Raw genomic sequence first — 57,671 nt, 5'->3', positions numbered from 1 at the left:
CGCGTTGCGGCTCCCGTAGTGAAAGCACGCGCTGCTGTCGATGAAGAGCACAGTCCCCGCGGGATAGCACAGCTTTATCAATTCGCTCTCGGGGACGACCGAGTATATCCTGTCGTCCGTGACGCGATGCCCGCCCTTTTTCGTATGGTAATCACCGAGCCCCTTCACCGCCTTTTCGGAAACGGATTTGGGCAGGAAACAGAAAGGCCCCCTCTCCATCGTGACCTCTCTCAGAGTGACTATAACGTAGACCATCGGATTGTCGTGATAGTCGAGGTGAAAGAGCTGGCTCTCCCTCGGCGGAGCGTCGGGATTCTCATCAAACTTGTTCCAGGACTCAATCAGCCTCACGCCCATGGGTTTTGAATAAGAAAGCGTGGGTATGAAACCGAGATAATTGCATACGGCCGAAAACACGTCGGATGAGGTGGCGAAATTGAGTATGGAAGGGAACCTCGAGAAGTAATCGTCTGAAAATATATCCTGGAAAAAAGGTCTCCTGAAAACCATGTGCTTCGGCTGCTTCTCGCCGCCCTTCTCGTCTATTATCTCGCCCCCTTCTCTCAGAAGCTCATCGAGATAAGGCAGCTTCCCGGATGTATCGATGAACCAGCCGTCTTTCATCTCGATCACGGGCGTGACCGGTTTTCCGTTCTCTTCTATCAGCCGCGGAAAGTTCTCGCGGTACTGACTCACTCTGATTTTCTGGTTTTTTCCGTACCTGAGGCTGTTATACGCCCTCGCGAGCGTCATCGTACGGTTCACGCCCAGGGCGCCCATGTAATTTCTCTCGAAGAATCTTGCGGCCGGTTTGACCGCCGCGTCCATGGCTTTGCCGATCATATCCCCCTCCTTCCACGTGTGCGGTCAGCCGTACTTGATTCAACTCGCGCTACGCGGAATATTGAACAAATAATACAAGATTATTCATTAATTGAGAAGTAAAGGGGAAATTTGTCGAAAGTGAAGGATAAGCGCGCTTTTCGATTAATATTGAGGAAAAGAACTGGCGGGGACGACGGGACTTGAACCCGCGACCTCTGGCTTGACAGGCCAGCGTTCTAACCGGGCTGAACTACGTCCCCGCAAGTTAGCTTGGAGTGGTGGGCGGTAAAGGATTTGAACCTATGACATCCTGCTTGTAAGGCAGGCGCTCTCCCATGCTGAGCTAACCGCCCACTCCGAATTCGAGTATTTCAGATATTCCCGGGTCCCGAATTACTACCCGTCCGCACCCCCTGTCGTCCCCTTCCCCTAACAGAAGAAGACTACCCCACAAACGTAAACGACACTATGTGTCTTGGCGCCCGTAAGGGAGAAATATATAACTGAATTTTACCCGTTTGTCCACATGGCATAGAGCCTATTCTCCAACTATTAAACTTCCCTCTCCCCAGCGTGGGAGAGGGGAATACAGAGAAAGGATGAGATTGCCGCGCTTCGCTCGCAATGACAAAATAAGAACCAAAAAAAAGGGCGGTTATTTCTAACCGCCCCTTCTTCATGACCTTCTTATACTTTTTATATCTTAATTTACGTTGGTTCCGAGCTCTTCGCCCATCGGCAGTGCCGCCGGAGGTATGACGACGCTCTGTACTACAGGGCCGTCAGACACGATCGCGGCTTCGAGGACCTCGTCCATGTGGTCGACTAGCTTGATCTTGACGTCCTTTAGTATGTTCTCGCGGATGTCCTTCAAGTCCTTCTCGTTCTCCTGCGGGATGATTACCGTCTTGACCTTGCCCCTGTGGGCGGCGAGGATCTTCTCCTTGAGCCCGCCTATCGGGAGGACTCTGCCTCTGAGGGTTATCTCCCCGGTCATAGCGACGTCGTGCTTGACCGGCTTCTTGATGAGCGCGGAAACGATCGCCGTGGCGATAGCTATGCCCGCCGAAGGCCCGTCCTTGGGCGTCGCGCCTTCCGGAACGTGGATGTGTATGTCCACCTTCTGATGGAAGTTACGCTCGAGCCCGAGCCTCTCGGCCCTCGATCTCACGTAGCTCATGGCGGCCTGCGTCGATTCCTGCATGACCTCGCCCAGCTTTCCGGTAACGGTGAAGTTGCCCTTGCCCGGCACGACGGATACTTCGATCGTCAGAAGCTCTCCGCCGACTTCCGTCCACGCGAGCCCGGTGGAGATGCCCACCTGCGGCTTCTCCTCTATCTCGCCGTACTTGTACTTGGGGATGCCCAGGTACTTCTGGGTCGTTATCATGTTGGGCGTGATCTTCACTACATGATCGGGCCCTTTCTTCACGATGTCCCTCGCGGCCTTCCTGCAGAGCGAGGCGAGCTCCCTCTCGAGAGTCCTCACTCCGGCTTCCCTCGTATAGCGCCTTATAACGGTCAGGATCGCGGAGTCCGAGAGCTTCAAATTTTCTTCCTTTATCCCGTGCGCCTCTAACTGCTTAGGCACGAGGAACTTCTTCGCTATCTCGAGCTTCTCGTCCTCGGTGTACCCCGAGATGCGGATGATCTCCATCCTGTCCTGGAGCGCCCACGGTATCGTGTGAAGCACGTTAGCCGTCGTTATGAACATTACGTTAGACAGATCGTAATCGACCTCGATGTAATGGTCGTTGAAGGAGACGTTCTGCTCCGGGTCGAGCGCTTCCAAAAGCGCAGACGCCGGGTCTCCCCTGAAGTCCATTCCGAGCTTGTCTATTTCGTCGAGCAGGAACACAGGGTTTGTGGTTCCCGCCTTTCTTATTCCCTGTATTATCTTGCCGGGGAGAGCGCCGATGTAAGTACGCCTGTGGCCCCTTATCTCGGCTTCGTCCCTTACGCCGCCTAACGACACCCTCACGAACTTCCTGCCCATGGAGCGTGCGATGGACTTCGCGAGAGAGGTCTTGCCGACTCCGGGAGGTCCGACGAAGCATAGTATCGGCCCCTTTATCTTGCTCGTAAGGGCCTGCACCGCCAGGTATTCGAGGATCCTCTCCTTTGGCTTCTCTAACCCGAAGTGGTCTTCGTCGAGTATCTTCTGCGCCTCGTCTATGTCAATCCTGTCTTCTGTCCTCTCCTCGCCCCAAGGTATAGAGAGGAGCCAGTCTATGTAGTTCCTTACGACCGTGGCCTCGGCAGACATCGGGGACATCTGTTTCAGCTTCTTTATCTCTTTCTTGACCTTCTGCTCGGCCTCTTCGGGCATGGTCTTCTTCTTTAGCCTCTCCTCGAATTCCTGAATCTCCGACTTGAGGTCGTCCTTTTCGCCGAGCTCCTTCTGGATGGCCCTCATCTGCTCAGTAAGGTAGTACTCCTTCTGGGCCTTCTCCATCTGCTTCTTCACTCTCGACCGTATCTTCTTCTCGATCTGGAGTATCTCGACCTCTGCCTGAATCTTCTCGTAGAGCTTCTCGAGCCTCTCGGCCGGGTCGAGCGTTTCAAGTATCTCCTGCTTGTCCTCGAGCTTGAACCCGAGGTGCGAGGAGATGGTGTCCGAAAGCCTGCCCGCGTCCTCTATCGAGGAAACCGTGACAAGCACCTCGGACGGAATTTTCTTATTGAGCTTTACGTAATTCTCGAATGCCGTGACGAGTGTCCTTATGAGGGCCTCGGTCTCGACGCCAACTTCCTGTGGCTCCGGTATGACCTCGACCTCGACGAGGAAGTAGCCCTTGTTGGGGAGGTAATTCATCACCCTCGCCCTCTTCTTGCCCTCGACCAGCACCTTCACGGTGCCGTCAGGGAGCCTGAGCATCTGGACTATCGTGCCGATCGTCCCTATGTCGTATATGTCGGTCTCCTGAGGATCGTTAGTCTTCGCGTCCCTCTGCGCGACTAAGAAGATCTCTTTCGATTTCTTCATTGCCTCTTCGAGCGCGCGGATCGATTTCTCGCGCCCCACGAACAGCGGCGCGACCATGTACGGAAATATAACTACGTCTCTTAGCGGTAATAGCGGTATTGTTTCCATTTGCCCCTTTCCCTCTTCGTTTTTGAAAAACATCGGCATGGCTTGCCTCCTTGACTATCCGGATTCACATCCTACGTTCCCAGGCGCGCCTCTTCTTCGTAAATGAAGAGTGGGTCGCCCTTCCCGTTGATCAAATCCTCCGTGATAACACAGCGCCTTAGCCCTTTGAGCGACGGAACCTCGTAAGATATGTCGAGCATCACGGTCTCTATGATCGCCCTCAGCCCCCTCGCGCCCGTTTTCCTCGAGATAGCCTCGCGGGCGATTGCGGCGAGTGCGCCGTCAGTGACCTCAAGCTCGACACCTTCGAGCTCCATCAGCTTCTGAAACTGCTTTATAATCGCGTTCTTCGGTTTCGTGAGAATCTCGACGAAGGACTCTTCGCTCAACTCCTCGAGAGTGGCGACGACGGGTATCCTGCCCACGAATTCCGGGATGAGCCCGAATTGTATCTGGTCCTCGGGCTGCACTTCCCTGAGCAGCGCCCCAAGGTCCTTCTCCTTCGCCCTTCCGAGGTTAGCCTCGAATCCGATCGACTTCTCCCCGATCCTTTGTTTCACTATGTCTTCAAGCCCGCAGAAAGCCCCGCCGCAGATAAATAGAATGTTCGTCGTATCCACCTGCAGGAACTCCTGCTGGGGGTGCTTCCTACCGCCCTTGGGCGGCACGTTCGCTTTCGTCCCTTCCATGATCTTGAGAAGGGCCTGCTGCACGCCTTCCCCGGAAACGTCCCTCGTTATGGAGGGGCTGTCCCCGGTCTTTCTCGCGAGCTTGTCTATCTCATCTATATATATAATACCCTTGGAAGCCCTTTCAAGGTCGTAATCTGCTGCCTGGAGCAGGCTCACTATCATGTTCTCGACGTCCTCTCCGACGTAGCCCGCCTCGGTGTAGCAGGTGGCGTCGACTATCGTGAACGGAACGTCGAGGAGCCTCGCCAAGGTCTGGGCCAGAAGCGTCTTCCCGCTCCCCGTGGGCCCTATCATAAGGATATTGCTCTTCTGCACCTCGACGTCGGAATTCCTCTTGCCGCCGTTGTACGCGTTCAGATCGACTCTCTTGTAATGGTTGTAAACCGCCACAGACAATATCTTTTTCGCCCTTTCCTGCCCGATTACGTATTCGTCCAGGAACTTCTTTATCTGTGACGGGGTGGGCAGCGACGAATACCGCTTTTTGAGCACGCCTTCCTTGGCGTCTTCGTCGGCGATAATCTCGTTACAGAGCTCTATGCACTCATTACATATATATACGGTAGGTCCCGCAATGAGTTTCCTGACTTCCTTCTGGCTCTTCCCGCAGAAAGAGCAGTACAGTTTACCTTCTTTGGCATCGCGTCTCGAAGTCACTTGGCCGCCTCCTCTCTCTTAGAAATTATAGCATCAACGATACCGTATTCTAAGGCGTCATTTGGCCGGAGGAAAAAATCCCGCTCCGTGTCCTTCGATATCCTGTCGATAGGCTGGTTCGTATGCTTCGCCAGAATACGGTTGAGCTCTTCTCTTATCCTCAGAATCTCCTTCGCGTGTATCTCTATGTCGGTCGCCTGTCCCTCGACGCCCCCCAGAACCTGGTGGAGCATGACGCGCGCGTGAGGGAGAGCGTACCTCTTGCCCTTCGTCCCCGCAGCGAGCAGCACGGCCGCCATGCTGGCAGCCTGCCCGATGCACATGGTGGCGACGTCGGGCTTTATGTACTGCATCGTGTCGTAGATAGCGAGCCCCGAAGTGACGTTTCCCCCGGGCGAATTGACGTAAACGAAGATGTCCTTCTCCGGGTTCTCCGACTCGAGAAACAATAGCTGCGCTATCACCGTGTCAGCGACCGGATCGTTGATCACCGACCCGATGAACACTATCCTGTCTTTGAGTAATCGGGAAAAAATGTCATATGCCCTCTCGCCCCTGCTGGTCTGTTCAATTACAATAGGCACATAGCTGGACATTAGTGTTGAGTATACTGATTCTCCTATTTATTGTCAACGAGAACAGGCTCCCCCGGAACCTCTTCGATCGTCGCGTTTTCTATAATGAAATCAATGACTTTTTGCTCGGCGAGGCTCGCCTCGAGTCCTTCCAGCAGGTCGTTCTGGCGGTACACTTCCCGCACCTGCTGAACGGGCATGTTATAGGTGGCGGCGATGCCCGAAAGGCTCCTGTCGATGTCCTCGTCGGCGACTTTTATGTCCTCTTTCTTGCGTATCTCGGCGAGTATGATGGAGGTCTTCACGTTCCTGAGCGCGCGCTCGGCGAGAGCCGCTTTGGAGGCGTCGTCGAGGGTCTCAATCTTTAGGCCTCGCTGGCGGAGGCTCTGTATCATGTTCCGCGCGAGCCTCGCGACCTCCTCGTTGACGAGGCTGGGCGGGGCGTCGACGGTGTTCCTGTCGACCAGCGCGTCCACCACCTGCTGTCTGAGGGCGCCCTGCGACTGCTGCTCCGACTGTTTTTTCAGATCCTCTCTTACCCGTTCCTTGAGCTCGGCAACGTTTTCCATGCCGACCTCTTTAGCCAGCTCGTCGTCGAGCTCGGGGAGCGTTCTTTTGAGCACGTCTTTTACGCTGAACTTGTAATGCACCGCCTTCCCGGCCGCTTCCTTTACCTGGAAGTCCTCTCCGTAGCTGACGTCGAACTCCTTCGTCTCCCCCTTCTTCATTCCTATGACGTTTTCTTCAAATTCCGGTATCAGTCTGTCGTGCCCTACGAGGAACTGGAGACCGGATCGCTTCAAGTCCTTCACGGGCTCGCCGTCGAGAAACCCCTCGAAGTCGACTATCGCGACGTCGCCCTTCTCGACCGCCTTTTCCTCTTCGTAGGGCTTCACCTCCGCCCTGTGCTCGATCAGGTGTTCTATCGTGTGCTCGACGTCCTCTTCCCTGACCTCGTGTGTCTCCTTCTTGAGAGGGAGGCCCTTGTATTCCGCGAGCTCGAAAACCGGGAGCACTTCGAACACGGCCGAGTAGTGGAAGTCCTTGTCGGTTTCGAAGAGGTCGGGCGGGTTTATCTGCGGCCTGCTTATCGGGTGCGCGGAAACCTCCTTGAGCGCCTCTTCGAGGGACTCGGTGACGAGCCTCGTCGCGGTCTCGCCCAGTATCTCCTTCCTGTATACGGATTCGATGACGTTAACGGGCGCCTTCCCCGGGCGGAACCCCTTTATCTTTGCGTTCTTCCTTATCTCGCTGAAGACCTCGTCCCGTTTCTCTTTCACGACCTCGACGGGTATTACGACGTCCACCTTTCTCTCGGTGCCGCTCAAATTCTCTATGCTCACCTTCATATCTCGGTCCCTCTCAATCTGTCGGATAATTTATACAATATTAATAATAACTTACCTGTTACGCAAAAAGCTTGTAATTATACCCGACAATATGGGCCGTGAACAATTCGTCATTGGATTAATTATGATGCGGCTGCGGGAAGTTTGGATTCGGGAGTGGGGTACACTGACACAACAGGAATGCTATTCGTGGAAGCCAGTCAACCATCATTGTCATTTCGACCATCGGGAGAAATCTGTTTTTTCAGTCATCCTGAACTACGATTTCGAGCGAGCGAGGAATCGGACGCCATATACTGAATGCAAAGATACAACTGTTCCACGGTCATTCCTTGAAGAACCAAGAACATTCAGGATCTCGTATTCTGCATGAGATTGCCGCGCTCCGCTTCGCTGCGCTCGCAATGACAGGTTGGAATGTGATTCCCGTTTTTTTTGGCTTGTGTTGCTAATGCAGCGTATAATGAGGCATATATTTATAATTAGCGGAGGGCGACCGGTTCTTTCGCTCTCTTAGAACCGTTTTTAGGAACGGCAAATACTAAATCCTCCCTCGCCCTCCTTTTTCTAAGGAGGGAATGAAAGAAAAAGCGAGATGCTGAAATAAATTCAGGAAATCTGCTTCCTCTCGACGACAGAAAATACTGCCTTTGGCTCCCCTCACACCGCGATCTCGTGCTCGCGGCATATCCTCATGCTGTCGTCGTCGGAGAGAGGCTCGAGCGTGAGCCCGCACTGGTGAGAGCCCGGTAGGGCGTCCTTCCTGAAGTACCGGCAGGTGCGGCAGACGCCGAACGTGCGTCCCTTGTTCCCTCTCTGGAGCGCCGTGAGCAAACCCGTCAGCAGGCGCGAGAGTGACTCCCTTTCGGTGGGCTTCATTTCATTGACCGCAGCGCCGAACACGGGCGGAGGAAAATTGTTTTCGACGAACCGCCTGCCCTTCGCGGTGAGGTCCAGGTGTACGACCCTGCCGTCTTTATTGTCAGGGCGCTTGCGCAGGTAACCCTTCTTTTCGAGGACGGCTATGCTCTGGGACGACGTCCCTTTCGTCGCGCCGACGAACTCCGTCACGGCCGCGGGCGTGTCGCTGTACCTGTTACAGACCGAGAGATAGGAAAGCATCTGCGCGTGCACGGGCAGGAGCCCCGCCCCTCCCGACCTCTCCTCCGCCCTCAATAAATTCCCCAGGCGCTCGATGAGTGTAGCGATTCTGCCGCCCTCGTCCATGCCAATATTGTATCGAATCGAAACCAGCTTGACAATATATCCGGGTCAGAGCATAATAGTATCGAGTCGAAACAAATGTCTAACGGAGGTAATAGCCATGAGCAAAGCAGTGTTCTACCACGCCGGCTGTCCCGTATGCGTGAGCGCCGAGAGGGGAGTCGCCGAGGCTCTAGACCCGAAGAAATACGAGGTCGAGGTCGTGCACCTCGGTCAGGAAAAAGGGAGGATCCCCGAAGCGGAAGCGGCGGGCGTGAAGTCCGTCCCGGCCCTCGTAATGAACGGGCAGACGTACCACATCAACTTCGGCGCCTCGATCAGCGATCTGAAATAAGGAGAACGCCCATACCCCCGCGGAAGGGCCTGCGCAGCGCTGCCCGCCCTTCCGCACTAAATCATCCGCATTTGTCGAGTGTTCAAGGTGCAGGTAGGATTGAACCCGTTCGCCCGACCGCGCCTCGCGCTTCGAGCAAACGGACGCCATGCCCGACAAGCACCTCGTGAGACTCCACTTCAGCGCAAACGCCGGGAATTACGACCTGTACGCCCACGTCCAGAAAAAAATGGCTTCAACCCTCATGGAATTCGCAGGACTGGCGAATCCGGCGGAGATAGACACGCCAAGCGCGATCCTGGACGTAGGCTCGGGGACAGGGTATCTCACGGAGCTCCTGCTCGAGCGCTTCCCAGATGTAAGAGTCACGGCCGTGGATATCGCCCCCGGAATGATAGACCTGGCGAAAAGAAAATTCAGCGGGCGAAGAATAAAATTCATATGCGCCGACGCCGAGGAAATGATCCTCGGTGAAAAATACGATCTCATCGCCTCAAACGCCTCTTTCCAGTGGTTTAACGACACTCAGAAGACGCTCGAAAAGCTTTTCTCCTCACTCACAGATAAGGGGACGATGTGTTTCTCGACTTTCGGTTCTCAGACATTCTCCGAGCTTCATCAGGCTTACACTAAAGCGATGCAAAATCTTAAGCTGGAAGGGCATGCGCGGCCGGGACAGCGGTTTTACACCCTCGATGAATTACAAAAGATTTGCGAGCCCCTCGTCCGTCCCTACCGTGAAATGAAATGCGTCGAGGAATTCGAGTACATTTATTTCGACTCCGTGAAAGATTTTTTTACATCTGTGAGGAAGATAGGAGCCAATAACAGCAATAAAGAATATATCCATAAAAACCCATCCCTCATCAAAGAGCTCATTAATATTTACGAGACGGATTTTCGGGAAGGAGACAAGATCAAGGTGACGTATCACTGCCTGTATTTCGTCCTGCGGAAGTCAGCTTAGGCCGGGTGGTGAGTATCTCCGGCTGTCCACGAGGAAACCATCTCTGCAGTGGGGAAAACTCCTGGCCGTGCAAGAGGATAAGTTCATAAATGACCTGATTATCGAGGGCATTAATTATGTACTCCAGAAGTACGACGGCAAGGGGAAGTAAAACAATTGACTTACAAATAAGAACATATTAATGTTTACAAAGATTATGTTTAAAGGAGGGCATAAAATGTTCAATTTACGAATTTACTTTACAATTTTCGTACTGACAGGTATTACGACACTCGCGGGGTTATGGGACTACGCCCTTGCCGGTGGTCCACCGCCCATGGGGCAGTGCGGCATAGGTATCGGGAAAGTAGCGTTTGGCGGCGAAGGTCTAGAATTTCCATTTGAGATCACTGTAGACGGTAATGGGCCTAATTCTACTATTATCATAGGCGGAGACGGAACTGGAGGTCCATTCAATTCGGAGGTAACCGTAACCGAACTGCCGCTAGAGGGATGGGAACTTGTGGATATAGAATGTGAGGGGGAAGGCGGCATATCATTCGATATTTCGGAAGACAGTTTCACGGCAATATGCACCGGCTCCGGCGGAGGTACATGCACATTCTTTAACAGGTCAATAGCAGCCATCCCGACACTTTCTGATTGGGGCATGATCGCTGCCGCGGCTGGATTGGGGTTGGTCGGGGTTCTATACGTAATTAGACGCAAGAGAGCAGCGGCCTAAGACCCCACGAAGCACCGTCCTCACTTCCTCGCCTTCGCACTTCGCCTCTCGTACAGCGTCCCGGAATGACATCCGACCCGCTGCCACTAGCCGGACGCAGAGTCCCTCAACTCGACACCGTCAACCAGCGCAGCCGTGCGGATTAGCTCGTGACTACGGTCTATCAATGGCCCGCGAGGCCTTGCCCGAAGTATCGTTACACTGTCGCCTTATATGAAATTGTAAAAGTGGAATGTGCGAGAGGGGGGAGTCGAACCCCCACACGGTTAGGTACAGGATCCTAAGTCCGATTTTAGAGTTTTTCCTAACTGCCCGACATTTCTCATTCTCCCGAATTGTTAATGTTTTCGGATAGCATACTGTGGCAGTTCATGGCATAGTGGTCGCATGACACCGAAAAAGAAGCCAAAGCCCGATAAAGATATTGTCCTGATAGCCGCCAGAATCACACAGGCGACCTATAAGCGGCTGAAGCTCCTGGCCGGCCAGCCAAGTACGGCAAGGGGAAGTGAGTTTAGTAATCTATACGGCCATAAACATCCCTATATAACCATTTCAAGAAATCGAACCTAGATTTAAAACTCTCCAATTCTCTAACCATAGTTCCCCATTCGGCCATTAATGGGGAAACTGTACCTATTGATGATTTCATATCATCAGCTATCGAATGAAAGCGGGAGATTATTATTATCCCCATCTGATCATGGATTGTTTCCTTATCTATCGAATTTTGCACCCAATATTTAGCTAGTCTTCTAAAGAACCCCCTTTCCTCTATACGATTCTTAGCCCATAAAGTCCATGACGGTCTTTCCTTTGAAAGAAATTGTTCTAGTGGCAGAACACCCCCAGGACCCGTTTCTAAATTAGCGTAATAGGTAAAGTAACGATCAATTAGTTGATATGCTCTATCCAAGTTAGCAGCTTTTTTGGATTGGCGTAGGTGGCAGTACGCCAATACAAATGCCCCAAGAGTGAGTAATCCAATGCCTAAACTAATCTTATCGGAAGTTGTCATAGTTTCGAATAAAACACATTTTCAGGACGTTTTCAATGCCTCCCCCCTCTCTGATCCCTCTTTTATACTTGATCTCCCTTGACATGGGGCGCGAATAACTTATTCATTACCTCAAAAGCCCTTGGAGGTCATTATGAGTGAATATAGTTCGATAGAATTAGGTGAGATCGAGATGTATGGCATGACAAGTGCGGAACTGGACAAGCAAATCAAGACCAGTGGGGAGATAGTGGCATTGAGATTCTACGAGTATCAAACATCAAAAGCTTTCCGTGAGTCGAATTACGAGGAGGCTCTGCGAGCATTTAACAGAGTCAGATACATCATTGACGTGAGATTATTCCCGGAACAGTAGCAGGTTAATGCACCGTCCTCACTTCCTCGCCTTCGCACTTCGCCTCTCGTACAGCGTCCCGGAATGACATCCGACCCGCTGCCACTAGCCGGACGCAGAGATCACTCAGCTCAGTGCCAAGAACAATCAGTGCAGCCGTACGTATAAGCTCTGGAATCCGGTCTAGCACTGACCTCAGGATTTTATCGCAAGTATCGTTACACTGTCGCCTTATATGAAATTGTAAAAGTGGAATGTGCGAGAGGGGGGAGTCGAACCCCCACACGGTTAGGTACAGGATCCTAAGTCCTGCGCGTCTGCCAGTTCCGCCACTCTCGCATGTGGTGGGCTGTGAGGGAATCGAACCCACGACCCGATGATTAAGAGTCATCTGCTCTGCCAAACTGAGCTAACAGCCCACACGACTATTACGCGTACTTAGAATACCTTAAATCGGTATAAATTTGGAGTGGCCGGCAACCGGCCCGACTGTCTGCAACATAAAGAAAGGGTTTATTATAATGACCCTGTCCGCAAAATCAACGTTTCAAGTTTTGTAGGCGCGGCTGAGCCGAAAATTTATCGCGCTTCCGGTCAGAAAGACCGGTATTTATATCAGATGGCATGGCGAATCCCGTTCAATACCGCATACCAAATCACTCCGCGCTCTCGTGCGCCTCGATGATACGCCTTATCTCCTCGGGGCTTTCCGAGGCGAGCACGTCCTTCATCCACCTGGACTCCTGGCACATCTTCGCGATCATCCCCAGAAGCTCGACGTGGCCCGCGGGCTCCTCGGCGGGCGAGAGCATGAGGAACATAATCTTCGCCACCCGTCCCGAATCCCTGTCCTTTATCCCCCCCTTGCCCACGCCGAGCGCGAGCAGCGAGCGCCCTAACCCCGGGATACGGGCGTGAGGCATGAGTATATCCTCTCCCGCGAACGTGCCGCCCTGCTTCTCGCGCTCCATGAGGGCCGTCCACGCGGATTCCCTGATCTCGGGGAAATCCCGGCAGAGCGTCTCGAGGAGCACTTTCATCGCTTTTTCCTTATCCACCTGATCCTTCCACAAGACGACCTTCATCCCGGCCAAGAGAGACTCGGGCTTGACGGGCGGTGCCTCTTCCTCTACTGCGGCAGGCTCGCGTGCGGGAGGCCTGTACGTCCCGTCTTCAAGCAGAGAGCTCGTATCGAGGACGACTATGGTTATCCCTTCGCTCTCGGTTATGAGCCTCTCGACGATGCTCTTCTGTCCGGCGAGCCTCCTCCAATAGGGGTATTTCCCCCTCGTCGAGCCTACGACTATGTGCCCGACCCTGTATTCCTTAGCGAACTGTAGTATGGTTTTCACGACGTCGTCGCCCCTGTACGTGAACACGGTCGCGCCCAGCTGCTGCGCGAGCGCAAGAGTGTTGGAGAGTATCCTCTGGGTCTCCGCGTCTATCACAGTCGGTTTCTCGCCTGAGGTCTGCACGTAGAGCGCGTACCAGTTCCTGTTGAGACGCCCCGCGAGCCGGGACGTGTAGCGCAGAAGCGCTTCGCTGTTGGGCCCCCTAGAGCTCAGGCAGACCATCACCTGGTCGGGGCTCGAGGGCGTTTCCTCGTCGAGAGCCTCCCGCCTACGGGAATCTATCTGCGCGGCGAGCTCGCGCAGCGTGAGCTCGCGGAGCTGCTCGAGGTTCGTCTCCTTGAAGAAATGCTCGAGCGCGGCGTCGACGCTCTCCTTCGTGTAGACCTTCCCCTCGACGAGACGCTGGCGGAGGTCCTCGGTCGTGACGTCCACGTTAACGAGCTGGTCCGCTTCCGCGACGACGCGGTCGGGTATCCGCTCCCTGACCTTCACCCCTGTCGCGCGCTCTATAGTCTCGTAGAGGCTCTCCAGGTGCTGCACGTTGAGAGTGGATATGACGTGGATCCCGGCAGAAAGAATCTCCTCGACGTCCTGGTACCGCTTCGCGTTCCTGCTCCCGGGGACATTAGTATGCGCGAGCTCGTCGACGAGCACGACCTCGGGACGGCGCTCGAGTATCGCGTCCAAGTCCATTTCCCCGATCTCTATCCCCCTGTATGTCACATTTTTCCTGGGTATGACCTCGAGGCCCTCGACGAGCGCCTCGGTCTCCTTCCTACCGTGCGTCTCGACAAGCCCGACGACGACGTCTATGCCGTCCTGCTTCAGGCGGCGGCCTTCGAGCAGCATCTCGTACGTCTTGCCCACGCCGGCCGAGTAGCCGACGTAGATCTTCAGCCTCCCGCGCTGAGACCTGCGGATCATCCGGAGGAAGCTGTCTGCGCGGCTGCCGTTCATCCGATCGACCCTCCCATAATCTTCTCCTCCCGGTAATCTGTTATTCGACTGTTTTATCGAGCTCTATATTCAAGAGTAGCACGTTCACAAGCGGTTCGGGAGTAAGCATCCCTCCTGTTTTTAAGGCATGGTTTTCGATGAGGCCCGTTATTTGCTCCTCCGGGAGCCCGCGCGCATCCGCAACCCTCTTCGCCTGATACCTTGCGGCTTCCAATGTGATATGCGGATCGAGCCCGCCGCCTGAAGCCGTGACGAGGTCGGCTGGAACGGGGTCGGCCTCAGCAGTCCCCATAGTGCCGATTATCTCAAGCGCCCTATCGCGGAGCTTGGGGTTAGCCGGGGAGAGGTTGCTCCCCGCAGTCCCCGCGGCGTTGTAATCAGACGCCGAAGGCCTCGGCCAGAAGTACTCGGGGCGCGTGAATTTCTGGGCTATGAGCTCGCTTCCGATCACTTTGCCCTGGGCATCGGTTATGAGCGAGCCATCGGCCGTATACGGAGTGACTGCCTGGCCGATTCCAAAAATGAGAAGCGTGTAAAGGCCGCAGCAGACGATCATCGTGAAGACCACGACCCTCACCGAGGTGACGAGCTGCATGCCTATCCCCATATTTTCTTTATTGTCTTTCATAATAGCGCCTCCTAAAAGAGCCCCGTTACACCGAGGGCCGTATCGATTAATTTGATACCGACGAAGGGCACTATAACCCCTCCGAGTCCGTACACGAGCAGGTTTTTTCTCAGTAGAATCTCAGCCCCCGTCGGCCTGTACTTAACCCCCTTTATAGCGAGCGGTATAAGTATCGGTATAATGACCGCGTTAAATATCAGCGCAGACAGTATAGCGCTCTCGGGTGTGCTGAGACCCATTATATTGAGCGCTTCTAGCCCCGGTATGGCGAGTAAGAATATGGCGGGGATGATGGCGAAATATTTAGCCACGTCGTTTGCGATGGAGAAAGTGGTTATCGCCCCCCTCGTGATCAATAGCTGCTTCCCTATCTCTATCACCTCGATGAGCTTCGTCGGGTCGCTGTCGAGGTCGACCATGTTGCCCGCTTCCTTCGCCGCCTGCGTGCCCGAGTTCATGGCGACGCCGATGTCCGCCTGCGCGAGGGCAGGGGCGTCGTTGGTCCCGTCCCCCATCATGGCGACGAGCCTGCCCGAGCGCTGCTCACGCCGTATGTATTCGAGCTTGTCCTCCGGTTTGGCCTCGGCGATGAAGTCGTCCACGCCCGCCTCGCGGGCTATCGCCGCCGCTGTGAGCGGGTTATCGCCCGTCACCATGACGACGCGTAGACCCATGGCGCGGAGTCTCGTGATACGGTCCCTTATCCCCGGCTTGAGCACGTCCGAGAGCGAAATGACTCCCAGTATCTCTTTCCCCTCGGCGACGGATATGGGCGTGCTTCCGTCCTTAGCTATGCCGTCCACTATTCCCTGATATGATTCGGGGACCGAGCCGCCGGACTGGGTCACGAAAGCCTTTATCGCGTCAGGCGCCCCTTTCCTCAGCCTGCGTCCGCCAGTTGTATCGAGACCGCTGAGGCGCGACTGGGCGGTGAAAGGTATAACCTCGCCCGTTGCCTCTCTCGGAGCCGCGCCGCCCAGAGTATCCGCGCCGAGCTTCACGATAGACTTTCCTTCAGGGGTAAGGTCCCCGAACGAGGCGTACATGGCTGCCGCGGCAAGTCTATCGCGGGTAACGTCCGGCAGCGGGAAATATTCAGTCGCCTGGCGGTCGCCGATCGTTATAGTTCCGGTTTTATCGAGAAGAAGCGTATCCACGTCTCCCGCGAGCTCGACCGCCTTCCCGCTCTTGGCTAACACATTCGCCGAAAGCGCCCGGTCCATACCCGCAAGCCCGATCGCTGCGAGCAGAGCGCCGATAGTGGTCGGGATAAGACACACCAGGAGCGCGACCAGCGTCGGGATCGGTATCTCGACGCCGAAGTATTTGCCTATGGGATAGAGCGCGCCGGTCACCATGAGGAACGCGAGGGTCAGCCCGGCAAGGGTCACAGTGAGCGCGAGCTCGTTGGGCGTCTTCTGCCTTATTGCGCCCTCTACGAGAGCTATCATGCGGTCGAGGAACGATTCGCCGGCGCCGGCCGTGATCTGAACCTTTATGGAATCGGAGAGGACGCGGGTTCCGCCCGTGACACCCGAGCGGTCGCCACCCGCTTCCCTGACCACGGGAGCGGATTCGCCCGTGATCGCGGACTCGTCGACCGTGGCGACGCCCTCTACGATCTCCCCGTCGTTCGGGATTATCACGCCGGCCGAGACGTACACGACGTCCCCTTCCCTGAGCTCGTTCGAGCTCACTTCTTCCATGCCTCCGTTAACCATCCTATGAGCCATTGTCTTCCGTCTTGTCTTTCTGAGGGTATCGGCCTGGGCCTTCCCCCTCGCTTCGGCAAGAGCCTCGGCGAAGTTGGCGAAGAGCACCGTTATCCAGAGGATGAGCGTCACCCAAAGCGTATAAACAACGGCCCCGCTCTTCTGATAGATATTTAATGCGAGGACGAGCGTGGACACGGCCGCCCCTATCTCGGTAACGAACATAACCGGATTGCGCGCTATGGTTACGGGGTTCAACATCGAAAAAGACTTTTTCACCGCGGCCTCGACGAGCTCTCTTTCGAAGAGAGAAGCTCTCCTTACCTTCCTCCTCTCGAGCTTCGCGAGTTCATGTACTTTCTGTATGTCTGTCATGTTTTTAGTTCCTCTCTTAACGCTGTAAGGTATCCCACGATTTACTTATACATCCCTGCAGTAGTTACGTACTCGTTTATAGGGCCGAGCACCGCGACCGGCATGAACAGGAGCGCGCCGATCAGCACCACAGTCCCGAGGATCACGAAACCGAAAAGCGCTGAATCGGTCCGGAGCGTGCCCGAAGTCTCGGGCGCCGGTTTCTTCAGCGCAAGCGAACCTGCGATCGCGAGCGGAAGTATTATCGGTATATAGCGGGCCAAGAGCATGACGAGCCCTGTCGCGACGTTCCAGGGCACGGTGTTGTCCCCGAGCCCCTCGAAACCCGAGCCGTTGTTAGCGGCTGCAGAGCTGAACTCGTACAAAATCTCGGAGAAGCCGTGCGCTCCGGGGTTAAGAACGGTGGACGCGCCCCACGCTGTCATGGCGAAAAGGGCAGTGCCTCCGAGAATGAACAGCGGATGTACCAAGAGGGCGAGAAGCGCGAGCTTCATTTCCTTCGTCTCTACCTTCTTCGTTAAATACTCGGGCGTCCTCCCCACCATCATGCCGCTTATGAAAACGCCGACGATTATATATATGAACATGTTGATAAACCCCACGCCCACGCCGCCGAACGTCACGTTGAGCCACATGCCCGTGAGCGGTACAAGACCCGTGAGCGGGTTCAGGCTGTCGTGCATCGCATCGACGGAGCCGTTGCTCGTGGCCGTGGTGAAGGTCGCCCAGAGCGGACCCGCCGACGTGCCGAAGCGCATCTCCTTTCCCTCTAGGTTCATGGAGCTCTCGACCGGAAGGCCCGTAAAGGCCTGAGTAGGAGCGCTCTCGAAATAGACGGCGAGGCCGACGGTGCTTATAAGGATCGCAGCCATGACCGTGAAGATCACCGCCGCATGGCGCATCCTCTTCGTTATCCTGCCGAACATCCAGACGGACGCCATTGGAATGAGCAGTATGCTCACGCACTCGACAATGTTAGTGAAAAATGTCGGGTTCTCGAAGGGGTGCGTGGAGTTGGGACCGAAGAACCCTCCGCCGTTCGTCCCGAGCTGCTTTATAGTGACGAACGCCGCGACAGGCCCCCTCGCTATAGTCTGCACGACGCCTTCGAGCGTTTCCGCAGTTGCAGCGCCGTTGAATGTCATGGGCACGCCTCCCAATACAAGGAGTACGGCGACGACCGCAGCGATCGGCAGAAGAACTAACAAAGTGGCGTTAAGCAGGTCGCGGTAGAAGTTCCCGAGCCCGGGCTTACCCGCAAGTCCCCTCGAAAGCGCCGTAAGCGCCGCTATGCCGGTCGCGGCCGAGACGAACTGGAGCCACATGAGAGCGAAGAGCTGGGAAAAATAGCTCAGCGAAACCTCGCCCGAATAGTGCTGGAGGTTCGTGTTCGACGTGAACGAGGCCGTCGTGTTGAATATGAGGCTCGGCTCGATCGCCTCCTTTGCGTCCGGGTTGAGGGGGAGGTATTGCTGTGCCGCCATGATCGCGAATACGACCAGGAACATCACTGCATTGAACAGGAGCAAGGAGAGCGAGTACGCCTTCCAGTCCTGCTCCTTTTCGATGAGTCCTCCTGAGACGCCGCGGAACAGCTTCGTGAAACGGCCCCTGAATTTTTTCTCGGGCTCAGCAGGGTCCATCGCCCACTTCATGGCCTTCCCGACAGGCCATGAAAGGAGGACAGGTATAGCTATAATTATCGTTATAAAAAGAAATGACATTTTTACTCTCCTCTAGAAACGCTCGGGTTTAATAATCGCGTACACCAGATATATGAAACAGAAAATCAGGACTAAAGTCGCAATCCAGAGCATTTGAGCCTCCTATATTTTTTCGAGCAAAATCGTGATGGCCCCGAGCAGTATAAAGACCCCCAGGCCGAGAGCCAGCATTATAAACGTAAGCATTTCCTTATGCCTCCTCACGCATTCTTACTGCGTATTTCGTGACCGTGAATTTCAGTAGATCGTTGTTCCAGGGGCAGCGTGAACTCGAACGAGGATCCCCTCCCCGCCTCGCTTTTCACGCCGACCGCTCCTCCGTGCGCCTCCACTATCTCCTTCACTATCGCGAGACCGAGACCCACCCCGGATTTCTCGTCCTGGCCGGGCACGCGGTAGAACTGATCGAATATCCTCGGCAGGTGTTCGGGCGGAATCCCTTCCCCCGTATCCTCGACAGAGAAACGGATAAAGCGCCCTTCTTGCTCCGCCCTGACTATGATCACGCCGCCGGGCATTGTGAACCTCAACGAGTTGGAAATAAGGTTGGCGAACACATGGCGTATCCTGAACAGATCGGCCTGCACCTCGGGGAGGTCTTCCGGCACTGCGTTTATGACAGTGACGCCCTTGTCCCTGGCCTCGATGTGGAAGGGCTCTATCCCCTCCCTCGCGAGCGTATGCGGCGAATAGCTCCCGATATCGATGTTCGTCTTGCCCGACTCCATTCTGTTGAGATCGAGCAGTCCGCTCAGAATGCTCACGAGCTTCTCGCTGTCCTCCCTTGCAGCCACGAGGAGCTCAGCCTGCTGCTCGTTGAGACCGCCTACTTTCTCCTCCAGCAGAAGATGTATCGACATGCGGAGCGAAGTAAGCGGCGTCCTCAACTGATGGGAAACCGTAGAGACGACGTCCCGCTTCAGCTCCGCCTGCTCGTGGATCTGAGTAACGTCATTGAGTATTATCGCGGAGCCCGTATGCTCGCCCGACTTGGGCTTGACCGGAATGGGCACGGCGATGGGCCTGAAGAAATACTCGCGGCCTTCGGAGAAGCGCTGCACGTATCCGTTCTTTGAATCCAGGTCCACGACCCTGTCCTCGGCGAGCGCCTTGCCGATGAGACCCGGCATCCATTCGTAGCCGAGGTCCTTTACGAGCACGCCCGGCTTCAGGCCGAACATGCGCTGGGCGGTATCCGTCGAGACCTCCACCCGACCTTCAGTATCGAGAATTGCGATCGCGTCAGGCAGGGCCTTAACGACCTCCTCCATCGCCCTCCTGAGACGTATGAGGTTCATCCTCTCGCTCTTCCTCACCCGCCTGAGGGCCGCCGTCATCTCGTTGAACGATTCCGAGAGCTTCCCTATCTCGTCGTGCGAGCCCGATTCGATGACGACGTCGAGGTTCCCCCTGCGTATCTCCCCGGTAGATTCGATAAGCGTGTTGATCGGCCTGAGCACCCACCTGTGGGTGAGATAACCGAAGAGGACCGCTATCACTGCCGACGCTATCATGGCGGTAAGCATCTGCCTGTACGTGGACGCGGCGAGTGCTCTCGCCTCGTCGTTTGCGTCGCTCATGCTCTTCTGGTTCATTATCAGTATTTCGTGCGCGAGTGATTTTATCTTCTGGAACAGAGGCAGCAGCGTCGAGAAGTACGCCTCGTTTCGTTCCTGAAAGGGACGTGACGTGTCAGTTACGAGCGGTATGCTTTTGGTATATTCCCCGAAGAGCTTTTCTATTTCACGGGCTTTTTCCCCCTCCATCGGAAGGGTTATGTTGTTGAGCTCGGACTCGAGAGCCGACCCGAACTTTCCCGTGTTCTCGCCGATGAGTTTCAGCCCCTCTTCGTTGTTGCCTGCAAGCGTGAAAAGGATCCCGCTGTCCATGCGCTCAAGCGTCTCCTTCATGTCCTGGCAGGCGACGACGCTCAGATAGTTTTCTTTGAGAATCACGTCGATCGCATAGCCCAGCTCCTTAATGCGCGACATGGTGAGGAGACCGATGACGATGACTATGGCCAGCAGGCCCCCGAACCCGAGGGCTAGTTTTTGACGTATGCCTATCATAGGATATTGGTAAAGTAGAAATGCAAGATACGTGCCCGGTATTTGTATGATTAATATGTAATAATAACAGGCAGTTGCGTTTACTCGCCCTTGTAATTCTCAATGAGGGGGCAGAATATATATTGCATTTTGCAAGGCTGCAGGGAATCGCGTCCGGCGGTTCAGATGCCGTACTGCTTGCGCTTCCGCCATAAGGTCGCCTGGTCGATCCCGAGAATCTCAGAGGCCTCCTGAAGGGTCTTCGTTTCGGCGACTACGCGGCGTATGTGGCTCTCCTCTATCACGCTCAAGGGGACGGGGTCTCCGAGTCCGGGAGGGGCCTTGCGCGGGGAGATGGAATCGGGCAGATTCTCCACTCCCACGACCTCCCCCTGACATATAATCGCAGCCCTCTCTATCACGTTCCTGAGCTCCCTTATGTTGCCGGGCCAGGAATAATTCCTGATAGCCGTCATCGCCGCCGGCGTGAACCCCCGGAGTCTCTTGTGGTTCTGGGCGCCGAAGAATGAGATCATGTTCGCGGCAAGCCCTTCAAGGTCGTCCGGGCGCTCGGAGAGCGAGGGGAGAGTAATCTCAATTACGTTCAGCCTGTAAAAGAGGTCTTCGCGGAACTTCCCCACCTTTACGGCTTTTTCGAGGTCCGTGTTCGTGGCGGATATTATTCTGACGTCCGCTCTCCGCGTCTTCTGGTCTCCCACCCGCTCGTACTCCCTGTCGTTAAGGAAGCGGAGAAGCTTCGGCTGAAGCTGGAGCGGCAGGTCTCCTATCTCGTCTAGAAAGAGCGTCCCGCCTTCTGAGGCAGCGATCCTCCCGGGGTTATCCGATACGGCCCCGGTGAACGCCCCCCTTACGTGACCGAAGAGCTCGCTCTCCAGGAGCTCGGGGCTGAGCGAGGGGCAGGATATCACGGCGAACGGCTTGTCCGCCCTCCTGCTCCAGCCGTGTATTGCGCGCGAGAGGACCGTCTTGCCCGTACCGCTCGGCCCTTTGATGAGAATCGCGGCGTCGCTCGGCGCCGCCCTCCGTGCAAGCTCGAGTGCGCGCTGCATGGCGGGGTGCCTCGATTCCAACGATATCTCCGGGCGGAGCTTGTTGATGTCCTCCTCGAGCGCCTCTATGCGCTGCTCCATGCCCCTCACGGCCGCGGCGCGCTCCGTCACGATATCGACCTGCTCGGGAGTAAACGGCTTGGGTATGTAATCGGCTGCGCCCCGCTTCATCGCTTCGACCGCGGTGTCTATGGAAGCGTAAGCCGTGACGACCACGATCTTGATCCAGGGACACGAGGCGAGGAGCTGAGGGATGAGGTCGAGGCCGCTTTCAGTCCCGAGCCTGAGGTCGACGAAAGCGAGGTCGAATACGCGTCTCCCCGCTTCGGACACCGCGTCGGCTGGGTTGCTTACCGCCGTTACGGCATGGCCCCGCGATTCGAGGCAGAGTGTGAGGGTCTTCCTTATATTCACCTCGTCGTCGACGACGAGAACGCTTAGATGAGACGCCTCGCTTTTAACTTCCGTCATAGCCTACCCCCGCAGGAAGATTATTATACAGTCCGCAATGCTCCGGTGTTAGCGCCGGGGGGGGAACCGAAGACTTGGAATATGCTCCGTGAGAAGCACAGTTATGAGTGATACCGCATATCCGTGACATACAAAAAGCTGGTCCGGCGGATCAAACAGGGCCGGGGGAAATGCGAGCGACGGTTAATTTAAACTGCACCCTCTCCCTTCCCCTCGGCTTCGAGCTTCTCTGCGAGCTTGATCTCGCGCCATGAGAGGAAGAGGAATATAGCGAGCAGAAGGACCGTGTTAAGCGGCGCGATCCAGAACGGTATCTCCTCGCCGAAGCTCTCGAGTATCATTATCGCGCCAAGCATGCCGATAGAGTACATCGCCCCGTTCTTGAGGTATGCGTATTTCGATATCCAGTTTATGCCGCGGACTGTAACCTCCCTCACGACGAACGCGCCTATGCCGTTTCCGATCAATATGAGCGGCACAGACATCGTGAAAGCGAACGCCCCGATCACGCCGTCTATGGAGAACGAGGCGTCGAGCACTTCCAGATAAAAGACCTTGCTCCACCCGCTCATGTTGGGGTCGAGGAGCTCCTTTTCTTTCTCCTCCGCGTTCTTTTTGAACCCGTCGGTTATGAAGAAGGCAGTGGTGCCGATCGAAGCGGCGAACGCCAGGAACGGGTCGAACTGGAGGGATATATATACGATTGCCGTGAAGAATATGGAAGTTATGGCGTAGAACCAGACCGAGTGCCTGCGTATGAAGTGCTCTACGAGGAACGTGTACTTCTTCTCCTCCAGAAACAGCCAAGCGAGGAATACGAGGACGAGGTACATCCCGCCGCCCACGAGGAGATAGGCTTTCGACTCCGCGAGAGAGCTCTCTATCTGCTTGCTGTCCCCCGAGAAAGTGAATTCGAAAAGCTCGATGAACGATAAGTTGGGGTTGGCGATCCACACTATGAGGAACGGGAGCACTCCCCTGAGCAGGAACACGGCTATGAGCATGCCCCATATGAGGAAGAACCGTCTGAACCGGTCAGTCATCGTGGCGAGCACGTGCGCGTTCACGACGGCGTTGTCTATGCTCGATATTATCTCGAAGAGCGAGAGACCGATTATGACAATGATTGCTTCAAACATGGCTTGGAAATTCCCTATAATTGTTCATCATATGGACTTAATTTCAAGGAAAATCGACACGCGGTCAAAATATGGTTGAGTAATTGGGGGTTTAGATGTTAAATAAGCTGTAGGGGCTGGCAATACTGCTCATTCCTCCGACATGAGTATTTCAAGCATTTCTTTATACCTGTTCATAAAATCTTTCATATCCTGATAATGTTCCGTTTCCTCAAATCTAATCTTTTTTAAATTTCCATCGATCAATGTATATATGTAAGCATCAGGATATGACATGATGATTGGGGAATGCGTGGCTATGATGAACTGCGAATTCATCTTTACCAGCTGATGTATTCTTGCCACCAATGCCATTTGCCTCCTTGGAGACAGAGCAGTTTCAGGTTCGTCCAGAATATATAAACTATTTCCTCCAAAGCGGTTCATAAATAACGAAATTATGGACTCTCCGTGAGATTGTTCATGCAATGATTTTTCCCCATAACGTCTCATCAAAGGCCCTGTGGGTGCTCCGTCTATGTGCTCAATTTCACTAACTACATTATAGAAAGTCTCAGCTCGCAGAAAAAACCCATCCCTCGGCTTTTTCGTTCCACGAACTAATTGGACATAGTCATGAAGGATCGAATGAGAAGCCCTGGTTGCAAAATTGAAATTTCTAGTCCCGCCCTCGGGATTATAGCCGGAGGCTATTGCTATGGCTTCTAATAGAGTAGATTTTCCCGAGCCGTTTTCGCCGGCGATGAAAGTTACAGATTTATGGAGCTTCAGACCTTTTAGTTTTTGTATAATTTTAAGGCTGAAGGGATACTTCTCGTAAGAATCTATCTTGTCCCGCTTAAGCTTTATTTCTCTTAAAAATTGCTCTGAAACCACAATTATTTAATTGATCATGAAAATATGTTTCTGTAATGCCGATTTTCACATTGTACATCTATAATTTTTCAGAATATTTCCTTATGTAACCCCTGGCTATATCACAATAAAATTTTGATTTGCATGAGGACAAAAAATCTTCACATACCTCAATTGCCTTATTGTAATCCTTGATTTCCTCGTATTCCCAAGCCTTAATCAACACATTCCCTAAACTCCTCGAACCGTTTTTGCACAGCTTGTGCATTTCGCGAACCAATACTACAAAATTATCTCTAGTGACGATAGTCTTTTCTTTTGTCATTTCATCGTCCAGTAAACGAACTGTTTCTTGCAGTGTTGAAATGGTCTCGTCAGAAATAATTTTCTCAATCTCCGAATCTTCCCAAGAGTCCCATAACCTTATATAATCGAAAGGATGAGTCATATAACTAATTGAATTACATCACGAAGTCACCGAAACTATGAGATATAATTATATTTACATATCAATTCTGTGATCTTTAACGTATCTTGCTCTTAGCATTATCTTCTATTTCTCTTTTCGACCTTAAGCAACCTTTAAAATGCACTGTGAAATTGTCCCGAACTTTACTAAGGTCCTCTAGAGCCTTTTCATACAGCTCCATATCTAAGTAAGCTAAAGAACGAAAGAAATACGCTGTTTCGGAGAAATAGCTACTTCCACTCTCACGCTCAATCATTAATACTTTAGAAAAATCAGTGGCGGCGTCGCTTGCGTTGTCAGTACTAAGAAACCATCGCCCTCTGGTAAAGTAACCAGAAGCGTTTTTGGAATCTAAATTAATCACAGTGCTAATATCTAATAATGCTTTATCCCAGTCTTTCATTAGAGCATATACATAAGACCTTTCACGATACCCTTCAATATTATTGGGATACTCTTGTATAATTATTGTCAATATCCTGATAGCCTCGGGATAGCTCTTCTTTTCCGAATATTCGAGGGCCTTTCTCAGTTCTTTCTCAAAGTCGACCATGATTTTATTCCGTGAACAAATCGACTAGTATACTACGGCATTACCTCCACATCTTTCGCTAACTAATCCCCTTGCACAATCAAAGATATTTGTATAGCCGCCAGTTATTCCTCGATTTCTACGTTTGGCGACCTCTTTTTCACATATAGCAAAAGCTCTTTCCCACTCTTCGTCACATCCGTCATCATTTCCACAATCTGGATCACCATCGCTATCGTCATCGTCACAAATATCTGAAGTAGCTATAATACCAATTGCAATAGCTGCTCCGACAACAACGGCTTTGCATACTTCAAAAACAAAGGTTGAACATGCTGGATTTAGCGCACAAGCTATAGCTGGATTCAAACCATAAGGATCTGTGAGAGTTATTGGGTTATTCCCAACATATACATACTTATTGATGCCACCAGCAAACCCAATCGGGTCCTCACTCAAAAACCTCCCAATCGTCGGATCGTAATATCTCGCGCGGTAGTAATACAGCCCGCTCTCCGCATCGTATTCCCGGCCGGTGTAGGTGAATGGATTTATCTCAACGCCAGCTTGAGAAACAATATTTCCAAAGGAGTCGTATACATACGAATTTTGTATATTCCCTCCCGAACTTACAAGCTCCGTCGTACTTCCCAAACCATCGGTATGGTAATAATGACGAATCGTCCTTCCCTGTAACAGCATCTCATCCACACCGGGTCCATGTATATTTCGTGCCTGGTAAGTGTTGCTCCCGTTAAATTCTTCAAGAAGATTTATTCCATCATAAATAAATCTCGTAACAGTTCCGTTAACATTCTTCTCTATTCTCCTACCTAAGGCATCATACCTGTAACTCGCAGTCATACCTGGCTTTGTTACCTGAGTGAGCCTGTTCTCAGCATCATATGTGTATTGTGCAACCTCTAATGTGGATTTATTTACCTTCTCGATCATATTGCCGTTATTGTCATACGTATAAGTATAATCCGCATCCTCAATAAGTGCGTTGGCGTTGTCGAAGATGGAATCGGTGAACTGCCCTGTTTTACGCAGCCTGTTACCTACAGCATCGTATACAAATGTTTCAGGAGTTGAATTAATCGGATTTGTCGCATCGACTAAACGGTAAAGGTCATCATAAATGTAATCCAAAGGGCTATTGACGGTTATACCACTTCTTACCGTGTTCATAACCGTCCGGTTCCCGACATCGTCATACCCATATGAAAAGCTTGATATCACGTTCGCATTGAACGTATTCATCAAATTCGTAAGCTGGTTCTTTGCATCATAAGTGTAGTCCGTTATTGCTCCGTTTCCGTATACTAATTGCGTTCTCCGCCCAATTGAGTCATAACTAAAAGTAAATGTCTTCGTACCCGGCTCAGTCATCGAAGTAAGCCTGTTGAGAGCATCATACACAAATGTAAAATTACCCGCAGCGGGAGTAGAAAGTGCCGCGCTAGTACGATTACCATTCAAGTCATATGTATTCGTTATTGTTTTACTCGGCTGGTTCGATGAACCTGCCGTTGAAACCGTTAACATCCTGTCGGCTCCGTCATATGTCATCGTAAGCTTGCTGTCCGGATCATTTGCAGTAAGCATGTTACCGTTGTTGTCGTATGTATAAGTTGTTAGATTACCTCCAGGGTGAGTCTTCTTTATAAGCTCGTTTGCCCCGTCGTATTCATATGTGATTGTCTGACCGTTTCTGTTCGTTGTCGATACAGTATTCCCGTTTCCGTCGTACGTGAACGATTCCGAATGCCCGAGCGGGTCCGTCCTTCCGCTGAGCCTGTCACGCTGATCATAGGAGAAAGTAGTAGTCTTCGATCTCGCGTCTGTAACACTTTCCAGATTACCGGCGTCGTCATAACCATAAACCGTCACTGCCAAATCGGGATCGACGACCTGTGTCAATCTGTTCATTGCATCATAAGAATATGTAGTAGTCCTCCCCTCGGCATCCGTCATTGACGTGATATTCCCCGCTGCATCGAGTGTAAAGATGGTATCGTGGAGGAGCTGATCCGTAGTGCCCACGAGATTCATTGTCGCAGGATCATAGTCAAAAGAAACAGTATTGTTAAGTGCGTCCGTGACGGATGTCTGAAGCCCCAGGGCATTATACGTCATGGTGGTCTGATGCCCCAATGCATCCACTATCGAAGTGAGATCACCGCTGGAATTATAGTTGAAAGTAGTCGTGTTATTCCTCGGGTCCTTGATCGTCTGAATTTGATTAAACCCATCATTCGTATAAGTAAAATCGGTCCTGGCCCCTATAGCCTGATTGATGCTCCAGCGAAGATTGTGCCGAGGATCATAATTCATATCGGTAATATTCCCTTTCGGGTCGGTTATTTTTATAACGTTGTTGGCACCGCCTCTGGTAAAAATAGTCCTCCTACCTAATGGATCTGTCGTGTCCAATATATAACCAAAATTATTGAATATGGTCGTGGTTGTTTTCCCGTTGCCGTCTGTGGAAGTTGCCATAATTTCAGCAGGTAATACCGGTGGCGCCGGATTGCCCTGTGTCCCGAGGCCCGTTGCAGGATCGATGAGCCCTACCATCCATTGAGGTGACATTGATACCGTAGAGCCGTCAGGCCTCGTCGCTCCTATATTTCTACCCGCAAAATTATACTGATAGGTTGTAACGAATCCCCTCTTAGAAGTTTGAGATGTCAAACGATGGTTCGAATCATAAGAAAACAGTCTGAAAGTCCCGTCAGGGTCCGTGATCTTTGTGAGATTACCAGACCCGTCCATCTCGAACGTGGTCGTCCTGCCCGCAGGATCAGTGACACTCGCAATTTTGTCCCCGGAATAAGCTAAGGTTGTTACCAACCCTACGGGGTCAGTGATGCTTATCAACTTCCCCTGCCCGTCGTATTCGTAATTCGTCGCGTTCCCGTTCCTGTCGACGACCGAAGTTTGAAGCCCCTGTGCATTGAAGTGAACTTCGGTTCCGTCCTTTAGTTCCCTCGTATAACTGCCGTCCGGATTTTTAAATAATAACGAATGTTCGGTGACCGGCACTACATAATCACCCTGAGTATCCCTATTGTAGGGATCATAGGTTATCCAAGCCGGGTCAATCGATTGTACTGTAGTAAGAGTTCCCAATCTACCTGTATTGCCTCCGCCTGTTGCATCGGCTATAGTTTGACCCTGTCCTTCGTCAATTTTTGAATAGTATACGAGACCCGATTCACTCCCGGACAATTGAGTCAACATGCCGCTCTGTATTTCCTGTTGTGTGCGCGCTACGTTCCATACTCTGACTTCATCGATGGCTCCTTTATAATATTGAGGGCTAGACGGATCTACAATACAACAATGACTTATTCTTCCCATGTTAAAAACATTATTACCAACCGTCACATTTCCTTGCGGGTATGAAGTGTCTCTAATCAATTCCCCATTTAAATAAACCTTTTCGTTTCCACTGGTATAAACGACTGCTATGTGATACCAGAATCCAGGTTCTAATGTAGGGCTGGTAATTATATCTCTTGCCAGATAATTATTTGGACCAGTATCGGAATTTCCATGTCGTCTTGTAATCACGATATTGGAATTGCGGTTGTAAACATTCGCTCCAATACCATGACCTCTCTCAAGGACAACTCCTAAACTTGAACTTACAGCGATGTTCCCGAATACGTTGCTGTGCTCAGCAGGGCTATCATATCTTTGATTCGGCCTGACCCATGCCTCAATTGTGAGTGGCAGCGATTTCAACAGATTCCCTGAATTCGCAGGAAAAGTATTATAATCATCTATTCCGTCGAAATTCAGTGCAATCCCTTGAGAGCCCGGTGCAATTGGCGGATTCAGAGTAGTTGCTCTAAGCTTAAAATATTTCCAATCTCCGTTGCCTTCCGTTATTGCGACATCTCCGTCGCCCTCCGGAAACAATCTTGAGACGCCTTCGATACTCCACCCCGAGCCGAACTCGCTGTTTTCCAGATTGTTAATTACGAGATCCCCTGTCTTGATTATCGACTTCGGTTGAACAGTTATATCAGGAGAAGGGTACGTTGTTATTGTTGCGTCAATGGGGTATATACCTGTAGTCAGATTACCGCCATCAAATTGAAGGGCTTGCACTATCTTTCTTTCTCCAGTTAAACCGTCGACATCCGTATAAATCGTTCCTTTGTCAACTCCGTTCACTTTAAGATTAAACGATATTGAAACCGGAGGAGCTAGTTGTGATGCATTCGAAAAATCTGTAATCTCCTTGACGATCGGACTTGGATCCGCAGTAGTGCTGTTGTACACAAATTTCAATGACCGTTCTTGATTTAACGATTTGTAACTGACTAAGTTGTGCTCTTCGCTCAGGTTACCAGAAGCTAATGATGTGCAGGAACCAATTGGCAAAGGGCAGCAATTGGGACAAGGCGGCGGATCTTGGACCGGAGTTCCACCCACGGCATTTGGCGGGCGAAAACCGGAGCAACTCCCTGACCTCATTATCCCGCCCTCCAATGTCTCTACAAATGCACCATCATCGCTTACAATACCGATTCCGACTTCGTCGAAGTTCCCCGTGGCCAGACTTGGCTGAAGTATGCTAACTACGCTTCCGGGTGAGATACCACTTACATTCGGATACGTTATTTGTGCCGGTTCAGAGAAGTTTATACCGGGAGGCTGAATCGTTACCATAAGAAACTTTCCGGGGTCATCGGGGGGTATATATGGAGGGAAATCCGCCGGGACAAGTCCTAGTCCAATAATACCGGTATAAAGCTCACCGTCGTCAGTATAGGCAGTACCTGGCTTTATTGTTAACGTGACTCCCATGCTCGGGCTTTCGACAATTGTCGTATCGAGCGGATTAACTGTGGTGATACTTTCGGGATCTAGCCTGGTAAGATAAAACGGCCTTTCAAAATTATTGACAGGTAGTTTCTGCAGCGAGAAAAACATTCTGAATCCAGCATAAATCGATCCGTCAGGTGCGGGGTCCGCTCCCGACGAATCAATATTGATTACCATACCCCTCTCCAGAGGTACTCTCCTCAGCTCGAAGTATCCGTTAGAATCGGTGATCGTAGACCCTTTTGCTCCGAAGACGTGAATCTCTGCTCCGACGATAGGTATTTCCGAGCCTTCGGACGCTGCTACGGCGTCGAGCACTCTTCCCTTAACAACTGTAAACCGAAGCTCTTTAGAACTTTCGTCGACTGATTCAGTCGGGGACGCAGTAAACCAGAAAAGAATGATAAATAACGAGAGAATTAAAACGGCAGGTCCAAAAAATACTTTTATTTTAACAGCGAAATTTTTCATCCCATCTCTCCTCCATTGTCTCAAGCGTCTGAGATATGCTCAAGATGAGGAAGAGAGTCCAGATCGGGTTTGGAGGGTCGATTCAGCTAACAACCAATACCTGTTCTTCTCGTCAACTCATCAATATCCGCAGGCTGCAATGGTAATTTATGACATGCAAATGCAACTACTGAATTAACAAATTCGATAATAACAGAATTCTTAATTGCATGTCAAGATGGAATTTCAATTTTTCATCAAATATTGGGTCTTGGAACAGCAAATAAAGGCTCAGTTCTGTCCCCTACGGCTGTATAGCCACCTTTATCACGCCGTCGGCCTGGGACGAGAAGAGCTTGTAGGCCTCCTCGATCTCATCCAGCGAAAACCTGTGCGTGATGAGCTGGCGGAGGTTGACGCGCTCGTTCTTTACTAAGTCCATGAGCCGGCGCATCCTCTCCTTACCTCCCGGGCAGAGAGTGGACACAATGTTCTTGTCCGCTATGCCGAACCCGAATGCCTGGTTCGGGACGCCGATATTCTGCATGTCCGCAGGGTATACACCTAAGCTCGAAATCGTCCCGCCCACGCGCGTAGCCTTGACGCAGTTCTCAAGCGTCGTCTGTGTGCCGAGCGCCTCTATCGCGACGTCGACCCCCCGCCCTTTCGTCATGTCGAGTATCTCATTCACCGGGTCGGTCTTTTTGAAATCTATCACGACATCGGCCCCCATCTTCTTCGCCATCTCCATGCGCGAGGGTATCGTGTCTACGCCAATGATTAGAGACGCTCCCTTGAGCTTCGCCCCCGCGGTCGCGCCCAGCCCGATAGGCCCCTGCCCGAATACCGCCACCATGTCGCCCACCTGTATGTCGGCGCTCTCCGCTCCCGAAAGCCCGGTCGAGAATATGTCCGTCGTCAGGAGAACGTCCTCGTCCGAAAGCTCGTCGGGTATCCTCGCGAGGTTAGCCATCGCGCTCGGGATCTTCACGTAATCGGCCTGACAGCCGTCGATTGTGTTCCCCATCTTCCAGCCGCCCAGGAACCCGCCGCACTGAGCCCAGTTAGCGGACAGGCAGTATTCGCACATGCCGCACGGGGTGATCGCGTTAATCGCGACCCTTTCGCCGACCTCGTACCCCGTAACGCCGTCCCCGAGCTCGTGTATCACGCCCACGGGCTCGTGCCCTATGGTCTGTCCCTGCCTCACGGGGTATTCCCCCCTCATTATGTGCACGTCCGTCCCGCAAATGGTCGTGAGCGTGACCTTGACCACAGCCTCGCCCGGCCCGGCCTTTGGTACGGACTTTTCCTCGAGACCGACCTTGTTCTTGTCCTTGAATACGTTCGCCCTCATAGCTTATCGCCTCCTGCCTATGGATTTATTCATCAAGGGAGCAAATCCCGTGCCAGCGCCCGAACACCCCCTATACACCATATATATTAGATTCTTTTTATTAAGGGTGCGTGAAATATTTCCGCACTGTGTCAGATAAAACTACAACGGACACATTTAATATTTACGCGGGACAAGAACCGGATGGACGCCCGAAGACGTATATACAAGCAAGGATTGCCGAGGGGGTTTATGAGAACGCCGGGCGGGAAGAAGGAAAAATGATTACAGCCGGAAAAAGTCTGCTATACTATTATCGTAATAGTCGAGTTTGGGCCCGGGGGGAAGAGACTCTCCATACCTCTTTTATCAAATCCTCCTTTAACGAGACTAGAACTTTGGATTTGTCCCCCCGGGCTCTTTAAGTCCCCATTATACACTAATCCCTATTGAAATTACAAGGGTGAAGAATCCGGAGAGGCTCGCGGAATTCCATGCGGCTATAGTTTGCACGCAGGCAAGCGATATGCAGCGGCGCTTCCGCCGTGAGTCATGCTAAAGTCCGCGTGCCGAGCTACCCCTGGGTCGCGCTCTCGGGTTTTACGATAATGAGCGTGTACCTGTCGAGGTCTATGTACTTCCTGGCCGCCTTCTGCACGTCTTCTTTGGTGACTGCGAATATCTCCTGAGGGTATCTCTTGTACTCATCCCACCCTATGCCGTACAGCTCGTCGAACGTTATCTTCGCGGCCTGTGAGGAATTCTGCTGGAGCCCTATCTCGAAGCTGCCGACCAGGTAGTTCTGGGCGCGCTTGAGCTCTTCGTCGGTAACGCCGTCCTTAAGCACGAGCCCGAGCTGCTCCTTGATGGCCTTTACGGCCTCGCCCTCTTTCTGCGGCGCCGTGCCTATGTAGACGCCGAAGTACCCGGGCTCGAGCCCCGGCGTGTAGAACGAGGTGACGGTATATGCGAGGCTCTTCTTGTCTCTTAACTCGATGAAGAGCCTGCCGCCCTGCCCCGAGAGTATCGTGTTCAGCACCTCGAACGCGTACTCGTCCTCGCTGTTGAGGGGGGGCGCGAGGAAGCCCATTATGATGTGCGTCTGGGCCTTGTCGGGCTTGGTTTCGGTCTTCTCCGTAATCGCCGAGGGCGGGGTTACAGGGTTAACGGCCGGAACGGGTGAAGCGCCCTTTTTCATGCCGCCGAACTTTTCCTTGATCTCTTCAAGTGCCTTCTTCCCGTCCACGTCCCCTACGATCGTGATGACCAGGTTCTCGGGCCTGACGTATTTGGCGTAGAACTCTCTAAGGTCTGAGCCGTCGAACTCCGTCACGGTATCCACGGTGCCGAGCGGGTTATATTTGTACGGGTGGTCGGCGTAGAGAGTGGCCAGGAAAAGGTTGACGGTAGTCCTGAGCAGGTTGTCCCCTTCCCTGTTTATCTCGGACAGAATCTCGCGCCTCGCGCGCTCGATCTCCTGCGAGTCGAATGCCGGGTGGAGTATCACGTCCGAAAAAATGTCCAGGGCCTCGTCGAAGTTCTGGCTAAGGGACTCGACGGTGACGCCGAAGCTGTTCCGCCCCGAAAACCCCTGCACCTCGCCGGCGATAGATTCGATCTCCTCCGCTATCTGGGCAGCGCTCCTCGTCTCGGTGCCCCTCGTCAGCATGCGCGATACGAAATTGGACATCCCCTGCGTCTTGTCGTCCTCGTACCTGACTCCGCCAAGGAACGCAGCCCTTGCGGCGAAGAGCGGCACGCCGGGGTTCTCCTTTATGAGCACCTTTATGCCGTTATCGAGCACGTATTCACTGACTCCCGCCGAAGGGACCCTGGCCTCCGCCTTCCCGCTTCCGGGCGCGGTTATATTTCCCTCATTCATACCGGCCGACGGAACGATTATCTCCTCCGTCAGCTCCTCGCCCGTAATCACTTCGTCCGGGCCGTTGCCCTTGTTCCTTGCCCATTCACGGGAAGCTTCATCGGATGCCTGCTTCGCAATTTCCATGACTTCACCTTCCGTCAAAGCGACCTGCCCCGAAGGCAGGAGGAAGCCGGCTGTGAGGTTGTCGATCGTCAGGTATTTATTCGCCGCCCGCATTATCTCCTCGGGCGTTACCTTCCTCACCTTGTCCAGATACACGTCCTCGTACCTGAAATCTCCCGTCTCAACCTCGTAATAGCCGATCTTCTGCGCCTGTCCCTGCATCGTCTCTTTCGTGTAGATAGCGTCGCTCTCGATGTTGACCTTCACCTTCGAAAGCTCGACGTCCCCGACGGGCTCGTACTTGAGCCTCATAACCTCTTTCATAATTTCCCTGAGCGCTTCCTTAGATTGAGAAGGGTCGAGTGTCCCGCCCACGGCGAAGATGCCCTCCCTCATCGGGGTGTATGCGTAGGCGTATATGTTGCTAGTAAGGCCCTTATCCTCTTTTATGTTCCTGTAGAGCCTCGAGCTCTCACCGCCGCCCAGTATGTTGGCGAGCACGTCCACGGCCGGGGTGTCCTCGCCTTTCGCGTTAGGTATGTGGAAGGCGAGGGAGAAATACCCTTCCTGGAGCGGCTTGTCGATCACGAAAGCCTTCATCCCCTTCTGTCCGGGCTCTTCCGCTATATTGCACTCGGGCAGCTCCCTGCTGCGGAGCCTTCCGAATGTCTCCTCCAGCCTTGGCTCTATCTTAGCCGTATCGAAATCGCCTACCACGACGAGCGCCATGTTGTTGGGCGCGTACCACTTGTGATAAAAGTCCGTGACCTTATTCCTGTCAAAGCTCTTCACACCGGCTTCCGTCCCGATTATCGGCCTGCCGTATGGGTGCTCCGTGAAGGCAGTCGAGAACATCTTCTCGCTCAGGTTCCTCCCGGGGTTGTCCTCCCCCCGCCTTATCTCCTCGACCACGACCTCGAGCTCCTTCTCGAGCTCGTCCGGGTCGAACGCGGAGTTCTCCATGGCGTCCGAAAGCACGTCGAGGGCTGTATCCATGAACCTGCTCGCTATCACCACGTAGTAGACCGTTTCGTCGAACGAGGTAAAGGCGTTTATGTCCCCGCCGCTCCCCTCTATGACCCTCGCTATCTCGCCCACGGCCCTCTTGTCGGTCCCCTTGAAAACCATGTGCTCGTGCACGTGGGCGAGACCGTATTCCCCCTCCGTCTCGCAGGCGCTCCCCGTTTTTACCCATACGTTCACCGCAACGACGGGCGCGGAATGGTTCTCCTCGAGGATTATCGTCATCCCGTTGTCGAGCTCGTACCTGGTTATTCCGTTCAAGGTCTCTTTTTTCAGCCTTTCGTTATCCATTTTGTTCTCCTCTCTCTGGCATGAAACTACCATAATACCCAGAACGACGGCAAGGAACGCCGACATGACCGAAATCCGCGCGCGTCTCCTTACTCTATGGCAATTTCCCTTTAAGACAAGCCTCTCATTAACACCTGCTGTCATCGGCGGCTCCGCTCTGAATTCGTATCTGGAAGTCGATTTGTAGGATTTTGTACCCGCAATAGGATAACGGGAATTATCCCCCTAGCAAAGGCAGAAAATGCCTCGATCGATATATTGTGTAATGAAGGATAGTTACGGGATTAATCTAATCAGTCGGCTTCCCGGGCGCCGATTCTTCCCGCACGCCGGGCTTCCCGGTCAGGTAGCCGAGCGCGTGGAGCACGAGCCCCGCGACCGCGTAGAGATAGACGAGGAAAATGAACATTATCTCAGGGTTTGTTATGGCAGCGGCGATGATTATAGCAGCCACGACGAGGGCGTTGAAGGGCCCCCCGAGCCTGAGCATGGGCTGCTTAGTATATTTGACGTTGCTAACCATCAGGAGCCCTATGACGGGGGCGGCCACAAGGTAATACCAGAGCACCCTTTCGTCAGGCCAGGTTTTGAGGGACGAGAGCAGCATGAGCGGGGAAACCATGAGCCCGGCGGCCATCGGGCTCGGGAGCCCCGTGAAGCTGAACCTCTCGACCGTATCCGACTGCACGTTGAACCGGGCGAGCCTGAGCGCGGCGCAGATTACGTAGACTATGACCGCCATGAGACCGAGCTTCCCCTTGTCCATGAGCGTCCAGACATAAACCAGCACGGCGGGGGCGACGCCGAACGACACGACGTCCGATATGGAGTCATAGGAAAGTCCGAAATTGCTCTCGTGCCGTATAAACCTCGCGAGCCTCCCGTCGAGGGTGTCGAAGAAAAAGGATATGACGATGAAGGCCCCGGCCCACCAGAACTTCCTGAACGCCCAGGCGTCGGAAGCGTTCCCCGCGCCCAGGGCCGAGACAATCTCTATCGACGTCAATATGGAGAGGAGCCCGAAACAGAGGTTCCCCGTGGTGAATATATTCGGCAGCACGGGCATCACCTTCTGCCGCTTCGATTTCTTCCTTCTCAGGCCCTGTTCCCGTCTAGCCATGCTACTATGCTCTCCCCGGCTTTTACCTTGTTGCCGACGTTCACTTCTATTATACACCCCTCGGGCAGATAGACGTCAACCCTGGAGCCGAACTTTATCATGCCGAACCTCTCCCCTTTTTTAAATTTCATGTCTATGTCGGCATACGAGACTATCCTCCGGGCGAGGAACCCCGCAATCTGGGACACTACTATCTTTTCCCCCTCGGGCGTCTCGATAAGGGTCGAAAGCCTTTCGTTGTCGTCCGATTTCCGCTTCATCCCGTCCGAGAAGAGCCAGTCCGGCATGTGCGCTATGTTAAAGCTGCCGGGCGAGTATTTCGTCCCAACGACTTTTCCTCTTACCGGCATCCTGTTTATGTGGCAGTCGTAGAGGGCGAGCGATATGCTTATCCTGGTCATCGGGGCGCCCAGGAAATCCCTCTCGTATATCTCCTCCACCCCGACCACACTCCCGTCTGCGGGCGAAACTATGGAGTCGGGATCGTCCGGGACCTCGCGCTCCGGGTCGCGGAAGAAAAAGAGGGTGATCACCGCGAGGACCGCGAAAATAATGGACAGTATCGTGAAATTGAATATAGCGGCGGCCCAGGCGAGTATTGCTAGTATGCCGAGGTACGTAAAACCCTCGGTGGCTATGGGAGACCGCTTTCGTTCCATCAGTTTTTAGTCTTGTCGACCAATTTCTTCTTGAATAGAGAGCTCATCATCTTGCGGAGCTCGCCGCCGATGCCCTCTATCGGGTGCTCCTCCCCTTTCTTGAGGAGCGCGTTATAGACAGGGCGTCCGGCCCTGTTCTCGAGTATCCACTCCCTCGCGAACTCGCCGTTCTGAATCGAGGTGAGTATCTTCTTCATTTCCTTCTTGGCGTCTTCGTCGACGACCCTCGGGCCCCTCGTGAGGTCCCCGTATTTCGCCGTGTCGCTTATCGAATAGCGCATGTTCGATATGCCACCCTCGTAAATGAGGTCGACGATCAGCTTTACCTCGTGGCAGCACTCGAAGTAAGCCATCTCGGGCGGGTATCCGGCCTCTATCAGCGTTTCGAACCCGGCCATGATGAGGGACGTAAGCCCTCCGCAAAGGACCGCCTGCTCCCCGAAGAGATCGGTCTCGGTCTCATCCTTGAACGTGGTCTCTATTATGCCCGCGCGCCCGCCGCCTATCGCCCCGGCGTATGCGAGCGCGATTTCCTTGGCCTCCCCTGTAGCGTCCTGGTGTATGGCCACGAGCATCGGCACCCCTGCGCCTTCGGCGAACTGACCCCTGACCGTATGACCCGGGGCCTTCGGAGCGACCATGAATACGTCCACGTTCGGAGGCGGCACTATCTGACCGTAATGGATGTTGAAGCCGTGGCTGAATGCGACCGAGTTCCCCGCTTCGAGCCCGCCTGAGATGCCTTCGTTGTATATGCCCGGCTGGCTCGTGTCGGGCGCGAGTATCATGACGATGTCCGCCCACCCGGCGGCTTCGTCCACGGGAAGGACCTTGAACCCCGCCTCCTTCGCCTTTTCCCAGCTCCCGCTCCCTTCCCTGAGACCCACGGCCACGTCCATGCCGCTGTCTCTCAGGTTCTGCGCGTGCGCGTGTCCCTGACTCCCGTAACCGATTATGGCTATCTTTCTCTTCTTGAGCTTCTTGAGATTTATATCGCTGTCGTAGTAAACCTTCATTTCTCCTCTCCTCTCTTCGTGAGTTTGGATTCGCGCTTCATGGCGACTGTCCCTGTCCTGGCGAGCTCCTTTATCCCCATGGGCCTGAGCAGCTCGATAAAGCCGGTTATTTTATCCTTGTCGCCGGTAAGTTCAAGCGTATATGACTTGGGCCCGACGTCCACGACCTTGGCCCGGAAAATGTCCGCAGTCCTCAGTATCTCGGCCCTCGTCTCCGGCCTCGCGTCCATGCGCACGAGCACCATCTCCCTCTCCACACGCACCTCTTCGGTCAGGTCGCTCACCTTTATCACGTTCACCATGTTGTTGAATCTCTTGATTATCTGCTGGATTATGAAATCGTCCCCGGTCGTTACGAGAGTTATGCGCGACGTATCCGGGTCGAGCGTCTCCCCCACGTTCAGGCTTTCGATGTTGAAACCCCTGGCGCTGAAGAGACCGGCGATCCTCGAAAGAACGCCTGACTCGTTATCTACAAGAAGCGTTATGGTGTGCCTCACTTGTAATAAACCTCCGGTTATGATCGACTGAAACTTTACTTTCGATAGGGGAAAAAGACAAACGAGTACCCTACTTTATAAAGAAAGCTCCCTCATTATACCCGATCCTTCATGTTAAGCCATATCGGCCACGTCGGCCATATTTTCCAGTTGAGTTCCGGGGCCGAGTATCATTTCGTTCATCGCTCCCCCGGGTGCGATCATCGGGTAAACGAGCTCCTCGCAGTCGACGAATATCTCCATGAGGACGACGCCTTCGGTCGAGAGACCCTCTTTAAGGGTCGCTTCGAGGTCTTCGGGCCTTTTAGCCTTGAGCCCCTTTGCTCCGAAGGACTCCGCGAGCTTGACGAAGTCGGGCAGGACGTCGAATTTTGAAGCGGAGTAGTTCCCGTTAAAGAACATGGTCTGCCACTGTCTAACCATGCCGTGGTGGCCGTTATTGAGCAGGACGATCTTAATGTCCATGTTGTTCTCGACGGCCGTGGCCAGCTCCTGCATGTTCATCTGGAAGCTCCCGTCCCCGCAGACGCTTATGACCATCTTGTCGGGCCGGGCGAACTTGGCGCCCATGGCAGCCGGGAATCCGAACCCCATCGTACCGAGACCGCCCGACGTGATGTGCGTCCTCGGGTATTTGAACTTGTACCACTGGGCGACCCACATCTGGTGCTGTCCTACGTCCGATACGACGACAGCTTCGCCGTCCGTTATCTTGCTTAGGGTGTCTATGACGTAAGAGGTGAGTATCTTGTCCCCGTTCTGGTTATAGGTGAGCGGGTGCTGCTTCTGCCAGTCCTTTATCTGTCCCATCCACTCCTTCCGGCTGGTCTTCACCTTGGCGGGAAGCATCTCGAGCATCTGTTTCAGGACTTCCTTAGCGTCACCGACTATCGGGCAGTGCACGACTATATTCTTGTCTATTGTGGCGGGGTCTATGTCTATGTGGATTATCTTCGCGTTTGGCGCGAACTTGGCGAAATTGCCGCCTGTCGCCCTGTCGTCGAAACGCGCCCCAATTGATATAACAAGGTCGCATTCGTGAACCGCCATGTTGGCGGCGTAAGAGCCGTGCATGCCGAGCATGCTTATGAAGAGCGGGTCGTCGGCAGGATAAGCGCCCAGACCCATTAGCGTCAACGTTACCGGTATCTGGAGCCTGTGCGTGAGCTCCTTAAGCTCCTCCGTGGCTCCCGACCATATAAGCCCGCCCCCGCCGAATATGAGGGGCCTCTTGGCGGCGAGGATCATCTCGACAGCTCGCTTTATTTGCCCCGGATGTCCTTTCTTGGGCGGTTTATAACCCCTCAGGCTTATTTCGCCGGGTATAACGAACTCGTCCTCGCCGATGAGGACGTCCTTGGGCATATCGACGAGCACAGGGCTCGGCCTCCCCGTGCCTGCGATGTAGAACGCCTCTTTTATCGCGAGCGGCAGGTCTTTCGTGCGTCTTACGAGGTAGTTGTGCTTCGTGCAGGGGCGCGTTATGCCTATGTGATCGGCCTCCTGGAAAGCGTCGCTCCCGAGGTAGGGCAGAGGCACCTGTCCCGTGAACACTACTACGGGGGAAGAGTCCATCTGGGCCGTGGCTATGCCGGTAACGGTATTGGTCGCGGCGGGACCCGACGTGCAGAGCACGACTCCCGGCTTGCCCGACGCCCTCGCATAGCCGTCCGCCATGTGTGTTGCGCCCTGTTCGTGCCTGGCAAGAACGTGTCTTATCCTGTCCGAGTACTTGGGCATTACGTCATACACCTTGAGCACGTATCCCCCAGGAAGCCCGAACACCACGTCTATGCCCTCGTGTATGAGCGTCTCGAAAAACATCTCGGCACCGATCATTCTTGCCATTTTAAAATTACCCCCGTATTTTATGCCCGCCGTTTGTCGTCACGTCTCGGCGTGCAGTTTTTATCTATGCTTCCACTCGGCGATCTTCGCTTCCATCCTGTCCTTGAGCGAAAGCTTCACCTTCTTGAGCTTCCTGACTTCCATTTCGTCGTCGAGAGAAAGGGTGCCTTTGCTCTCGAGGCTCCTTACGACGTCGTCGAGCTCCCTGTGCTCGAAGTATATGCGTTTGAACTCCTCGTCCCCTTCGAGCAGCTTTTCAATTATGTCCGTTTCCGTCATGTCGGCTTCTCCCCTTTGCTGTTAATTCTGCGTCCGGTTTTCTTAAATAGACGGGCGCGAGTCCCAGAACCTCGTCCGCGTGCCCTTCCGTGAACTTCTCAATACCATAAATAGCGAGGGACGAAGCCCTCGGGTAGTTCAAATAAGGAGGACAGAAGAGCATAGCTTCCCCCCCTATCTCATTATCTTCCAGAAAATCCCTATAAAGTAAAGCGCCTTCCCCTATAAATATAGTTTTTTCCTTTATTATTTCCATAAGCCCCGCGGGCGATACGATCTCGTCCCGCGTAATCCTCGAAACCCTGCCGCGCTCAGTCCTGAAGAGGGCCGCGAAAAGCTCCCCTTTCCTGGCGTCGAGTGAGGCGCAGACCTGAAACGGCGCAAAGGGCAGATTCATGGCGAGAATCTCGAGGGAGGACGCCCCTGTGACAGGAATTCCCAGTGAATACGCGAGCCCCTTGGCCGTCGAGATGCCGACCCTGAGAGCCGTGAACGAACCCGGCCCGAGGGATACCGCGACCCCGCCGAGCTCTTTCCTCTCCGTCCCGAGCTCGCCCAGAAGCCTGTCTATGGCGGGTACGAGCCTCTCCGAGTGGGAAGGGCCCATGTTTATATAATATTCCCCAATAATACGTTCGCCTTCCGCAAGCGCGACACTGCCCGAATACGTCGATGTTTCGATCGCGAGAACTTTCATCACCAATAATATTAATCTATATCAAATTATAACGGATTGCTTGGGGAACGGAAAGCAGCAGGCGCGGGCGCCCCGGCGTGTATTTGAGCTTAAAATACGTGGATTATCTCGATGTCTGGCGGCCGTACGACTCTTCCCTTATGAGAGAGCCCGAGCCCGAGGTAATGCCTTCTATCCTCATCGCTAGGTCGTTCCTGTTAGTCGCCTGTCTCATGGCCTCGTCGTACGTTATCTTGCCGTCCTTGAAAAGCCCGTAGAGGCACTGGTCGAACGTCTGCATCCCGTAATGTAGGCTGCCCTCGTGTATGGCCTGCCTTATCTCCCAAGTCTTCTGAGGGTCGGATATAAGGTCTTTTATCCTCTCGGTCGCAATGAGTATCTCCGCGGCCGGCACGCGCGCCTTCCCGTCGGCTGTAGGTACCAGCCTCTGCGATATGATCGCCTTAAGCACCTGGGCGAGCTGATACCTCACCTGGTTGTGCTGGTGCGGGGGGAATATCGTTAGCATCCGGTTTATCGATTCCTGTGCGTCGAGGGTATGGAGCGTCGTCAGCACGAGGTGCCCGGTCTCCGCCGCGGACAGGCATATCTCCATAGTTTCGAGGTCCCTCATCTCGCCCACCAGAATCACGTCCGGGTCTTCCCTGAGGGCCGCCCTCATGGCGTTAGCGAAAGTGAGCGTGTCTATGCTTATCTCCCTCTGGTTGATGTAGCTCGTATGGTCCTCGTGCATGTACTCGAGCGGGTCCTCCACCGTTATTATGTGCCTCGCCTTGGTCCTGTTGATGTAATCGACTATAGCCGCGAGCGTGGTCGACTTACCGCTCCCGGTCGTCCCCGTGACGATCACGAGCCCCCTCTCCTCGCCCGCTATCTTCTCCATAACGGGAGGCAGGTTCAAAGAGCTGAAGCTCAGTATGTTGTAAGGGATCGACCTGATGGCTATGGAGATCGTCCCCCTCTGGTGGAATACGTTCACCCTGAAGCGGGAGAGGCCGCTTATGCTGTATGCGAGGTCCATTTCGTAGAGGGTCTCGAACTTTTCTCGCTGGGCGGGGTTCATCATCTGGAGGGCCATATCTCTCACGTCGTCCGCAGTGAGCTGAGGCGCGTTTTTGACCGGGGTGAGCTTCCCCTCGACCCGCAGTATCGGGTGCCTCCCCGTGCCTATATGTATGTCGGACGCCCCAACCCTTACCGCGGCGCGCAGGATATCGTCTATGTTCACCGAGCCCATCTACTTCTCCCCGGGTTTCTCCGCCTTTATGACCCCTACCCTGGTAAGTATATCGCTCTTTAGTTTTTCCGCTATATCCGGGTTGTCCTTCAAGAAAGCCCTCGCGTTCTCCCTCCCCTGTCCGAGCCTCTCCCCGCCGTACGAGAACCAGGTGCCGCTCTTCTCGACTATGTTGAGCTTGGAGCCCATGTCTATGAGCTCGCCCGTCTGGGATATGCCGCTCCCGAACATTATGTCGAACTCGGCGTCCCTGAAGGGGGGCGACACTTTATTCTTTACGACCTTGGCCCTGACCCTGTTCCCCGAAACCTCTTCCCCTTCCTTGATGGAGCCGATGCGCCTCACGTCTATCCTTACCGACGAATAGAACCTGAGCGCCGTCCCGCCGCTCGTCGTCTCGGGGTTCATGTAGGGGAGGGTCCCTATCTTCATCCTCGTCTGGTTGACGAAAATCACGAGCGTCTTCGACCTGCCGACGGTTGCCGTGATCTTCCTGAGCGCCTGCGACATGAGCCTCGCCTGTAGCCCCACGTGCGCGTCCCCCATCTCGCCCTCAATCTCCGCCCTCGGCACTAGGGCCGCGACCGAGTCGAGAACGATGACGTCTACCGCGCCGCTCCTTACGAGGGTGTCGACGATCTCGAGAGCCTGCTCGCCGAAGTCGGGCTGCGATATCAGGAGGTCGTCTATCTTCACCCCCAGGTTCTTCGCGTAATTCGGGTCGAGCGCGTGCTCTGCGTCGACGAACGCCGCGATGCCGCCCTTCTTGTGGGCCTCGGCTATAACGTGGAGCGCGAGGGTCGTTTTGCCAGAGGACTCGGGACCGAATATCTCGACTATCCTGCCGCGCGGGTATCCGCCCACTCCGAGCGCGATATCCAGGCCGAGAGAGCCCGAGGATATTACGGAGAGCTGGGGTATGGGCGCTTCCGCCCCCAGCCTCATAATAGAGCCCTTGCCGAACTGCTTCTCAATGGAAGAGATCGCGAGCTCTATCGTCTTTTCTTTTTCCTGTGATTCCGGTGAGAGTTGTTGTTTTGCCATAGTAGCCCTCAATTATACGTTATTTAAAAAAGTTTGCATAATAAGACGGAGCGCGTGAGATGAGGTTATTAACTTTATCTCCTCCCTCGTCCCGTGAAAGAGGAATTTCTCCGAGCGCGTCCCGCCCTTCTCAGAATCAATGCCTATGAAAACCGTGCCTACGGGCTTCTCGGGGGTGCCCCCTCCGGGCCCCGCTATGCCCGATACGCCGACGCCTATATCGGAGCCGGCGAGCTTCCTCACGCCCCGCGCCATCGCCTCGACTACCGGCGCGCTCACCGCGCCGTGTGTGTCGAGCAAATCTTCAGGGACGCCGAGCAGCATCCGCTTAGCCTCGTTACTGTACGAGACGACGCCTTCGAGGAAATAATCGGAGCTCCCCGGGACGTTCGTTATCCTGTTCGATATCAGGCCGCCCGTGCACGACTCCGCCGTTGCTAACTTCATTCCGTGCCGCCTAAGGAAGATGCCGACAACCTCCTCCATGGTCTCCCCTTCCGTCGAGAACACGTAAGAGCCGAGCCTCGACTTCACGTCTCTGACGAAACCTTTCATTAGCTCTTCCGCTTCCCCGTCGGTATTTCCGAATGCAGTCACGCGCAGGTGCACCTCGGGGAAATGCGCCCTGTAACCGAGCCTTATCCCCTCCCTCTCGATGCCTTGGAGCCTTATCGCGACCTCGGATTCGGGCAGCCCGAACGTCTTGACGAGCCTCGATCTTACCCTTTTCCTGCCGGCCGCCATTCTTTCGAGGCCTGGGAGCACGTATTCCTCCATCATGGCGCGGAACTCCCTGGGCACGCCGGGGAGGAAATAGAACACGGTTCCCTCCTTCTTCATGCTGAACCCGGGCGCAGTGCCCCAGTGGTTGAGCAGCACCTCGGCGCCGTGCGGCAGATAGGCCTGTTTCCTGTTCATGTCGGTGAGCACCCTGCCCCTCTGTTTCATCCTCTCCTCGATCGACCGGAGCGCTTCATCGCTGAGCTCAAGCGGCGATCCGAAGAAGGCAGCCGCGACTTCGGCCGTGAGGTCGTCGGGAGTTGGCCCGAGACCGCCCGATACGATCACGGCATCGGCCCTGCCCGACGCGATACCGAGGGCTGCAGTAATGCTCTCCCTGTCGTCGCCCACGGTCGTGTGGAACTCCGCCGCGAGCCCCCTCGACGCGAGCGTGTCACCCGCCCAGGAGAAATTGCCGTCCTGCGTGAGTCCGCTCATGAGCTCGTCGCCTGTTGTTATGATTTCGATTCTCACACACATTGTGTGTTCTTACGATTCCTTCCAATTCATCAGATCAAAGCAGCAACGCAACCCAACCCATTCATCCTTCGACAGGCTCAGGACGAACGGGTTGGACACAAGTATGTCCACGGTATACGTCGATCACAGCATCAACCGCGATAATTATGATAATAAACCAGCAAAGAAACCGAATTCAACTATCGGGGAAAATCGACTACAACAGCACCCGCGAAATAATCTGAAGGAGGATGTTGGCGTACACTCCAGCGACGACGTCGTCCATGACGACGCCGAGCCCGCCTTTGAGCCTCTCCGACTGCCTCGACGGAGGGGGCTTCACTATGTCGAAAAACCTGAACAGGAAAAACCCTATCACTACGTTCGTGAGCGTAAGCGGCACGAGCGTCATGGTCACGAGGAAACCGGAGACCTCGTCGGCCACGATGTAGCCCGGGTCTTTCTCCCCGAATATTCCCTCGGCTATACTCGAAGCCCACACTGAAAGGATTATGAAAAGTACGGCGAACGGGATGTAAAGATAATAAGGAAGGAACGAAACGATATAGTAGAGAGGCACGGCTGCGAGAGTGCCGAGCGTTCCGGGCGCGTAGGGGAAGTACCCGACGTAGAAAAAGGTTGCGATGAGCCTGGCGATCCCCTTTTTCACCTAAGAGATGGTCCCCTCCACCCTGAGGAGGTCCTTTTTAATGTCGATGCCGCATGAATAACCGCCGAGGCCGTTCGACGCGAGAACCCTGTGGCATGGGATAACTATAGGTATCGGATTAACCCCGACCGCATTCCCGACGGCCCTCGCCGCACCGGGTTTTCCGACCCGCTCAGCTATATCCCCGTATGTGGCGGTCTCCCCGTAGGGTATGTCGAGGAGTTTCTTCCAGACCGACTTCTGAAACGGTGTGCCTTCGGACACGTCTATCGGCGTCTTGAACTCGGTGAGCCGGCCGTCGAAGTAGAGCTCGATCTCGTGAGCCATATCGGCTGCGGCTCCCCCTTCGATGACACGCACCCCGCCAAGCCCGTCGAGATAATTCCTGAACTCCTTTTCGCCGAATATAATCCTCGAGACCCCCTTCGGACCCGAAAGCACGAAGACCTGGCCGACCCGCGTAACCAGAGATGAATAGTTGATTTGACTCATACCTGCCCCCTGCCGAATCAGTTTCCACGCGCGGAGAATTCTTGTCAAGGCGCACACACATAGTGTGTTTTATGATTCTTTCGGAACTCATCTGCATAGCCAGTAACAATCCAAAACCCGTTCGTCCTGAGCCCGTCGAAGGATTGAACGGGTTGAGGTTAAACTAATGAGTGAAAGGTGACACCCCCACCCGAACCCTCCCCCCTCTAGGGGGAGGGAAATAAAAGACGAGAGTGGACGCCCCGCCCGCCTTGAAATTCCGCCCAAAGTACGTAATATCTCTACTGCAATTTTAATGGATTAAATAACCGACAAGGGGGATTTACAGGGCATGGGACACGGTCTTGAGAACAGCTGGGCACTTATTCTCGGGGCGTCGAGCGGGTTCGGCGAGGCGGCCGCGCTCGAGCTCGCGTCGCACGGAATGAACGTCTTCGGCGTCCACCTCGACAGGAAATCCACCATGCCGAAGGTCGAGGAGATAAAGGAAAAGATAAAGGCAAAGGGGAGAGAGGCGGCGTTCTTCAACATAAACGCGGCCGACCCGGAGCAGAGGTCGGAAACATTAGGCGAGATAGAGCAGATACTCGACGAGCACAAGAACCCTTCGGGTATTAAGGTGCTCATACACTCCCTCGCCTTCGGGACCCTCAAGCCTTACATAGCGGAATCGGAGAAGGACAGGGTGTCGAACAAGAACATGGACATGACCCTCGACGTGATGGCGCACTCGCTCGTCTACTGGGCGCAGGAGATAGTCGCGAGGAAGATGATGGTCGAGGGCGGCAGGATATTCGCCATGACGAGCGCAGGGAGCCACAGGGTGTGGCCCACGTACGGCCCCGTCTCGGCATCCAAAGCGGCCCTCGAATCGCACATACGGCAGCTCTCGGTCGAGCTCGCCAGGCACGGGATCACCGCGAACGCGATTCAGGCGGGAGTCACGGAAACGCCTGCGCTCAGCAAGATACCGGGCAACGAGGAGATTATTAAACACGCGATGGCCGCGAACCCTGCGGGCAGGCTGACTACTACGGCCGACGTCGCACAGGCGATCGCGGCCCTCTCCGTCGCGGGCACGCACTGGCTCACGGGAAACGTGATCAAGGTCGACGGAGGGGAGGACCTGATTTGAAGTTGGAGAAGATTTTATTTTATGTCATTCCTCGAAGCTTTTATCGGGAATCTGATTCATTAAAATCCTCCCTAACCCTCCTTTTTCTAAGGAGGGAATTAAAAACTAATTTCCCCCTTTGGAAAAGAGCCTGTCCTGAGCTTGTCGAAGGAGGGATTCAGGGGGATTTATAATTTAGGACATTGGAACAAACCCTCGCCAGGCCTCCCCAATCTGATAAAAGGCAAGAATAATGGAAAAGAAAGTAACCCTCTACAACACGCTCACGCAGAAAAGCGAAGAGCTCGTCCCGCACGAGAAGAACAAGATAAAGATGTACGTCTGCGGCCCGACGGTGTACGACTCAGCCCACCTCGGACACGCGCGTGCTGCCGTCACGTTCGACGTCATAGAGAGGTTCCTCTCCCACGTGGGGTACGAGGTCACGTACGTGAGGAACTTCACCGACATCGACGACAAGATAATCAACAGGGCTAACGAGACGGGCATCCCGGCGCACGAGATCTCAGAGAGATACATACAGGAATACAGGGAAGACATGGCCTCGATAGGAGTGAAGAGGCCGACAGTCGAGCCCAAGGTCACGGAGCACGTACCCGAAATCATAGACCTCATAGAGAGGATAATCGACAACGGCTACGCCTATCAGTCGGGGGACGACGTTTTCTTTTCAGTGAAGAAGTTCAAGGGATACGGCAGGCTCTCGAAAAGAGACCCCGACGACATGCTCGCCGGGACGAGGATAGACATAAACGAGAAGAAGGAAGACCCGCTCGACTTCGCGCTCTGGAAAGGGGCCAAGCCGGGAGAGCCCTTCTGGGAAAGCCCGTGGGGCAAGGGACGCCCCGGATGGCACATCGAGTGCTCGACCATGAGCATGAAATATCTGGGCCCGAGCTTCGACATACACGGCGGCGGGAAGGACCTCATTTTCCCCCACCACGAGAACGAGATCGCGCAGTCGGAAGCCGCCACCGGAAAAGAGTTCGCAAAATACTGGGTGCACAACGGCCTCATACAGATAAACCGGGAGAAGATGTCGAAATCCGTCGGGAACATTTTGAACGTGAGGGACGCCGTCACGATGTGGAACAGGGAGGCGATAAGGCTCTTCTTCCTCTCGCATCACTACCTCAACCCCGCGGACTTTTCGGACGCGACAATGGCGGAGTCAGAAGCCGCGCTCGAAAGGCTCTACATCACGCTCAAGCGCGCTAAGGACCAGCGCAAGAACGGGACCGAGGACGACCGCGAGCTTGCGGCTGCCGCGGCCTCGTTCGGCAGGAAATGGGTCGAGACCATGAGTGAAGACTTCAACACGGCTGACGCCATAGGGAACCTGTTCGAGCTAACGCGCGCCGTGAACAGGTCTATAGACGCCCGGGGATGGACGCCCGCCCTCGAAGGGGCCGTCAAAGAGATCGGCCATTTCGGCAGTACGCTCGGAATACTCGAATACGACCCCGACGAATACCTCCAGAGCCTGAAGCTCGAGAAAAAATCGGCCGGCATCACGGAAGAGGAGATCGAGGAGCTGATCAAGGAGAGGAACTACGCGAGGAAGGAAAAGAACTGGAAGCGCGCGGACGAAATAAGGGATGAGCTCAGCTCCCGCGGCATACTCCTCGAAGACAAGGCCGAAGGCACAATCTGGCGGGTTAAGGGGTGAGCAGCAGTCCTGATCATCCGACAACCCTCATCCGCAATCTTTGCTTGACGCAATTTAACAATCAATAATTCAAGCAATGGCAGGTTGTTACACGGATACGACAGATGCGACAAACGCGCGGAGTATATACCCTGCGGATCTGTCGGATGTGTCGGATTGGGGGTGATATAATCTTCTGATGTTACATAAAGACCATGGACTAGTTATTTATGTAGACTGTCAACCGTCCGAACAGATAAATGATCAATTAAATGATATTACTGCATGTTTAATTGGCTTATGTTGTCTCCAACCAGAAATATTTGATAAGTATGAGCAGTATAAAAACGTACCATCATTGGATAGACCGTTAGTAGCCGAAGAAATAGCGAAGGATCTGAATGCCTGTGATTATATTTATTGTTATGGAACCTATGCCAAGCTCTCTGCAATTAAAACTATAGGTGAAAAATTTATATCCAAAGCCCAAGATTCATTACCAGATGATGTAATAAAAAAGAAAGCCAATATCTTCAAAGTACTAAAGCGAAACTTGAACCATAATTCTGCATTTTTTATTCCATGGTATAGCTTGTCTCTATTCTTAATGTGCTATCAATTCAGCCAAATAGCTAATAAGTTGAATCAAAGAAATATGCTGTTTAGTCTAGATCGATTCCCAGGCGATCCTAAAGGATCAATGCAATTCCTGAAAATTATTAGTCAATATCCACATATGTTAGAGGCATCGAAAAGAATAGAAGAGAAATATGGAGTAACCATTATGATTGCCAATCAAAAGAGTTATGTAGATAATGATAGCGTGAGAAAAGATGCTAGGTCACATCCTGGAATGGTTTTGATTGATTGGATAGTGCATTCGGTCTATAGTGCTATGAATAATCTAGCTAACGTAGATACGGGTACGCGTGACGAAGAATACAGGGAATCCATAATCAGACCATATCAAATACTCAAAGAAAGAAATTTAATCCATTTAGAGTCTATAGCAGGCATTGTTTTTACTAACGAAAACGATCCTGATTACACAGACGAATTTAAAGAAAAACTCGCTGGCACAAATTTTGTAAAAGCCTTGTAGAGACCTATATATCAATGATTTAAGTCTCCCCCCTCATCCGACAGATGCGACACATCCGCAGGGTATATACTCCGCGCGTTTGTCGCATCTGTCGCATTGAGCTTCCAGGGGAAGCACTCTAACGTCCTTCGACAGGCTCAGGACGAACGGGGTAATTAGCAGGATCACATGCCCCATTGCCCCACTTTTATTGCGGAGTAAAAAGAAAAGGTGAGCCTTAAACCCACACGCCCATGTACTCGAGCGCGCGTTTGATGTTGGCGGGGGTCTGCGTCTCGCCGCGGCAGGCGTACCAGCACGCGGTGCAGCCCGTCTTGTCGTAGAGCTTGGGAGTGTATTCGGAATAATGCGCCGTGACCGGCATTTCGGAGCAGCGCTTGAGATGCCCAGAGGGCGTCACCTGTATGTGGCTGATCCCCGCCGTGCATCCCGGTATGCCGCCAGTCGCGAAATATTTCGGTATTTCCTTGAGATAATATTCCGTCGAAAGTATCGTCCCCTTCCAATTTCTCCTGAGACGTATGAGCTCGTCAACGAGGTTCCTGACCCTTTCGAGCTCCTTCGCGTGTACGAAGTGGGTTTCGTTGTTCGTCTTCATCACTGAATACGAGCTGAACGAGATGCCTACGCCCCATTCCTTTGCCTTAGCCGCGAGCTCGGGGATGTAGTCGATGTTGTCTTCCATGATTATCGTGTTGAGGGTCACCTGCTGCTTCGGGAACCTCCTTCCCAGCTCGGGGAGGAGCTCCGAGAGGTGATCCCACAACCCGGGCACGCCTCTATACGCGTCGTGCTTCTTCCCCGGGAAGTCGAGCGACACCGCTATCTGGTTAATGCCCGCGTCGAAGAGCTCCTTCGCCTTATCGACAGTAAGCAGGTCGCCCTTAGTCACCATAGACGTGAAGACGAAGAACGAGCTTTCCTTCACCTGCCTCACTATGTCGGGGAGGTCTTTTCTGAGCATGGGCTCGCCGCCAGTTATTACCACGACGAGGGGGTTTATCAGCTTGATGACGGGCCTGTAATCGTATATGCGCTCCTCGTGCCTCGTCTGCCAGTAGTCGCAGAAGTCGCACTTCGCGTTGCATAGCTTCGTGATTTCTAGGTTTACGAGCTTCGGGCGCCCGGTGAACCGGGTCTGGAAGTATTTGATAGCCCCGAGGAGACTTTCCTGTGGTGTAATCATTATAGAATTTATACATAACCGGCCGTGAGTTTTCAAGCGGCCTTAACACGACATAAAACGTATTGACTTATCTCCCGAGATTTACTTTAATAGATGGATGTGGTCGGGTTTCCTGACTTGCATATACAAGAAGCGACCGGGGTGACCGATGTCCATTAAGCTGATAACGAGAGAACTTTTCCAGTGCGACCATGCGGACGAGAACGGGGAGAGGTGCGAGAGGGAGGGAAACAGGGACGCCATCAAATCCTGCGGCGTGTGCGGCAGGGACATATGCATCACGCATTACGAGCTCGTAACGGTGACGCTCCAGGGTACGCGCGACCATTTCACATATTATTTCTGCCCCGACCATACGGACGAGTTCATGGACACCCTCGCTAAAAAATACGGCGACACGAGGCCCATACCCCAGACCGGGTACGGCGTCACGCTGCCGAGGCTCAGGCACTGACCGGGAGCGGATTCGTTATAAAACCATATTGACATAACCGGCCGGATTTAGTTAAATGAGAAGATGGGGGGGCGGCTCGAGGGCGTCCGGCAACATAAGGTACTGATCAAAAGGAGATTTTCATATGTCCAGCAAGACCATATCCGTTGAAATATTCCAGTGCGACCACGTAAACGACGACGGCGAGCGCTGCGCGAGCGAGGGGGAGAGGATTACGATAAAGACCTGCGCGCTCTGCCACAAGGACCTCTGCAGCAGGCACTACGAGCAGATTACGGTATCGAGCCGCGGCGGGAGGGAATCGCTCACGTACCATTTCTGCGACGAGCACACGCAGGAGTTCATGGACACGCTCATAAACACCTTCGGGGATACGCGGCCCGTCTCCTACGCCGGCATGGCGAAGTGACACACATTGTGTGTTCTATGATCCTTCCCAATATCTCCCGCTTAAACCAGCGAAGTCATCAAGTCCGTTCGTCCTGCTTGTCCGGCGCAGCCTTGGCGCTCGTCTCGGCGTAGGCCCGAGCCGTAGCCGGGAAGCCGGAAGCCTGTCGAAGGACGGACAATGACAAAAAGATAAGATGCTGAAACAAGCCTGCCCTGAACTTGATTCAGGGTTCAGCATGACAAGAAAGAGCTGTCATTCCCGACTCGATCGGGAATCCAGTTCTTTCTTTGTATTTTAAAGACATGGATTCCCGCTCATTTGGCTTGTGTCGCTAAGGTGCCATGACAATGTGGACTAGTTGCAATCAGCTGGGAACGACCGATTGCTTACTTGTGCTCAATCGTTGAGGGAATGAGAAAAAATTAAATCCTCACTAGCCCTCCTTTTCCAAAGGAGGGAATAAAAACTGTCTGCACGTACTCCTTAGCCTGTCTAACACCCCAGTTTCCTCCAAAGGAGACGCCGGCTCTTAATTAAACCATTACTTTAAAATCACCACGTTCCACCTATACATTCCCCCGGATTTACGTTATTTTTTATGCACGCACATGAAAATAGCGACTCGCGAGATCGTAAGGGACATCGACGCCAAATCGATAGAGAAGCACGGCATACCGGGCCTGGTGCTCATGGAAAACGCCGGGCGCATGGCGGCCGACGTCGTCCTTGAAGAGTTCCCCCAGGCGGACAGCGCAGCCGTCTTCGCGGGCGGCGGGAACAACGGTGGGGACGGTTTCGTCATCGCACGCCACCTCGCGGGCCAGGGCGTGAAGGTGACGACTTATCTCGCCGCGAGCCCGGCGAAATACAAAGGCGACGCGCTCGCCAACCTGAAAGCGCTAAAGAAATCGGGCGGCGAGATAGTCGAGTTAGGCGGGAGCTTCAGGAAATACAAACAAGCCGGCCTCATCGTAGACGCCCTTTTCGGCACGGGGCTCGACAGGGAAGTCGAGGGGTTCAGCAAAAAGATAATAGACTTCATGAACGCTCAGCCAGTCCCGCGTCTGGCAGTAGATCTGCCCTCGGGTATCGACGCCAACACCGGCTTTCCGCTCGGGGCCGCAGTCAGGGCGGACGTGACTGTGACCTTCGTCGTCCCCAAGATCGGCATCTCCATATACCCCGGACTCGAATACGCGGGCAGGATATACGTAGCCGACATCACGACGCCGAAATCGCTCGAAGAAGACATACCGTACGAGCTGCTTACCCATTCGTCAGTGCAGGGAATACTCAAGCCCAGGCGTCCAGACTCGCACAAAGGAACCTACGGCCATCTTTTCATCCTAGCGGGTTCCCCCGGGAAGACAGGGGCGGCGACGCTCGCGTCATTGGGCGCGTTAAGAGCGGGAACGGGGCTCGTAACTGTCGGCATACCCGCGAGCCTGAACGACATAATGGAAGTGAAGACGACGGAGGCGATGACGGAGCCTCTCCCCGAAACGGACCTCCGCACGCTGGGCATGATGTCAGTGAAGCGGGCGAAAGAAATTATCGCCAACAAAAAAACTGCGCTCGCAATCGGGCCCGGCATTTCCACGACGGAAGAAACGCACGGGTTCCTCTACGAGATGATAAGGTCGTCCGAGATACCGGCGGTGATTGACGCCGACGCCCTCACACTCATAGCCGAGGAGCCCGGGATACTCCTGAGAGCAAAAGCGCCCCTTGTGCTCACACCCCATCCGGGCGAGATGTCGAGGCTCACGGGAATCCCGACAGATGACATAGAGCGCGACAGGATAGGCGTCTCACTCGAGTTCGCGAGGAAATACAAAGTCATTCTAGTGCTCAAGGGAGCGAGGTCTCTCGTCACGACACCCGGAGGGCGTGTATACGTGAACACGTCTGGCAATCCCGGCATGGCTTCGGGGGGCATGGGGGACGTGCTTACGGGCATAATAGGCGGGTTCCTCGCGCAGCGTATCCCGCCCGAAGACGCGGCAAGATTAGGCGTATTCGTGCACGGTCTCGCAGGCGACGCGGCTGCCCTGGAGAGGGGACAGGCGGGAATAATAGCGGGCGACCTCGCGGACGTCCTCCCACGGACGCTCGCCGGTCTTCCCGGTTCGGACGAGGAGCCTTTCTTCCGAATCCGCTGATATCACTCAATTTTTGAATCCACTAAAAAACCTATATGACGGAAAGAGACAGCATGGAAATACAGGTGACGGACGCTGAGGAGACAATAAAACTGGGCGAGATTATTGGCAAAACGCTCACGCCCGGTAGTATTATTGCCCTCAGGGGGGATCTCGGCGCGGGCAAGACCGTCCTCGTAAAGGGCATAGCGAAGGGGCTTGGCCTCGAAGACGAGCCCGTGAGCCCCACTTTCGTGATAATGAACGCGTACGAAGGGAGGCTCCCGCTCTACCACTTCGACCTCTACAGGATCTCGGGCGCGGACGAGCTTATGGGGATAGGGGCTGACGAGTTCCTCTTCGGCGAAGGGGTTTCAGCGGTGGAATGGGCGGAGAGGGTCGAAGAAATATTGCCCGAATATACTATATATATCGATATACGGATTCCCGAGCCTGACAACGGCCCGGAGAACATAAGGGAAATTAAAATAGAAGGAAAAAAAGAATGGCTCTCATCGTTCAGAAGTACGGCGGTACAAGCGTTTCCAGCCTCGACAAGATAAAGTGGGTGGCGGGGCACGTAATAAGAACGAAGGAAAAGGGGAACGGCGTCCTGGTCGTAGTCTCGGCGATGGCGGGCGAGACGGACAGGCTCGTAAAATTATCGCTCCAGATAATGGACCCTCCCGACGAGAGGGAGCTCGACGTCGTGACCTCGAGCGGGGAGCAGGTCTCTTCGGGCCTGCTGGCGATGTCGATAAAAGCCCTCGGGCATGATGCTCTGTCGCTCCAGGGTCATCAGGTAAGGATTGTTACGGACAACGCGTATTCGAAGGCGAAGATCGTGAGGATAGACGCCGAGAGGATAAAAGAAGCGCTCGGAAAGGGGAAGATAGTCGTCGTGGCCGGGTTCCAGGGGGTCGACGAGGAAGGGAACGTCACCACGTTAGGCAGGGGCGGCTCGGACTTGACTGCCGTAGCGCTCGCGGCGGCGTTAGGCGCCGACTCTTGCGAGCTATATAAAGACGACGTGGACGGCATATACACTTCCGACCCCGGCATAGTGCCGACGGCGAGGAAGCTGAGCCAGATATCGTACGAGGAGATGCTCGAGTTGGCGAGCCTCGGCTCGAAGGTGCTCCAGGCGAGGGCGGTGGAGTTCGCGATGAAGTTCGGCGTCACGCTCCACGTCCGTCCCACGGCGAAGCCCGACACGGAAGGAACATGGGTATTAGAGGAGGAAAAAATGACTCACATGGAAAATATTCTCATATCGGGCGTTTCGTCCGACAAGAACCAGGCGAAGATCACGATCACGCAGGTGCCAGACAGCCCCGGGATCGCGGCAAAGATATTCACGCCCTTGAGCGAGAGCGGGATAATTGTGGACATGATAGTCCAGAACGTGAGCATAGAAGGGCACACCGACATGACGTTCACGGTGCCGAGGACAGATTTTAAAAAATCGATTATACTAACTGAGAAGGTGGCGAAGAAGTTAGGCGCCAGGGACATCATCTCGGACGACAGGATAGCGAAGGTCTCGCTCGTCGGCGTCGGGATGAAGACACACTCGGGCGTGGCGAGCCGCATGTTTTCGGCGCTCGCGAAAGAGGGCATAAATATTTTGATGATAAGCACGTCCGAGATAAAGATCTCGTGTGTCGTCGAGGAGAAATACACGGAGCTCGCGGTGAGGGCGCTCCACGACGCGTTCGAGCTGGGGGAATCGAAATGAGCCGGGATTCGGTAAAAGTCTACGACGTAACGCTCCGGGACGGGACACAGGGGGAGAGCATATCCTTCTCCATCCACGACAAGCTGAGGATCGCCCAGAAGCTGGACGAGCTCGGCGTACACTACATCGAGGGCGGATGGCCGGGCTCGAACGAAAGGGACGAGGGGTTCTTCGAGGAAGCGAAGAAGCTGAGGTTGAGAAAATCGAAGGTCGCGGCGTTCGGCAGCACGAGGCGCGCCGGAAAAACGTGCGACGAGGACGGGAGCGTACAGGCGCTGCTCAAGGCCGAGACCCCCGCCGTAACTATCGTCGGCAAGAGCTGGGACTTCCACGTGAAGGAAGCGCTCAGGATACCGCTCAAGGAAAACCTAGAAATAATCCACGACTCCGTCACGTACCTGAAAAAATACGTGGACGAAGTATTCTTCGACGCAGAGCACTTCTTCGACGGATACAAGCACAACCCGAAGTACACGATCGAAGCGATAAAGGCCGCTCACGACGCGGGGGCGGACGTGCTCGTGCTCTGCGACACGAACGGCGGCACGCTCCCCTGGGAGATCGAGGAGATAGTCAGGGACGTGAACCTAAAGCTCGACAACCCGCACTTGGGAATTCACACGCACAACGACGGAGAAGTGGGCGTCGCGAACACCCTTTACGCGGTCAGGGAAGGCGTGAGGCAGGTGCAGGGGACGATGAACGGCTACGGCGAGAGGTGCGGTAACGCGAACCTCTGCTCGATCGTGCCCAATCTTAAATTGAAGCTCGGCATAGACTGCATAGACGAAGAACATCTGAAGAGGCTCTACGACGTATCGCACTTCATACACGAGCTCACGAATTTGCCCCCGCTCAAGCACAGGCCATTCGTAGGGGAGAGCGCGTTCGCGCACAAGGGCGGGCTCCACGTGAGCGCGGTGATGAAGAAATCCGAGACCTACGAGCACATAAACCCGGACGTCGTGGGCAACCACAGGCGGGTGCTCATATCCGACCTCTCGGGACGGAGCAACATACTCTACAAGGCGAAAGAGCTCGGCATCGAGCTCGACCCGCAGGACAAGCGCGTGAACGCCATCCTTAACGAGCTCAAGAAGCTCGAGAACGAGGGGTACGAGTTCGAAGGGGCCGACGCGTCGTTCGAGCTCCTCGTCAGGAAAGCGCTCGGGGAATACAGAAAGGCGTTCGAGCTAAAGAGCGTGCGAACCATAACCGAGAAGAGGAGCGAGGACGAGGAGTCCATCACGGAGGCGACGCTGATAGTCCAGGTGGACGGCGTCACCGAGCACACGGTCGCCATGGGGAACGGCCCCGTTCATGCGCTCGACCAGGGCTTGAGGAAGGCGCTCGAGAAGTTCTACCCGTCGCTTAAGGAAGTCACGCTCAAGGACTACAGGGTGAGGGTGCTTGCGAGAGAGCACGGAACGGACGCCGTGGTCAGGGTGCTCATAGAATCCGGCGACGGGGAGAGCGACTGGAGCACCGTCGGGGTTTCCCACAACATAGTCGAGGCGAGCTGGAAAGCGCTTGTAGACAGCATCGACTACAAGATACTCAAGGACGAAGCCAAGCGCATGGCGAAAGCGCGGGGGTAAGCGGGAAGCCGATTTTACTTTTCCGTTTACAGAAAAATTAAATCCACCCTACCCCTCCTTTACAAAGGAGGGAATTAAAACATCCGTAGGAGCGGCATCTTGCCGCGAATTGGCACCCGCAAAACCCCGAAGAATCTATCGCACCAGGATGGTGCTCCTACAAATAAATAAACATCCATCCTTTCATGTAGGAGCGGCTTCCAGCCGCGAACCTAAGATGCGCATCACGACCATATGGGCTTGGGCAAGCCGTAGGCGAAGTAGAATATTATATACACGAGCCAGTACGTGATGAGCCCGACGACGCAGACCCAGATCGCGTTCCACGTGTTCTTGAAGTCGAGCGCCTGCCTCACGCCGATTATCATCGCGACGAGAGTCCACACCCACACGACGAGCAGGACGGCGGCTGTAAGGTGGTGC

Annotated in this window: 48 protein-coding genes and 4 tRNA genes (2 of these 52 cut by a window edge); 13 read left to right on the top strand and 39 right to left on the bottom strand. The window is 54.0% G+C overall.

The window, feature by feature from the left end; genetic code table 11:
- The 8 genes from AB1598_04995 to AB1598_04960 form a co-directional block, all read right to left on the bottom strand.
- A protein-coding gene (locus AB1598_04995; GenBank protein MEW6144356.1) for a hypothetical protein crosses the window boundary here: on the bottom strand, positions 1-843 show its 5' portion. Its footprint begins 147 nt before the window's first position; the window shows 843 of its 990 coding nt (coding positions 1-843); it begins with the start codon at positions 841-843; its stop codon lies off the left edge, out of view.
- 164 nt (positions 844-1,007) lie between these two features.
- Positions 1,008-1,085 (bottom strand) — tRNA-Asp (locus AB1598_04990).
- Positions 1,086-1,101: 16 nt separating this feature from the next.
- Positions 1,102-1,178, bottom strand: a tRNA-Val gene (locus AB1598_04985).
- Positions 1,179-1,528: 350 nt separating this feature from the next.
- Positions 1,529-3,958, bottom strand: a complete 2,430-nt coding sequence (gene lon / locus AB1598_04980) for an endopeptidase La (GenBank protein MEW6144355.1) — start codon at positions 3,956-3,958, stop codon at positions 1,529-1,531.
- Positions 3,959-3,990: 32 nt separating this feature from the next.
- A complete protein-coding gene (gene clpX, locus AB1598_04975; GenBank protein MEW6144354.1) occupies positions 3,991-5,268 on the bottom strand; it encodes an ATP-dependent Clp protease ATP-binding subunit ClpX in 1,278 nt (425 codons plus the stop codon).
- Positions 5,265-5,864: an ATP-dependent Clp endopeptidase proteolytic subunit ClpP gene (clpP, locus tag AB1598_04970; GenBank protein ID MEW6144353.1), complete on the bottom strand. Its 600-nt coding sequence runs from the start codon at positions 5,862-5,864 to the stop codon at positions 5,265-5,267. The genes clpX and clpP overlap by 4 nt, the downstream gene beginning before the upstream one ends.
- 23 nt (positions 5,865-5,887) lie before the next feature.
- A complete protein-coding gene (gene tig / locus AB1598_04965; protein MEW6144352.1) occupies positions 5,888-7,192 on the bottom strand; it encodes a trigger factor in 1,305 nt (434 codons plus the stop codon).
- A 660-nt stretch (positions 7,193-7,852) separates the two neighbouring features.
- Positions 7,853-8,419 carry a MarR family winged helix-turn-helix transcriptional regulator gene (locus AB1598_04960; protein MEW6144351.1) on the bottom strand — a complete coding sequence of 189 codons (567 nt, stop codon included), beginning with the start codon at positions 8,417-8,419 and terminating at the stop codon, positions 7,853-7,855.
- A gap of 97 nt (positions 8,420-8,516) precedes the next feature.
- Here AB1598_04960 and AB1598_04955 point away from each other — a divergent pair, with 97 nt between their 5' ends.
- From AB1598_04955 to AB1598_04945, 3 genes are all read left to right on the top strand, one after another.
- Positions 8,517-8,750: a thioredoxin family protein gene (locus tag AB1598_04955; protein MEW6144350.1), complete on the top strand. Its 234-nt coding sequence runs from the start codon at positions 8,517-8,519 to the stop codon at positions 8,748-8,750.
- 148 nt (positions 8,751-8,898) lie between these two features.
- Positions 8,899-9,717: a malonyl-ACP O-methyltransferase BioC gene (gene bioC / locus AB1598_04950; GenBank protein ID MEW6144349.1), complete on the top strand. Its 819-nt coding sequence runs from the start codon at positions 8,899-8,901 to the stop codon at positions 9,715-9,717.
- Between the two features lie 181 nt (positions 9,718-9,898).
- On the top strand, positions 9,899-10,441 hold the full coding sequence (locus AB1598_04945) for an IPTL-CTERM sorting domain-containing protein (GenBank protein MEW6144348.1): 543 nt from the start codon (positions 9,899-9,901) through the stop codon (positions 10,439-10,441).
- Between the two features lie 514 nt (positions 10,442-10,955).
- Here the strand turns inward: AB1598_04945 and AB1598_04940 are convergent.
- Positions 10,956-11,459: a hypothetical protein gene (locus tag AB1598_04940; GenBank protein MEW6144347.1), complete on the bottom strand. Its 504-nt coding sequence runs from the start codon at positions 11,457-11,459 to the stop codon at positions 10,956-10,958.
- Positions 11,460-11,592: 133 nt separating this feature from the next.
- On the opposite strand from AB1598_04940, the gene AB1598_04935 reads away from it, so the two are divergent.
- Positions 11,593-11,814 carry a hypothetical protein gene (locus AB1598_04935; GenBank protein ID MEW6144346.1) on the top strand — a complete coding sequence of 74 codons (222 nt, stop codon included), beginning with the start codon at positions 11,593-11,595 and terminating at the stop codon, positions 11,812-11,814.
- A gap of 236 nt (positions 11,815-12,050) precedes the next feature.
- Here AB1598_04935 and AB1598_04930 read toward each other — a convergent pair.
- From AB1598_04930 to AB1598_04795, 28 genes are all read right to left on the bottom strand, one after another.
- A tRNA-Leu gene (locus AB1598_04930) sits at positions 12,051-12,132 on the bottom strand.
- A 3-nt stretch (positions 12,133-12,135) separates the two neighbouring features.
- Positions 12,136-12,212, bottom strand: a tRNA-Lys gene (locus AB1598_04925).
- 237 nt (positions 12,213-12,449) lie between these two features.
- Complete coding sequence (locus tag AB1598_04920) at positions 12,450-14,102, bottom strand: PTS sugar transporter subunit IIA (GenBank protein ID MEW6144345.1); 1,653 nt, start codon at positions 14,100-14,102, stop codon at positions 12,450-12,452.
- A gap of 40 nt (positions 14,103-14,142) precedes the next feature.
- Positions 14,143-14,730, bottom strand: coding sequence for a potassium-transporting ATPase subunit KdpC (gene kdpC / locus AB1598_04915; protein MEW6144344.1), 588 nt, complete (start codon positions 14,728-14,730; stop codon positions 14,143-14,145).
- 11 nt (positions 14,731-14,741) lie between these two features.
- Entirely contained in the window at positions 14,742-16,817 is a 2,076-nt protein-coding gene (gene kdpB / locus AB1598_04910; protein ID MEW6144343.1) for a potassium-transporting ATPase subunit KdpB, read from the bottom strand.
- Positions 16,818-16,858: 41 nt separating this feature from the next.
- The gene (gene kdpA, locus AB1598_04905) at positions 16,859-18,541 is read right to left on the bottom strand and encodes a potassium-transporting ATPase subunit KdpA (protein MEW6144342.1); all 1,683 of its coding nucleotides are present in this window, start codon (positions 18,539-18,541) and stop codon (positions 16,859-16,861) included.
- Positions 18,542-18,553: 12 nt separating this feature from the next.
- A complete protein-coding gene (kdpF, locus tag AB1598_04900) occupies positions 18,554-18,634 on the bottom strand; it encodes a K(+)-transporting ATPase subunit F (protein MEW6144341.1) in 81 nt (26 codons plus the stop codon).
- Between the two features lie 107 nt (positions 18,635-18,741).
- A complete protein-coding gene (locus AB1598_04895) occupies positions 18,742-20,610 on the bottom strand; it encodes an ATP-binding protein (GenBank protein ID MEW6144340.1) in 1,869 nt (622 codons plus the stop codon).
- A gap of 161 nt (positions 20,611-20,771) precedes the next feature.
- A complete protein-coding gene (locus AB1598_04890) occupies positions 20,772-22,130 on the bottom strand; it encodes a sigma-54 dependent transcriptional regulator (GenBank protein MEW6144339.1) in 1,359 nt (452 codons plus the stop codon).
- A gap of 188 nt (positions 22,131-22,318) precedes the next feature.
- Positions 22,319-23,269 carry a DUF475 domain-containing protein gene (locus tag AB1598_04885; GenBank protein MEW6144338.1) on the bottom strand — a complete coding sequence of 317 codons (951 nt, stop codon included), beginning with the start codon at positions 23,267-23,269 and terminating at the stop codon, positions 22,319-22,321.
- A 129-nt stretch (positions 23,270-23,398) separates the two neighbouring features.
- Positions 23,399-24,145 (bottom strand): AAA family ATPase, encoded by a 747-nt coding sequence (locus AB1598_04880; GenBank protein MEW6144337.1) that lies wholly within the window; start codon positions 24,143-24,145, stop codon positions 23,399-23,401.
- A gap of 58 nt (positions 24,146-24,203) precedes the next feature.
- The gene (locus AB1598_04875; GenBank protein MEW6144336.1) at positions 24,204-24,449 is read right to left on the bottom strand and encodes a DUF2379 family protein; all 246 of its coding nucleotides are present in this window, start codon (positions 24,447-24,449) and stop codon (positions 24,204-24,206) included.
- A 199-nt stretch (positions 24,450-24,648) separates the two neighbouring features.
- Positions 24,649-25,146, bottom strand: a complete 498-nt coding sequence (locus tag AB1598_04870) for a tetratricopeptide repeat protein (protein MEW6144335.1) — start codon at positions 25,144-25,146, stop codon at positions 24,649-24,651.
- A gap of 24 nt (positions 25,147-25,170) precedes the next feature.
- Positions 25,171-30,438 carry an RHS repeat-associated core domain-containing protein gene (locus AB1598_04865; GenBank protein ID MEW6144334.1) on the bottom strand — a complete coding sequence of 1,756 codons (5,268 nt, stop codon included), beginning with the start codon at positions 30,436-30,438 and terminating at the stop codon, positions 25,171-25,173.
- Positions 30,439-30,721: 283 nt separating this feature from the next.
- Positions 30,722-31,774, bottom strand: coding sequence for an alcohol dehydrogenase catalytic domain-containing protein (locus AB1598_04860; GenBank protein ID MEW6144333.1), 1,053 nt, complete (start codon positions 31,772-31,774; stop codon positions 30,722-30,724).
- 553 nt (positions 31,775-32,327) lie between these two features.
- Complete coding sequence (locus AB1598_04855; protein MEW6144332.1) at positions 32,328-35,054, bottom strand: pitrilysin family protein; 2,727 nt, start codon at positions 35,052-35,054, stop codon at positions 32,328-32,330.
- A 289-nt stretch (positions 35,055-35,343) separates the two neighbouring features.
- A complete protein-coding gene (gene pssA / locus AB1598_04850) occupies positions 35,344-36,174 on the bottom strand; it encodes a CDP-diacylglycerol--serine O-phosphatidyltransferase (protein ID MEW6144331.1) in 831 nt (276 codons plus the stop codon).
- Positions 36,150-36,833, bottom strand: a complete 684-nt coding sequence (locus AB1598_04845) for a phosphatidylserine decarboxylase family protein (GenBank protein MEW6144330.1) — start codon at positions 36,831-36,833, stop codon at positions 36,150-36,152. The genes pssA and AB1598_04845 overlap by 25 nt, the downstream gene beginning before the upstream one ends.
- A complete protein-coding gene (gene ilvC / locus AB1598_04840) occupies positions 36,833-37,849 on the bottom strand; it encodes a ketol-acid reductoisomerase (protein MEW6144329.1) in 1,017 nt (338 codons plus the stop codon). Before ilvC ends, AB1598_04845 begins: the two co-directional genes overlap by 1 nt.
- Positions 37,846-38,349 (bottom strand): acetolactate synthase small subunit, encoded by a 504-nt coding sequence (gene ilvN / locus AB1598_04835; protein ID MEW6144328.1) that lies wholly within the window; start codon positions 38,347-38,349, stop codon positions 37,846-37,848. Before ilvN ends, ilvC begins: the two co-directional genes overlap by 4 nt.
- 114 nt (positions 38,350-38,463) lie before the next feature.
- Complete coding sequence (ilvB, locus tag AB1598_04830) at positions 38,464-40,197, bottom strand: biosynthetic-type acetolactate synthase large subunit (GenBank protein MEW6144327.1); 1,734 nt, start codon at positions 40,195-40,197, stop codon at positions 38,464-38,466.
- A 60-nt stretch (positions 40,198-40,257) separates the two neighbouring features.
- Complete coding sequence (locus AB1598_04825; GenBank protein ID MEW6144326.1) at positions 40,258-40,476, bottom strand: DUF465 domain-containing protein; 219 nt, start codon at positions 40,474-40,476, stop codon at positions 40,258-40,260.
- Complete coding sequence (tsaB, locus tag AB1598_04820; GenBank protein MEW6144325.1) at positions 40,454-41,173, bottom strand: tRNA (adenosine(37)-N6)-threonylcarbamoyltransferase complex dimerization subunit type 1 TsaB; 720 nt, start codon at positions 41,171-41,173, stop codon at positions 40,454-40,456. The genes AB1598_04825 and tsaB overlap by 23 nt, the downstream gene beginning before the upstream one ends.
- 103 nt (positions 41,174-41,276) lie before the next feature.
- Positions 41,277-42,410 (bottom strand): type IV pilus twitching motility protein PilT, encoded by a 1,134-nt coding sequence (locus tag AB1598_04815; protein MEW6144324.1) that lies wholly within the window; start codon positions 42,408-42,410, stop codon positions 41,277-41,279.
- On the bottom strand, positions 42,411-43,454 hold the full coding sequence (gene recA / locus AB1598_04810; protein ID MEW6144323.1) for a recombinase RecA: 1,044 nt from the start codon (positions 43,452-43,454) through the stop codon (positions 42,411-42,413).
- 12 nt (positions 43,455-43,466) lie between these two features.
- Entirely contained in the window at positions 43,467-44,708 is a 1,242-nt protein-coding gene (locus tag AB1598_04805; protein ID MEW6144322.1) for a competence/damage-inducible protein A, read from the bottom strand.
- A gap of 202 nt (positions 44,709-44,910) precedes the next feature.
- Positions 44,911-45,363 carry a phosphatidylglycerophosphatase A gene (locus tag AB1598_04800; protein MEW6144321.1) on the bottom strand — a complete coding sequence of 151 codons (453 nt, stop codon included), beginning with the start codon at positions 45,361-45,363 and terminating at the stop codon, positions 44,911-44,913.
- Entirely contained in the window at positions 45,364-45,855 is a 492-nt protein-coding gene (locus AB1598_04795) for a methylated-DNA--[protein]-cysteine S-methyltransferase (GenBank protein MEW6144320.1), read from the bottom strand.
- Between the two features lie 331 nt (positions 45,856-46,186).
- Between AB1598_04795 and AB1598_04790 the strand changes: the two genes are divergently transcribed.
- From AB1598_04790 to AB1598_04780, 3 genes are all read left to right on the top strand, one after another.
- Positions 46,187-46,990 carry an SDR family oxidoreductase gene (locus tag AB1598_04790; protein MEW6144319.1) on the top strand — a complete coding sequence of 268 codons (804 nt, stop codon included), beginning with the start codon at positions 46,187-46,189 and terminating at the stop codon, positions 46,988-46,990.
- Between the two features lie 232 nt (positions 46,991-47,222).
- Complete coding sequence (gene cysS, locus AB1598_04785; protein MEW6144318.1) at positions 47,223-48,659, top strand: cysteine--tRNA ligase; 1,437 nt, start codon at positions 47,223-47,225, stop codon at positions 48,657-48,659.
- Positions 48,660-48,837: 178 nt separating this feature from the next.
- Entirely contained in the window at positions 48,838-49,740 is a 903-nt protein-coding gene (locus tag AB1598_04780; GenBank protein MEW6144317.1) for a hypothetical protein, read from the top strand.
- A gap of 217 nt (positions 49,741-49,957) precedes the next feature.
- On the opposite strand, the gene AB1598_04775 is transcribed toward AB1598_04780, so the two are convergent.
- Positions 49,958-50,926, bottom strand: a complete 969-nt coding sequence (locus AB1598_04775) for a radical SAM protein (GenBank protein MEW6144316.1) — start codon at positions 50,924-50,926, stop codon at positions 49,958-49,960.
- Positions 50,927-51,074: 148 nt separating this feature from the next.
- On the opposite strand from AB1598_04775, the gene AB1598_04770 reads away from it, so the two are divergent.
- The 6 genes from AB1598_04770 to cimA all read left to right on the top strand — a co-directional run bounded on the left by AB1598_04770 (position 51,075) and on the right by cimA (position 57,248).
- On the top strand, positions 51,075-51,380 hold the full coding sequence (locus AB1598_04770) for a hypothetical protein (GenBank protein ID MEW6144315.1): 306 nt from the start codon (positions 51,075-51,077) through the stop codon (positions 51,378-51,380).
- A gap of 124 nt (positions 51,381-51,504) precedes the next feature.
- Positions 51,505-51,789: a hypothetical protein gene (locus AB1598_04765; GenBank protein ID MEW6144314.1), complete on the top strand. Its 285-nt coding sequence runs from the start codon at positions 51,505-51,507 to the stop codon at positions 51,787-51,789.
- 590 nt (positions 51,790-52,379) lie between these two features.
- A complete protein-coding gene (locus tag AB1598_04760) occupies positions 52,380-53,933 on the top strand; it encodes an NAD(P)H-hydrate dehydratase (GenBank protein ID MEW6144313.1) in 1,554 nt (517 codons plus the stop codon).
- A gap of 53 nt (positions 53,934-53,986) precedes the next feature.
- The gene (tsaE, locus tag AB1598_04755) at positions 53,987-54,475 is read left to right on the top strand and encodes a tRNA (adenosine(37)-N6)-threonylcarbamoyltransferase complex ATPase subunit type 1 TsaE (protein MEW6144312.1); all 489 of its coding nucleotides are present in this window, start codon (positions 53,987-53,989) and stop codon (positions 54,473-54,475) included.
- Entirely contained in the window at positions 54,418-55,650 is a 1,233-nt protein-coding gene (locus AB1598_04750; GenBank protein MEW6144311.1) for an aspartate kinase, read from the top strand. The genes tsaE and AB1598_04750 overlap by 58 nt, the downstream gene beginning before the upstream one ends.
- Positions 55,647-57,248: a citramalate synthase gene (gene cimA, locus AB1598_04745; protein ID MEW6144310.1), complete on the top strand. Its 1,602-nt coding sequence runs from the start codon at positions 55,647-55,649 to the stop codon at positions 57,246-57,248. Before AB1598_04750 ends, cimA begins: the two co-directional genes overlap by 4 nt.
- Before the next feature lie 224 nt (positions 57,249-57,472).
- Here the strand turns inward: cimA and AB1598_04740 are convergent, their stop codons facing one another.
- Positions 57,473-57,671: the 3' end of a YIP1 family protein gene (locus tag AB1598_04740; GenBank protein ID MEW6144309.1), read on the bottom strand. The gene runs 332 nt beyond the window's last position; the window shows 199 of its 531 coding nt (coding positions 333-531); its start codon lies beyond the right edge, outside the window — the gene reads right to left on this strand; its stop codon occupies positions 57,473-57,475.

The organism is Thermodesulfobacteriota bacterium, from assembly GCA_040754335.1.
In the GTDB taxonomy this organism is placed as follows: Bacteria; Desulfobacterota_D; UBA1144; order Nemesobacterales; family UBA2774; genus 2-12-FULL-53-21.
Note: the sequence above shows the minus strand (reverse complement) of the source record. Positions and strands in the feature narration are given on the sequence as shown.

Excerpts from the sequence above, each read along its gene's own strand:
- lon (MEW6144355.1), bottom strand. The coding sequence starts at position 3,958 with ATGCCGATGTTTTTCAAAAACGAAGAGGGAAAGGGGCAAATGGAAACA.
- clpP (MEW6144353.1), bottom strand. The coding sequence starts at position 5,864 with ATGTCCAGCTATGTGCCTATTGTAATTGAACAGACCAGCAGGGGCGAG.
- tig (MEW6144352.1), bottom strand. The coding sequence starts at position 7,192 with ATGAAGGTGAGCATAGAGAATTTGAGCGGCACCGAGAGAAAGGTGGAC.
- AB1598_04960 (MEW6144351.1), bottom strand. The coding sequence starts at position 8,419 with ATGGACGAGGGCGGCAGAATCGCTACACTCATCGAGCGCCTGGGGAAT.
- AB1598_04955 (MEW6144350.1), top strand. The coding sequence starts at position 8,517 with ATGAGCAAAGCAGTGTTCTACCACGCCGGCTGTCCCGTATGCGTGAGC.
- bioC (MEW6144349.1), top strand. The coding sequence starts at position 8,899 with ATGCCCGACAAGCACCTCGTGAGACTCCACTTCAGCGCAAACGCCGGG.
- AB1598_04945 (MEW6144348.1), top strand. The coding sequence starts at position 9,899 with ATGTTTACAAAGATTATGTTTAAAGGAGGGCATAAAATGTTCAATTTA.
- AB1598_04940 (MEW6144347.1), bottom strand. The coding sequence starts at position 11,459 with ATGACAACTTCCGATAAGATTAGTTTAGGCATTGGATTACTCACTCTT.
- AB1598_04935 (MEW6144346.1), top strand. The coding sequence starts at position 11,593 with ATGAGTGAATATAGTTCGATAGAATTAGGTGAGATCGAGATGTATGGC.
- AB1598_04920 (MEW6144345.1), bottom strand. The coding sequence starts at position 14,102 with ATGAACGGCAGCCGCGCAGACAGCTTCCTCCGGATGATCCGCAGGTCT.
- kdpC (MEW6144344.1), bottom strand. The coding sequence starts at position 14,730 with ATGAAAGACAATAAAGAAAATATGGGGATAGGCATGCAGCTCGTCACC.
- kdpB (MEW6144343.1), bottom strand. The coding sequence starts at position 16,817 with ATGACAGACATACAGAAAGTACATGAACTCGCGAAGCTCGAGAGGAGG.
- kdpA (MEW6144342.1), bottom strand. The coding sequence starts at position 18,541 with ATGTCATTTCTTTTTATAACGATAATTATAGCTATACCTGTCCTCCTT.
- kdpF (MEW6144341.1), bottom strand. The coding sequence starts at position 18,634 with ATGCTCTGGATTGCGACTTTAGTCCTGATTTTCTGTTTCATATATCTG.
- AB1598_04895 (MEW6144340.1), bottom strand. The coding sequence starts at position 20,610 with ATGATAGGCATACGTCAAAAACTAGCCCTCGGGTTCGGGGGCCTGCTG.
- AB1598_04890 (MEW6144339.1), bottom strand. The coding sequence starts at position 22,130 with ATGACGGAAGTTAAAAGCGAGGCGTCTCATCTAAGCGTTCTCGTCGTC.
- AB1598_04885 (MEW6144338.1), bottom strand. The coding sequence starts at position 23,269 with ATGTTTGAAGCAATCATTGTCATAATCGGTCTCTCGCTCTTCGAGATA.
- AB1598_04875 (MEW6144336.1), bottom strand. The coding sequence starts at position 24,449 with ATGACAAAAGAAAAGACTATCGTCACTAGAGATAATTTTGTAGTATTG.
- AB1598_04870 (MEW6144335.1), bottom strand. The coding sequence starts at position 25,146 with ATGGTCGACTTTGAGAAAGAACTGAGAAAGGCCCTCGAATATTCGGAA.
- AB1598_04865 (MEW6144334.1), bottom strand. The coding sequence starts at position 30,438 with ATGAAAAATTTCGCTGTTAAAATAAAAGTATTTTTTGGACCTGCCGTT.
- AB1598_04860 (MEW6144333.1), bottom strand. The coding sequence starts at position 31,774 with ATGAGGGCGAACGTATTCAAGGACAAGAACAAGGTCGGTCTCGAGGAA.
- AB1598_04855 (MEW6144332.1), bottom strand. The coding sequence starts at position 35,054 with ATGGATAACGAAAGGCTGAAAAAAGAGACCTTGAACGGAATAACCAGG.
- pssA (MEW6144331.1), bottom strand. The coding sequence starts at position 36,174 with ATGGCTAGACGGGAACAGGGCCTGAGAAGGAAGAAATCGAAGCGGCAG.
- AB1598_04845 (MEW6144330.1), bottom strand. The coding sequence starts at position 36,833 with ATGGAACGAAAGCGGTCTCCCATAGCCACCGAGGGTTTTACGTACCTC.
- ilvC (MEW6144329.1), bottom strand. The coding sequence starts at position 37,849 with ATGAAGGTTTACTACGACAGCGATATAAATCTCAAGAAGCTCAAGAAG.
- ilvB (MEW6144327.1), bottom strand. The coding sequence starts at position 40,197 with ATGGCAAGAATGATCGGTGCCGAGATGTTTTTCGAGACGCTCATACAC.
- AB1598_04825 (MEW6144326.1), bottom strand. The coding sequence starts at position 40,476 with ATGACGGAAACGGACATAATTGAAAAGCTGCTCGAAGGGGACGAGGAG.
- tsaB (MEW6144325.1), bottom strand. The coding sequence starts at position 41,173 with ATGAAAGTTCTCGCGATCGAAACATCGACGTATTCGGGCAGTGTCGCG.
- AB1598_04815 (MEW6144324.1), bottom strand. The coding sequence starts at position 42,410 with ATGGGCTCGGTGAACATAGACGATATCCTGCGCGCCGCGGTAAGGGTT.
- recA (MEW6144323.1), bottom strand. The coding sequence starts at position 43,454 with ATGGCAAAACAACAACTCTCACCGGAATCACAGGAAAAAGAAAAGACG.
- AB1598_04795 (MEW6144320.1), bottom strand. The coding sequence starts at position 45,855 with ATGAGTCAAATCAACTATTCATCTCTGGTTACGCGGGTCGGCCAGGTC.
- AB1598_04790 (MEW6144319.1), top strand. The coding sequence starts at position 46,187 with ATGGGACACGGTCTTGAGAACAGCTGGGCACTTATTCTCGGGGCGTCG.
- cysS (MEW6144318.1), top strand. The coding sequence starts at position 47,223 with ATGGAAAAGAAAGTAACCCTCTACAACACGCTCACGCAGAAAAGCGAA.
- AB1598_04780 (MEW6144317.1), top strand. The coding sequence starts at position 48,838 with ATGTTACATAAAGACCATGGACTAGTTATTTATGTAGACTGTCAACCG.
- AB1598_04775 (MEW6144316.1), bottom strand. The coding sequence starts at position 50,926 with ATGATTACACCACAGGAAAGTCTCCTCGGGGCTATCAAATACTTCCAG.
- AB1598_04770 (MEW6144315.1), top strand. The coding sequence starts at position 51,075 with ATGTCCATTAAGCTGATAACGAGAGAACTTTTCCAGTGCGACCATGCG.
- AB1598_04765 (MEW6144314.1), top strand. The coding sequence starts at position 51,505 with ATGTCCAGCAAGACCATATCCGTTGAAATATTCCAGTGCGACCACGTA.
- AB1598_04760 (MEW6144313.1), top strand. The coding sequence starts at position 52,380 with ATGAAAATAGCGACTCGCGAGATCGTAAGGGACATCGACGCCAAATCG.
- tsaE (MEW6144312.1), top strand. The coding sequence starts at position 53,987 with ATGGAAATACAGGTGACGGACGCTGAGGAGACAATAAAACTGGGCGAG.
- AB1598_04750 (MEW6144311.1), top strand. The coding sequence starts at position 54,418 with ATGGCTCTCATCGTTCAGAAGTACGGCGGTACAAGCGTTTCCAGCCTC.
- cimA (MEW6144310.1), top strand. The coding sequence starts at position 55,647 with ATGAGCCGGGATTCGGTAAAAGTCTACGACGTAACGCTCCGGGACGGG.